The organism is Flavobacteriales bacterium, assembly GCA_021739695.1.
GTDB lineage: Bacteria > Bacteroidota > Bacteroidia > UBA10329 > UBA10329 > UBA10329.
Genome location: JAIPBM010000029.1, coordinates 1 through 57,671, shown reverse-complemented (window position 1 = coordinate 57,671; position 57,671 = coordinate 1). Strand labels below are relative to the sequence as shown.

The window sequence follows — 57,671 nt, the reverse complement described above, 5'->3', positions numbered from 1 at the left end:
TGCCAAACGGAAGGATGGCAGTGAATTCCCTGTTGATATCAACCTTGGGCCACTGAATTGGGATGGTAGCACGGGTACCATGGTGATGATGCGAGATATTACCAAACGGAAGGTACAGGAAGAAGAAATACGTAAGCTTTCCATGGTGGCAAGCAAGATCAACAATGGCGTTTTTATTGGAGACGGGTCTTTTTATCCCACATGGGTGAATGAAGGCTTTCTGAACCAAACGGGTTACACTTTAAAAGATATTGAAGGTCGTTTGCCTTATCAGATATTCAGCAGTCCGAATGAAGATGCATTTGCTCGGATAAAAGCTATCATGAAGGCGTTGAAAAACGGTAAGGCCGTGCACGAGGAGATGTTTCTTCGTAAGAAGAACGGAGATGGCTATTGGGCTAGCGTCCATGCTACTCCAGTAATGGGTGGAGATGGAAGAATGGAACAGCTTATTGCCATCATGACCGATATTACCCCACGTAAAATGGCCGAGATAGAACGGGATGAACTGTTTAGGACATTGGAGATGAAGGTTGATGAGCGAACAGAAGAACTATCAAGGGCCAACACATTACTGGTAGACCGGAACAAGGATATCACAGATAGTATCAGTTATGCCAAGCATATTCAGAATGCCTTCATTCAACACGTAAACCCAGCAGATATCGGTGTCAAAGATTTCTTTGTGATCGATATACCGCGCGATATACTAAGCGGAGATTTCCATTGGACCCATCAAGATAATGCATACGACTGTAGCTATATTGCCATTGGAGATTGCACAGGGCATGGTGTACCTGGTGCCTTGATGACCATTTTGGCGGTGCAGCTGTTGAAACAGTACACTTTGGGGCGCAAGAAGAAACGAAATCCTAAACAGGTGGTAATGGAAACGGATGCTGCCATTACTGATTTTCTTGGCCAGACCAAAGAAACATCAATGCTGAACGATGGGATGGAACTGTCACTGTTTCGGATAGACCAAACGGAAAAGTATGTTCATTTTGTGAATATTGGAAGAGACGTCTACTACTTTTCGTCTGGGGAATTGAAGGTGTATAAAGGGCTTAAGGCCATGGTTGGTGGAGCAATACGTATTCAAACGCAGGATGCCGAAGAGCACTGCGTTGAGTTCAGAGCGGGGGATAGGATCTACACTTTCTCAGACGGTTTTGTCGATCAGTTTGGTGGCGATGAGAAAAAGAAAATGCTTCGTAGAAGAAAAAAAGCCTTCCTCTTAAAGATACAGTCTAAGCCATTCATTGAGCACAAAGAATTGCTTGAAAGACATTTTCTAGAATGGAAGGGAGACAATTTTCAGGTAGATGACGTGATTGCCTTCGGTATGGAATTTTGAATATATACACAGCCATAAGTATATTGAAATACAATAACTTATAACTCGTATCTGTACTCATTATTCAGAATAATTCGTTTTACTTAGAATGTTGGAGAAACGAAGTTCAGCGTAGCTTCATCTATAGGCTATTGCAAGAAAAGAGATGCTTCCCTTCGACATGCTCAGGGCAGGCACTTCGTCAGCATGACAAACGAGATCAGTTAATTTAGCTTGCCTGATCTGGAAGATGAAACCTCTAGGACTGCATAACTACTTCGTTTACATCATAACGAATAAGACCAAGACGGTGCTTTACACTGGCGTGACCAATAATCTGGAAAGGCGGTTGTCTGAACACAAACAACCATCAACCATTCGGTTTACTGGCAAATACAAGTGTCATTATCTGTTGTATTGGGAACGGTTTCAATATGTTGCTGACGCTATTGCCAGAGAGAAAGAGATAAAAGGTTGGAGACGACAGAAAAAGAATGAACTGATCAATGGTTTCAATCCCAACTGGGAGTTTTTGAACGATAGTGTGAAGGAGGATTAGCTCTTGTCTTTCCGAGGCACTTCGTCAGCATGACATTGGTTTTGTCATTCCGAGTGCGCGAGGAATCTCCTTGTGAATAGAGATGCTTCCTAACGTCAGCATGACAGCGGTCTTGTCATTCCGAGTGCGCGAGGAATCTCCTTGTGAATAGGGATGCTTCCTTCGTCAGCATGACAAACGGGATAGGGGATGCTTCCTTCGTCAGCATGACAGTAGTCCTGTCATTCCGAGGCACGAGGAATCTCGTCTGATTGACTTGCCAAGATTGCAAAACAGATCCTTCCTTCGTCCGCATGACAGTAGTCTTGTCATTCCGAGTGCACGAGGAATCTCCTTGTGAATAGGGATGCTTCCTAACGTCAGCATGACAAACGGGATAGGGGATGCTTCCTTCGTCAGCATGACAGTAGTCCTGTCATTCCGAGGTGCAGCCTGCCCTGAGTTTTTATCGAAGGGAGGAATCTCGTTTGATTGACTTGCCAAGATGGTAAAAGAGATGCTTCCCTTCGACAAGCTCAGGGCAGGCACTTCGTCAGCATGACAAATGAACATTCAGAACCCCGAGGCGAAAAAACTTAACCCCAGGGTTCTATGTCCGCCAGCGGGTGACGAACATTTGCTTGTCCATCCTTGTCTATCTGGCGGCACAACTTGCCTCGCTGCTAGCAAGGCCGCGGCCTTTCGAGTTTTTGGCATACACCCTGAAACGATAGATCTTGCCACGCTCCAAGCCTTCGTGCTGATAGCGACCACTTGTTTGAACCTGAATGCCTTTCCAATTGCCACCACCTGCTGTGTCTTCTACCCACATTTCAAACACATACTCTCTCTTGTATCGGGTATTCTTGCAGAACATGTAGATAGACCCTTCCAAGGTGCCTGGCCTTACTTTAAAGCCCTCAGGCATATCTGGTACGGGCCATTCGCTCGGTACCGCCTGCGTTTCCATACCTGCTAAGGCTGTCATGTCTCTATCTCCCAACGTTACAGTTTGCACGTACAGTACCTGTAGATTCATGTCATCCGTTGCCTTGCTCAAAGCGGCATCGCGCAAGCGGGTTCTGTCTTTTCCTCCTTCCGAAGCAGCTGTTTCGGCAGCGTCTAAGGCATCGGCATGCAGTGCAAGGTCGGCCAAAGGTGGGTTAGGAGTAGGGAACGTGGCGTGTTTCTTACAAACGTGTCCAACGAGCAATTAAAGTCCAATTTGTACGCCATCAACGACTTCTATGTCGAGGTCGTGTTTACATCTGCCATTGTATTTGAATTTCGGACGTTCAAAAAAGGGGAGGGGCTGGGAAAGTTTTTGGGCAGTATAGACTTAGATGGTTTGATGTAATGCATCTAATAAGAATAATGCTGGACTCAAACTTTACAGTGTATCCTTGGTCTTTTGAAATAATGTCAAAGATGAAGTGTGCTATATCTTGAAAGTCAAATGTTTGATTATGTTTGGATTCCTCTTGTGGAGATTGAATCGATTTTTTTGACATTGGACTGAATTATGGATAATCACTTTAATACTGTCGTTCATCACGTTGTAGAAAATAGGGGAAATCCGAAGGAAGTTGTTGAGGGATGGGCCGTTTGAAACCCAAACAGGACCTACTGCGTACTTGGGAAAAGGAACTTATTTCTGGGACGATCATGAAGATTGGGCGATTTTTTGGGGGGATGAAGTATGGTATAATCGTCTAGGATGCATGGTTTGTGAAGCGGATTTTGAAGTTGACAGGGGTTTAATGTTTGATCTTCTTGGTAGTAGACAACATCAGAAGCTATTTCAGCGTTATGCCAAAGATTATGGTTTGGAGGATAAACCCATTGGCGCGGTTATTGAAATCATGAAGAATATTTCACAGGTGATGATGCGAAGAGATTTATTTCCGTTTGATGTGATTAGAGCTGTTGACGAGAGTCCGAGTCCGTTTCCTGAACAAATTGTGAAATTTGCTGAGAGGAAGAATGGAAAACCGTTAAAAGGGGAAATGAATCTAACCCCTAGAGTTATGATTTGCGTAGTGAGAATGTCTGAAGTACTTTTGTCGCCCTTAAAATTGATTCATCCAGCAAAAAATATTTGATTTATTTCTTATCTTTGAAATAACAGAGTCATGAAAAATCAGGTCAATAATATCATGGAAGTATCCAAAGAGGTACGTGAAATGATTTCCGATGAGTTACTCAAAAAGATTATAGACCGAGTAAATTCCTACGGAATCGTTGGGCCCACTGTGAATGAGTATCTCAATGGAATTGAAGCTGAATTCAATTTTCAGCGTAGTCGAATTGATGAAGCCGCTGTCGTTGTAAGTGATTGCGATGATTTTAATCTATTCTCTCAGGTTCCGATTAATTGGGATGAGCTACTACCGACTGAAATTTTATTTGGGACTTGGAGTCTAACTGAATTTGGTTTTGCCCCAAGTTGTTATCGCATTGACAATTCTGCGGTTAACTCGTATTGGCTATATGAATTTGCTCAACGGAGTGATGTAACAATTGGAGGCCCCAAAATTGTTTCGACCAATCCACCAGACCCTGTAAATAATTATAAGTCACACAATGAAAAAGCCTCGGAATCCTCCGGGGCTTTTTCTTTTTACTTAATATTGCCTTATGTCACAAGCGCAACCTGCACATTCTTTCCAGTTCACAAACTTCAAGGTTCCTGAGTTTTATTATAAGGAGTCTATTGATAAGTCTGTTGATTTAGTAATGGATATGAAACCTCGAGGAGAATTCATTGAGGCAACAGGGGAATTTGAGCTGTGGGTGGATTTCAAGGCCTATGACAAACATACTGGTCTTGAAATAATTAAGATGACCACTTGTTCATTGTACAGATTTAATGAACATCCTCTAACATTTGATTTAATCCCAGAGTATTTCTACAGTAGTGCATTGGCAATTACATTTCCATTCATTCGTGCTTTTGTTTCAACGTTTACGGCTCAAGCAGAAGTTAATCGGATTGTTCTTGGCTTGCTCAATCTGATGAGCTTTAAGGAGGAATTAAGGGCAAATACCACGATTCGGCAAATCGTTTGACCGTGAGAGTTTTGATTAATCCTGATGTTTATCTTGAATGATTTTTCTTTAAGAATTCATTCAAATTTTCCAGTAGGTCAATCTTTTGTTTCAGGGCATTCGTATCTGGAAGGAACATTTCTCCATGTCCAGTGATTATCCAAGTGATACTCAAATCCGGATGACATTCTAGAAGTTTCTCGTAAAACCCATGACCAGGGGTTCTATGGCCATTGACTATCGGACCAAGTGTTCCTTGTGCAATTCCAGTTTTCATGCAGAATTTTCTGCGATCATTCTGATACTTCAGGTCAAGGACCTGTTTAATTCTGCTGGAAATAGTGTCAGTTTGCACACCGCAAGATTATGCGCTACAATAGTAATTCGTGATAAATTGATTATCAGACATTTGTCTATATCATTAATGTTTTATAATTAATATTATGTTAAATAGTATTATCAAAAGAAAGGGAGCAAATCGCTCCCATTCTTAATTCTGTTTCGTTGTCACTTCATACGTGCAATGATCTCATCATACTTTGATTTGTATGATGCATCCTCCACCATTTTACGGTAGTACAATTGTTTCAAAGAAATCAACACGCCTTTATCGTCTGGTTGAATCGCATATGCCTTTTCCAAAATTGGTAAAGCTTTGTCGAATACTTTATCAGCTTCTGCTCGCGCTACTTCAAATTTCTTCGTGTCATCGATCATATTCGCGGCTTCGTTCATTTTAACCGCTTGGTTAAAATACAAGGCGCCTAGGTTGTAAACGGCATCAAAATTCGATGGATCCAATTCTACCGATCTGGCATAGCTTTTTTCAGCAGCAGCTAAATAACCGTTGTAGGCGTCATTTCCCTTCGGATTTGCCTCAATTTCTTTGGCTGCCAGTCTATCGTTCACAAATCCGTACGCAAAATGCAACGATGCATTGTCAGGCTCTCCCTTCAAGGCCAATTCCAATGCTTGCATGGCTTCTGCATGCTGGTTTTTACCTAAATACACGTTCACTTCGCTTGTGATAAGCGCTTGGTTGTTCGGGAATTTAGCACGGCCTTCCTTCAAAATCTCAAAGGCTTTTTCTTCTTGTTTGGCAGCTGCATACATGTTCTGCATTCTAACTAAAGCCGCTTCTGCCTTGAAATTGATATCCATCGCCATACGATAGTACATCTCTGCTTTTTGCAGATCTCCTACTTGTTCAGCGCAAGCACCAGAATAATAAATGGCCAACGAATCGGTCCGTTTAATCTGCTCAATGGCACTCGCAGTAAGCGTGTTTTCGAATGCAGCCAATGCTCCAGCGTAATCTTTGGCATTGTATCGGGTGATGCCTTCATTCACGAATTGCTTGCCTTCAACATCCAAATATTTAAGAACCATTTCGGTATGATAGTTCTTATCATCCAGTTCCCTGCATTTAAGAAAACTTTCAAATGCTATCTGTAAAGGATTGTCTGATAGCGATTTATACTTCTCTTCTTTGGTTTCGTAGATGGCTTGGTAGATCTGTCCTCTAAAGAACCACGTTTTGGCTTCGGCCATGGTTGCTTCGTTGGTGATACATGGGTCAATGGCCTCTTTGGCGTTGTCCAACTCACCGTATTGCAGGTAGTTGTTGGCGCTCGTCCTCTTGGATTTTTGTCCGAAGACGGCAACACTCACTAAAAGGGCTGCTGAGATCAGCGTTGTCTTCTTAATGGTCATGATTTTTGGTTTTTTGTTTCAGATACGGATAACGAATCGGGTTCGAATATGATAATTCTCGCCTGATCCGTCATCCGATTTTGCTTTTTATTCTTCGTTTTCGTCTGATTCTTGCTCTTCGTCAAGATTTTCATCTGTAGCATCAGCTCCAGTATCTTCTGCTGCGTTCTCATCAGCCTCAGCTACTATCGGATTTCCTTCTTCATCTAAAAGGATCTCATCTTCTTCCACAGATATCTCGACCTTGGCAATGGCAGCAATGCTGTCTTTACCTTTCAGGTTAATGAGTTTCACCCCTTGTGTGGCTCTTCCCATTACTCTGATCTCGGCCACATCCATTCGAATAGCGATTCCCGATTTATTGATGATCATGAGGTCGTTCGCATCCACAACAGACTTGATAGCGATGAGTGCACCGGTCTTTTCGGTCACATTCATGGTCTTAACCCCTTTTCCACCTCTATTCGTGATTCGGTAATCTTCTACCGATGATCGTTTGCCGTAGCCGTTCTCAGAAACCACCATTACTGTTTCGGTTTCCACGTCTTCTACACAGATCATGCCAACCACCTCTACTCCTTTCGGAAGGCTGATTCCTTTTACCCCAGCAGCGGTTCTTCCCATCGGACGAACTTTGGCTTCAGGGAAATGGATGCAACGGCCATGTGTTCCTGCAATAAGGATATGGCTTTCTCCTGTGGTCAATTTGGCTTCAAGCAATTGATCGCCATCTTTAATGGTAATGGCATTGATACCATTTACACGTGGGCGAGAGTACGCAGCAAGAGTTGTTTTCTTGATGATTCCGTGCTTAGAACACATGATAACGTAGGTGTTGTTGATGTACTCCTCGTCTTTCAGGTCTTTCACATTGATGAAGGCTTTCACCTTATCGTCCGATTCAATGTTGATCAGATTTTGAATGGCACGTCCTTTACTTGTCTTGGTTCCTTCCGGAATTTCGAAAGCGCGCATCCAGAAACACTTGCCTTTTTCGGTAAAGAAGAGCATGTAGTTGTGGTTGGTTGCCACAAAGAGGTATTCCAAGAAATCCTCATCACGCGTGGTGCTGCCTTTTGCTCCTACTCCTCCTCTACTTTGAACACGGTATTCGGTTAGTGGCGTACGCTTGATGTAGCCCATATGGGAAATGGTGATGACCACTTCCTCATCGGCAATCATGTCTTCCATACGAAGGTCGTTGGCGTTGTGCTCAATCACACTTCGTCTTTCATCACCGTACTTATCTCTGATAACCACCAATTCATCTTTGATGATGGTGTATCTCAGGTCTTCGTTGTCTAGAATGCTTTTCAAGTATTCGATGGTCTTCATCAACTCCTCGTACTCAGCACGCAATTTGTCTTGCTCCAGTCCTGTAAGCTGACGTAGACGCATTTCAACAATGGCACGCGATTGAATATCGCTGAGATTGAAGCGTTCCATCAACTTTTCTCTCGCCTCATCTGGGCTAGAAGAAGCACGGATGATCTTGATGACCTCATCAATGTTATCTGAGGCAATGATGAGACCTTCCAGGATGTGCGCACGCTTTTCAGCTTGGTCCAATTCAAACTTGGTACGTCTTACAATGACGTCATGACGGTGCTCCACGAAATGCACGATCATGTCTTTCAACGTGAGCATTTCCGGACGGCCTTTAACAAGCGCAATATTGTTTACGCTGAAAGAGGTCTGCAGCGCTGTATACTTATATAAGGTATTAAGCACCACATTAGGAATGGCATCGCGTTTCAATTCATAAACGATACGCATCCCTTTTCTATCCGATTCATCGCGGATATCGCTGATTCCTTCAATCTTCTTCTCAACTACCAGGTCGGCAGTTTTCTTGATCATTTCGGCCTTATTGACCTGATAAGGAATTTCGGTAACGATGATCTGCTCACGACCTGACTTCGTTTCTTCAAACTCAGCTTTGGCACGCATCATTACTCGGCCTCTACCTGTTTCGAAAGCATCGCGAACACCATCGTATCCGTAGATGGTTCCTCCTGTAGGGAAATCAGGAGCCTTGATGTGCTCCATCAACTCAGCAATGGTAATGTCGCGGTTATCGATGTAAGCGATGGTACCGTTGATAACCTCTGTAAGGTTATGTGGTGCCATATTCGTGGCCATACCAACAGCAATACCCGAAGAACCATTGATCAACAGGTTGGGGATTCTTGCAGGAAGAACGGTTGGTTCTTGCAAGGTATCATCAAAGTTCAGTCGGAAGTCAACTGTATCTTTTTCGATGTCTGCCAACAACTCCTCTGCAATTCTGCGAAGACGTGCCTCGGTATAACGCATGGCGGCAGGGCTGTCGCCATCTACCGAACCAAAGTTACCTTGTCCGTCAACCAAAGGATAGCGCAAAGACCATTCCTGCGCCATACGAACCATGGTGTCGTATACTGACGAATCGCCATGTGGATGGTACTTTCCAAGCACCTCTCCTACGATTCTTGCCGACTTCTTGTACGCGCTACCTGCTCTAACCCCAAGGTCGAGCATACCATATAATACTCTTCTGTGAACTGGTTTCAAGCCATCCCTTACATCGGGAAGTGCTCTTGAAACGATAACCGACATCGAATAATCGATGTAGGCGGTTTTCATCTCATCTTCAATGTTGATGGGTATGATCCTCTCTCCTTCTGCCATGACAAAATGTTAATGTTTAGTGATTTGCACGGTCTTTGATAACCGCGACTTCAAATAGTTTTCGAATTTAAGCTTTTAGCCCCTGTTGACGCTTGTTTCAGGAGATTGAAAACGCGGTTATTACTAACAGATTTCTGTTGATAAAAACGAGTTTTCCGGAAGGTTGTCAGTTAGCCCGAACCTATTTTTGAACATGAGGCAGTACTGCGCTGTTTGATGGATGGAGTTACAGCATTAATACGACATTTGAACCATATAAAATGGACGCTAAATTTTCACCACGGGTAAAGGATGTGATCAGTTTCAGTCGCGAAGAAGCACTAAGACTAGGGCACGATTACATTGGAACGGAGCACTTGCTGCTTGGCATTATTCGCGAAGGCGAAGGAACGGCCATTCGCATTCTGGGTTCGCTGGGAGTTGATATTCAAGACCTTCGTAAGGAGATTGAGTCTGCAACGCATACGGGCAAGGCTTCGAAGAAGACCAATTTGGGAAACATCCCACTGATCAAACAAGCAGAAAAAGCTTTAAAAATCACTTATTTGGAAGCAAAGGTGTTCAAGAGTCCGACCATCGGAACAGAACATTTGCTGCTTGCCATCCTAAAAGACGATGATAACGTTGTAACTAGAAGCATGAAGAAAATGGGAGTGGATTATGACCTTGTGAAAGAAGAGGTCGAAGTAATATTGGGCGAGACTGGTGTTAGTCCTGAGGCTCGACACAGCGATTCTGCTGACGATGATGACGAAGGTGACAACTTTGGTGCAGCTGGTACTGGAGGCGGACAGGTTAGAAAGCCGGTCGATCCAAAGTCGAAAACACCGGTATTGGACAACTTTGGCCGCGACCTGACAAAGGCTGCCGAAGATGGAAAGCTTGATCCTGTTGTAGGTCGTGAGAAGGAAATTGAGCGTGTTTCTCAGATCCTAAGCCGAAGAAAAAAGAACAATCCGATCCTTATCGGTGAACCTGGTGTTGGTAAGTCTGCCATTGCAGAAGGTTTGGCGCTCCGCATTATTCAGCGTAAAGTATCGCGTGTACTGTTCGGTAAGCGCGTAGTAACGCTTGATCTTGCGTCTTTGGTTGCCGGCACAAAATACCGTGGGCAATTTGAAGAGCGTATGAAAGCCGTAATGAACGAGTTGGAGAAATCTCCGGACGTCATTCTTTTCATCGATGAGATTCACACCATTGTTGGTGCTGGTGGCGCTTCAGGTTCTATGGATGCATCTAACATGTTCAAACCAGCTTTGGCACGTGGAGAAGTTCAATGTATCGGTGCTACAACACTAGATGAATACCGTCAATACATTGAGAAGGATGGTGCCTTGGAAAGACGTTTCCAAAAGGTGATCGTTGACCCAACAACAGTTGATGAAACCATTGAGATCTTGAATAACATCAAAGGCAAATACGAAGAGCATCATAATGTGAACTACACACCTGAGGCCATAGTTGCCTGTGTGACATTAACGAATCGGTACATGACCGACCGCTTCCTTCCAGACAAGGCCATTGATGCATTGGATGAAGTCGGTTCTCGTGTTCACATCACCAATATTCATGTTCCTGAAGTGATTGTGGAACTGGAAAAGAAGGTGGATGAAGTGAAGGAAGAGAAGAATCGTGTGGTTAGAAGCCAGAAGTATGAAGAGGCTGCCAACTTGCGCGATAAGGAACGTAAGCTTCAAGAGGAGTTGGAACGACAAAAGAACAAATGGGAAGAAGACACGAAAGAAAACCGTGAGACTGTAACCGAAGAAGATGTTGCTGAAGTGGTTTCGATGATGACGGGAATTCCTGTTCATCGTGTTGCTCAAAATGAAGGTAACCGACTGAAATCCATGTACGAGAACCTGAAAGGAAAGGTGATCGGGCAAGATGATGCCATTAAGAAAGTTGTTCGCGCCATTCAACGAAATCGTGCTGGATTGAAAGACCCGAACAAACCGATCGGTAGTTTCATTTTCCTTGGACCAACAGGAGTTGGTAAAACGGAGTTGGCTAAAGTATTGTCTCAGTATCTGTTCGATTCGGATGATTCGCTCATCAGAATAGACATGAGTGAGTATATGGAGAAATTTGCCATCTCAAGATTGGTTGGTGCCCCTCCGGGATACGTTGGTTATGAAGAAGGCGGTCAGTTGACCGAAAAAGTTCGAAGAAAGCCTTATTCAGTTGTGCTATTGGATGAGATTGAAAAAGCGCATCCAGATGTGTTCAACTTGCTTCTTCAGGCGTTGGATGATGGACAGATGACAGATTCTTTGGGTCGCAAGATTGATTTCAAGAACACGATTGTGATCATGACATCGAATATTGGATCAAGACAATTGCAGGATTTCGGTCAAGGCGTTGGATTTGCAACTAGTGCAAAAACATCTTCTAGTGATGACCACTCTCGCGGTGTGATTGAGAAGGCGTTGAAGAAAGCATTTGCTCCTGAGTTCTTGAATAGAATTGATGATGTGGTTCTCTTCAATCAGTTAAAGAAGGAAGATCTGTTCCAGATCATTGATCTGGAATTGAAAAGTGTATTCAAACGAATTGAGGAAGTTGGTTACACGATAGAACTTGCAAGTACAGCCAAAGAGTTCCTTTCTGAAAAAGGATATGATCCTGAATTTGGTGCACGACCATTGGCACGCGCTATTCAGAAGTATTTGGAAGATCCGTTGGCGGAAGCAATCATTGGTTCTACCATTGCGCAAGGAGATATATTGGAAGTGAAGCATGAGAAAGATGCCACTGAACTTACCATCAGCGTAAAAAAGCCAAAAGCTGACAAGAAGAAGAAAGATTCTTCGGAAGGTTAATTCCAGAATAAAGCAAATGAAAAGAGGGGCAAATTGCCCCTCTTTCTTTTTCCAGCTAGTTCAATCTGAAATTATTCTGCTGCTCCCATGCTGCTGTAACCGCCATCATGGAATAGGTTCTGCATCGTCACTTTTCGGGTAAGGTCTGAAAAGAGCGTAACGCAATAATCGGCACATTCTGATGCGCTTGCATTTCCGAGTGGAGAAAGTTTGTCTGCATTGGAGATGAAATCATCAAATCCTTCTACTCCCGAACCTGCTGTGGTCACGGTTGGACTTTGAGAAACGGTATTAACCCGAACGTTCTTTTTTACGCCATAATGATGACCGAAACTACGAGCAATACTTTCGAGCATCGCTTTCGCTTCAGCCATATCTCCATAACCGGTATAGGTCCGTTGCGCAGCAATGTAAGTCAACGCAATCACGGAAGCATATTCATTCAGCGCATCCATCTTGTAGCAGGTTTGCAACACGCGATGCAACGACATGGCCGAAATGTCCAAGGTCTTATGGTAGAATTCATAGTTCAGATCAGTATAAACTCTCCCCTTTCTCACGTTAGGCGACATTCCCACAGAATGCAGTACAAAATCAATTCCTCCGAATGTCTCTTTTGCAGTTGAAACCAGGTTTTCGATGTCTTCCATCACCGTCACATCCGCTGGAACAACTATCGTGTTTAGCTTTTCTGCCAGTTCATTGATCTTACCCATTCGCAAGGCAACTGGCGCATTGGTGAGCATGATCTCAGCGCCTTCTTCGCTACATTTCTCCGCCACTTTCCAAGCTATCGACCGTTCGTCAAGTGCTCCGAAAATGATTCCTTTCTTTCCTTTTAATAATCCGTATCCCATTTCGATAATGATGAATTAAAAATTATGAAGTAGAAATGGCTACACCGTTACATGGTTGTGAGCATGACCATTCAATTCATAATTCTTCATTTCTAATTTCTAATTATTCAAGTTGACTAAGTTTTTTGCATGAGCCAACGCAGCTTCCGTAGGATTGGCGTTGCTCAACATCTTTGCAATTTCCAAAATTCTTTCCGCTTCATCCAATTTACGGACTCCAGTAACGGCCCTTCCCTCCTGCTCTTCTTTGTAAACAAACAAATGCTGATCGGCTTTGGATGCGATCTGTGGCAAATGTGTAATGCACAGAATCTGCATTTGCTTGCTTAGGTCTTTGATCTTCCCTCCCATCTTATCGGCCACATCTCCAGAAACCCCTGTATCGATCTCATCAAATATGATGGCTGGAAGTTGGGTCTTACTCGCCATTTCAGCTTTTACTGAAAGCATCAGTCGCGAAAGTTCTCCGCCACTGGCAATCTTACTTATATCCTGAGGCTTTTGGCCCTTGTTGGCTGTAAACAGAATCTCAATCCGATCTTGACCATCGCTACTTCTTTCTGATGGTTCAATAAGAATATTCATCTGCGCATCTGGCATTCCCAACTGCTGCAATTCTTTGGCAAGTATGGGAGATATTCGCTTGGCTTCGGCTTTTCTTGTCTCGGTGAGTTTGTCTGCTTCTTTTTGAAGCAACGATTCGGCAATTTCAAGTCTACCGTTCAAGATTGTCAGCTTCTCATCAGAATTATTGATTGACAGTAGTTTTTCATCCAATTCAGCCTGAAATTGAATCAATTCTGATTCGGACTGAACGCGATGTTTGGTCATCAATCGTAGAATCTCATCAACCCGCTCTTCCAGCCGTTGTAACTCTGCTGGATCTTGATCAATGGCCAAAGACCGCTGATTCATTTCTTCAGCTACATCTTCCAGATCAATCAGACTTTGCTTGATGCGTTGTGCCCATTCAGTAGCAGACGGATACTTTTTTGCTAGACGTTGGAGTTCAGTTTCTGCTTTTCGCAAACTATCAACCAACGGATTTTCTCCATTCTGTAGCATATCAGAAATTCCACTCAAGGTGACCGTTATCTCTTCTGCATTTTCGAGCAACGACAATCGTTCTTGATTTTCAGCTAATTCTCCTTCTTTCAAATTCAGCGCTAGCAATTCCTCCAATTGAAATTTGAGGTAATCTTCATCAGCAGCTGATTTCGCTAAACTGTTCCTCAAGGTTTCCACTTCCTTGCGAAGCGTATTCCAGGCAGCATATTGCAACTGATAGCGATTTGATTGTTTACCACCATCAGCACAGAGGTCTAGAAAGCGAGCTCTGAATTCAGCAGACTTCAATGTCAGTACTTCATGCTGAGAATGAATATCTATAAGCTTTGAAGCGAGATCTTTGAGCTGAAGTAAGGTTACAGGTGTGTCATTGATGAACGCTCGCGATTTACCGTTCGCATTTATTTCTCTTCGGAGGATGGTTGGATTCTCAAAATCAAGGTCGTTTTCAGCAAAGAATGGCTCTAACTCGTAACCCGAAATATTGAAGAATGCTTCCACAACACATTTCTCAGATTCATTATAAAGCACCGTTGCATCGGCACGTTTGCCAAGAACCAACGAAAGCGCCCCGATCAATATTGATTTTCCAGCACCTGTTTCACCTGTAATGATGGTGAGCCCTTCATTCAGCTCAACGTCCAACTCGCTGATGATCGCGTAGTTTCGGATATGAAGACGGGTGAGCATAACTCTACCCTTTTACAATTGCCTGATACTTATTGGCATTGGCCGGATCCATCTGCATAAGTGCATTTGCAGCCTTCGTTTTCATATCAGGGAATGCTTCTTTATAAATGTTGATGAACTCATCAACCTTAGCTGTGAAGAAAACCGTGAGCAAATAAGAGTTCGGTTGATCCAATCGCATTTGCTGAAGCAATGGCAGACAGTCAGTGATCACTTGCCTTCCTCCATTCAGGTCTGATTGCATCACATCAAGTCCCAAACGATGGTATTTGTACATCACATCTCTGTACCGCTCATACCTTGCGTTCACCATATTTTCAACCAACCAATAACGGTTCTTCGACCCTTCGAAAGCTTTCCATCCTCGTTGAGATTCATTTTGTGCATTATTCACAATTTGAAGTGCTTTTTGAAAATGTGCTTCGCCTCCTTGCGGTGAGAAACTATCGTAATCTGCTCCAATGATCATGTAGGCATAAAAGGCAAGCACAGAAGTCAAGTTGCTAATGTGTTGATTCTGCTGCCATTGCAGTGGTTGACCTTCATTGTATTGAAAGGTAAAATCTTGATCATTCACGTTCAATAAGACCGTGTTGTAGGCGGTCATGTAAGCAGGTCGGCTCGATTGAACCTGCATCGTGGCCTTGTAAGTGTCTGTTGAGACACGTTCCGTAACGGTGATCAGTATACTACATTCGATGCGTTCGTCCTGTGCAAAAACATCCGTTGTCCAAGCAGTTGATGTCATGAACTGCCGAATGTCTTTTTGTAGTGTTTCAAAGATTCGCTTCTCCGTGTTCTGAACCTGCGGACTTATAACGGTAACAGTGCAATTGAGCTCCTGAGCAACAGAAGCAAGACTGATAAATAGGAGAAATAGTGTAAAAAAGTGTCTCATTTGAAGGCAACGATTGTGCGCAGAATATCTTTGGCAACTTCTGCTTTCGACTTCAATTCAAAAGTAGTGATATTATTGTGTCTGTCCAGAATTGAGACCTTGTTTGTATCATGCCCAAATCCAGCTCCAGAATCTTGAAGTGAGTTCAAGACAATCAGATCGCAGTTCTTTTTTTTAAGTTTTTCCTGCGCATTGCTCAGTTCATTATCTGTTTCTAACGCAAATCCGACCAAAAGTTGACCTGGTTGTTTTTGCTTTCCCAATGAAGCCAAGATATCTGGCGTAGGTTCCAGTTCAATCACCAGTTCGGCCACTTTCTTCTTGATCTTCTTATCAGCTACCGATTTTGGCCGATAATCGGCAACCGCTGCGGAAAGTATCAGGATATCATTTTTAGATCGGATTTGCATTACGGCCTCAAACATGTCTTGCGCAGAACGTACGTTTATCCTGTTTATTCCCTCTGCCGAAGTGACATTAGATGGGCCACAGATCAGGGTTACTTCCGCTCCTTGTTCAAGTGCAGCTTCTGCAATAGCAATCCCCATTTTTCCAGAAGAATGATTGCTGATGTAGCGAACAGGATCAATCGCCTCGTGCGTTGGCCCTGCTGTTACCAGTACTTTCTTCCCCTTCAGTTCAGTCATTGGATGAGCGTTGAAATAAACTGAAAGATCTCGTCAGGCTCTGCCATTCTACCTTTACCAACTAAACCACTTGCCAATTCTCCTTCCGTTGGATCAATGATATGGTTTCCGAACCCAAGAATGGTTTGCATGTTTTTTTGAACCGCAGGATGCTGAAGCATGTCAAGATCCATGGCTGGTGCTACAACTACAGGACATCGAGCGGATAAATAAGTAGCAAGTAGAAGGCTGTCGCAAATACCGTTGGCCATTTTTCCAATAGTGTTGGCAGTTGCTGGGGCAATTACGAAAACATCAGCCCAAAGGCCTAATTCAACATGGTTATTCCAATTTCCAGACTCGTCTGAAAATGTTGAAACAACCGGGTTTTTCGATAGCGTGGATAATGTAAGTGCTGTAACGAATTCGAAAGAAGCATCTGTAGCCACCACTTTTACTTCAGCACCGGCTTTCACCAATAATCTGATAAGCAACGGAGTTTTGTACGCTGCAATTCCTCCGCTAATTCCAACTAAGATCTTTTTCCCCTTCATGGTCTTGTCCTTGTAGAATGAAACCAAAACTAAGTTCTGAAAACATGAAAACCCGAACGATGTCGGGTTTTCATGCTCAATTTTATTCAAACTTATGCTTCAGTAGAAGTGGCTTCTGCTTCAGCAGCCTCTTCTTTTGCTGGGTTTCTGAAATATATCTTACCGTTCAAGTACTCCTCAACAGCAATTGATACTGGCTTAGGAAGCGCTTCGTAGAACTTAGAGATTTCAATTTGCTCTCTGTTCTCAAAGATCTCTTCCAGATTGTCAGAAGTAGTTGCAAATTCAGCCAATTTAGAATTCAATTCTTCCTTGATGTCTGCACCGATCTGATTTGCGCGTTTTGCAATTATAGCGATGGTTTCGAACGTATTGTCCGTTCCAGTCTCAAACTGACGCATGTCTCTGGTTACAGTATCTCTTTCAGCCTTTGTGTTTTTGTATTCCATCTTTACGGGTATTTAACTTTTCAAGTTCCTTCTTAGAATCTTCTTTAATATTCTCTGCGTTTCTCACATCAGACGACCTTGGATGTCGTTCGATGAAATCATCACATTCTTTCAATGTCTGTTCAAAACGCTCAATTTTCTTTTCCTCAATACTGTTATCTGCAAGCAGATAACTTGAACGAAGTATCATAAAACTAATCTCTTCTCTGAATTTAGTATCAGGATAGTCTTCAAGCGTATTTCGGAGCGCAAAGATAGCAGCTTTATATTCACCAAGACGGTAATAAAGTTTAGCAGTATTGTAGCTTTTCGTTTCCAATTTGAACCTCAGACGATCCATCAGATCGTTACATTCATCAACCTTCGGGCTTTCTGGGTATTTATTGATGAAAATCTGCATTTCATCAATTGCCTTTTTGGTACTTGCCTGATCTAAACTCGGTTCTGCCGAATCGAGAAAGTAACATTTGGCATTCATGAACTGCGCATCTTCTGCCCTACTGCTTCTTGGAAACGTTCTGACGAAATTGTCATAATGGTAACCGGCCAACATGTAGTCTCCGAGTTGATAATTGCAATAAGCGTAATAGTAATAAACGTCTTCGGCCTTACTCGTTCCCCTGAACACTGTGATCAATTCCTCGAACAACGGAAACGCTTTCTGGTACTTTCCATTATCGTAATAGGTCTTGGCCATATCGAACTTCTGTTCGAAATCGTTGCTTTTTAGAACCCGCTGATACTTACTGCATCCTGCAAACCCTAATAGAATAAACGATAAAAAGATGGCCGCGGACGCGTTTTTTAACATGGCCGCAAAGATAGTTTTTTCAATCACGTGGCGTGAACGAAGGTTTTATCGAAATATTGGATAAAAAAAGGTGGGAAATTATGTTCCCACCTTTCTTGTTCTATTGCTTGGTCAAACGCGTAGTGCTGAGGCGTTTTCCATCTTTAACCATGTCCAATAAATATTGACCGTTGGCAAGCGTACTGATGTCAAAAGACAGTCGAAGTCCATTTAATTCAGCACGTTTTGTAGTTACAACCGATCTTCCAGTCATGTCTCTAAGAATAAATTCTGCCACTCCAGTAAGGTTTCCGTTGTATTCCACAGTGAAAATTCCTGAACTTGGATTTGGGTGAACGTTGAGTTCTTCCGTTGCGATATCAGAAATCCCAGTACACAATTCAACAGTGATTGTGATATTATCTGTTCCAGGACATTCTTGCTGCTCAAAATATTCATAAGTGATAATATGCTCTCCAACTCCAGCAGATGCTGGGTTAAATGAATTTCCAGTTACTCCGTCTCCAGAAAACGTTCCTCCCGATGGATCACCGAACAATTGTACCGAACTTGATTCACTACATACAGTGGTGCTTTCTGTGATAAAATTCACTGCAGGAGTATCATACACCGTTACAGTAACTTGATCCGTACCTGGACATCCGCCAGCCCCAGTAACAGTAACCGTATATGTGGTGGTAGAACCTGGTCCAACAGTCACAGTTGCTCCCGTACCTGCTCCATGATCCCAAACGTATCCTATACCACCTGATGCAGAAAGAACGGTAGTCTGTCCTTTACAGATAACGACATCTTCTCCAGCATTAGCAATAATTCCCCCGCTTCCGATAACTACAGTAAGTGTGCTTTCACAGCCTTGCTGATCAGTGGCTGTGACTACGTATTCTCCTGTGGCTAAAGATGATGCCGTGACACCATTTTGTACAGGAACCGTGTTCCAAGAATAGCTTACTGTACTGATGTTTCCAATCGCATTTACCGTAGCCGTACCATTTTCCACGCCATCACATGCATCTTGTGAAGAAATGAGTTGAACTTCGAGGTCACATGCTCCACCAGAACACAAAGGAAGTCCGGCCAAACCAACAATTTCCAAAGAACCACCATCACTGTCAGTAACTTGGATTGGCCAAGTTCCCGGAGGTGTGATTGTAGTTCCATTAGCATATTGAGACCATTCTAATGTAGGCACCGAACAATCAGTTGGGAAGGTACAAGGAGGAAATGGAAACATGTCAAGACAAGCACTGCAATCCTCGCCTACTACTTGCTCATTCCATGTATATGGTCCAACACCTCCAGTTACCGTTAGATCACCATTCGCTTCTTGGCAAACAGTTAGTGCTGCACAGCCACTTACAATGACGGTCGATGTTGTGGTATATCCACAGCTCATTGTATATGTAAGTGTGTGTGTGCCAACTCCTGCCGTGGCCGGGTTGAAAGTTCCTGTATTGGCATTTGTGATGCCTGTTCCAGACCACGTTCCCGAAACCGTTCCTGAACAACTGCTTCCAACACCGCCAGTAGCTATTAAATTGAATGCCGCATCGCTGGCACAAACAACCTGAGTAGCTGGAACATCTGCATAGCAGCATTCTGATGAAGCAATAATGCTTACATCGTCAATGTAGTAGTAGGCATATGGATTGATGAAGTTGTTGCCTACCGTAACGATATTCGTATTTGCGTTATTAAAGAAATTCCCGATTGTAAAATACTGCTCACCACCCGTTGCCACATAATTCCACTGTAGCCGAAACCAATTGGAAGTCGTATCTGTGATAGGAGCGCAATCGTAGTTCAATTGAGGAGTAACGTTGATCAATGAACTTGTCTGACCAGGACAAGGGTCGCGCAGATAAGGTGTATTGGTAAAGTAAACGCCCATGTTGTCTGTGGCATAAACCACAGAATTCCCTAAACTGACATACATACTCACACAATAACTCACGCCTGCTTGCAATGGAGCAGATGTATGACCTTGAATGTATTCGCGGTATTCATCCAGCGATTCATGTGTGATGATTCCAGCATGACGTGTACCTGTATGCGAGTACTGATAACCCAACGTTGAGTTAGGCATGTGAGTTGGTCCAGGACTGCCGAAAATGGTATTACATGATGAGAAAAGATCAGGCGAAGAGCAACTATCACCAGGAGCATTGGAACTGGCATTGCTCCAACTACCAGAAAGATCAGTGAAGAATCCTTCTCCGCCAAAATTGCCACAGTTGCTGGAAGTTTGTTCAAAGCTTGGATTAACCACGAGATTTTGCGCGAACGCAGTAAAACCCAGGAATATAAAGGTGATTAGGGTAATGTTCTTTCTCATGTTATAGGGGTTGATTGATGCGATAAATGTAAAGATTTGATAACGTCAGAAACTATGTCCAATCTGACAATTTGAAATTGACTGGGATCCTAATGGAAAATGCATCAACTAGGTTTTGAACCTAGAATCATTTGCACAATTCATCAAGCGTAAAAACAGCCTGCTCGTATCCAAAAGCGGCCGCCTTCTTCACGTCTTCACAGCCCTTCTCCTTTTCGCCATTACGATAATTAGCCACTCCTCTATCAAAGTAAGCAGTTGCGAATTCTTGATTCAGCGAGATTGCTTTCGTGTAATCTTCGATGGCTCCTTTCCAATTACCAGCCTTTTCGCGGGCAATTCCTCGATTACGATAGGTTCTGGCATTCGCAGGGTCAATAGCAATTGCTTGGTCAAAATCAGCCAACGCTTCCTGATAGTTGCCTTTTCTCTCGAGGGCAACTGCTCTATCGCAGTAAGCAAGTGCGCTATTTGGCGCGAAACTTATGGCCGCATCAAGATCGCTTATTGCTCCATCAATATCTTCTTGTCCAGCCTTTAGCAGACCTCGTAGATAATACGCTCTTGCATAATCTGGGCTAAGCTTAAGTGCAGTATTATAATCTTCCATGGCGCCATCGATATTTTGTATTCTACTTTTTACCAGCCCCCGATTGAGCGCTGCGGTGGCATCTGATGGATCGAGTTTCAGTGCGCGGTCAAGGTCAGTCAATGCTGCTTGATGATGTCCTTGTTTTTCGTGAATAACGCCTCTGTTGCAAAAGGCAATTCCAAGTGTTGAATCCAACGAAATGGCCTTGTCCAGATCGGCCATGGCGCCTTCAGTATCGTTCATTTGTTGTTTTACAACAGCTCTATCAACATAAGCATCTTTGAACTTTGGATCCATTGAAATAGCTGTCTCGAAGTCGGCCAAAGCACCAACATTATCGCCCACACTCATTTTAGATGCACCTCTTTGATGATACGTGTTTGCATCTTGAGCTGAAACAGCTAAAAAAGAAAGAAATGCCACAGAAAGCGACACGAATTGCTTGGATAATCTCATGCAAGCAAAGTTGCATTTTTTCTGAACTGATGCAATATGAAGGCTTTGCATCAATAGTTTCTTTTTGAATAGAATTATTGGTCTTCGTAAAACCGTAATCGACTTTTTAGAATGGACAGTTCATCATTCATTTCATCCATTTTCCGTAGAAGATTGAAGACCACATCAATGCCTTCCATGTTTACTTCCAGTTCGTGGTGCAGTCGGATCATTTTCTCTAGATCCACAACAAGGTCGGTATGGATGTATTGGACATTTTCAATCACGTTGATCTGAATAAGTCCCATTTCATCCAAACGGGTGAAGAACGTGTGTTCAACTTCGTAATGCACACACAGATCATCAATTAGAATTAGGCTTTCCGTTTTCATGCGTTTCTGAGTTTGGCAAGTTCGGCAAATAGTTCTTTTTCCTTGTCGCTGAGGTTAGTAGGTGTTTTCAATTGGAACGTAATATAAAGGTCACCAAATTGATTATCTGCTTTGTAAATTGGAAATCCCTTTCCTTTCAATTTGACCTTTGTTCCATTCTGAGTTTCTGGTTTAACGGTCAATTTCACCTTTCCATCAAAGGTGTTCACCATTAATTCACCTCCCAACAGCGCCTTGTAAAGATCCAGACCCACGGTCGTATAGAGGTCGTCTCCATCGCGTTTAAATGGCGTATCGTTAATAATGCTGAACTCAATGATCAGGTCGCCTTTCGGGCCACCATTCATCCCTTCACCTCCATGGCCTGCAATCTTGATCTGTTGCCCGTCTTTAACACCCGCTGGAATAGTAAGGCGGATGTTTTTGCCGTTTATCGTAAGTGTGCGTTTATCAGTGGTGTAAACATCTTTTATTTGCAACTGAAGCGCTGCATGATAATCTTGTCCTCTGTATTTGACTGAACTTCTTCCTCGCGAAGATCCGCCACCGAACATCGATTCAAAGAAATCGGAGTAATCTGATTCTTGATAACCTCCCGCAGAAGACCGAGAACCTTGCTGAGATTGATATTGTTGCTGCTGTTGACGCTGCGTTTCAATCTCATCGGCATGCTTCCAATCCTTGCCGTATTTATCGTATTTCTTACGGTTTTCTGCGTTGCTCAGCACTTCATTGGCTTCGCTTATCTGTTTGAATTTCTCTTCGGCTTCCTTGTTGTTCGGATTTACATCCGGATGATGTTTTCGGGCCAATTTCCTGTACGCCTTCTTGATGTCAGCGGCAGTGGCATTATTCTCAATGCCTAAAACTTTGTAGTAATCTATGAACTCCATTATCGAATTTCAACTAGTTAATTAGGATTGCTTTCTATCGGAATATCCACAATGGAGTACAGTTCAGGAATCTCTGAATCCCAACCGTAAACTTCTTTGATCTTGTCTTTGAGCGTGGCTGCCGATTGGCTTTCACCATGTACAATGAACAAATGTTCTGGTGCCATTTCGAGATCGCTCACCCAATCCAATAATTCTGACTGATCGGCATGTGCCGAAAGCACTTCCAAATTGAGAATCTCCGCTTCTACTGGATAGTATTTGCCATAGATTTTCAGGTCTTCTGCACCTTCAAGCAGTTTTCTGCCTCGCGTACCAGCAGCTTGAAAACCCGCCAATAGCACGGTTGTTTCAATCATTCCGATGTAATGCTGAAGATACGTAAGTACACGACCGCCACTAATCATTCCGCTACCAGCAATCACGATCTTCGGTTCATTTTCATTGATGATTTCCCACGTTTCCTTATAGCTGTCCACAATTCTGAATGATTGGCACATGCTCGTGTATTCAGCGGGCGTGAGTTTGTGCCATTCTCTGTTGTCGTTAAAAACCTGCAGCACATTGGCTCCCATTGGGCTATCCATAATGAGTGGCATGACAGGAATCGCCTTTTCCTGTTTCAACTTCCAAATGATGTACATGAGGGTTTGTGTGCGCTCAACTGCAAAACTTGGAATGATCAATGTTCCTCCTCTATCGTAGGTTTTCTGAATTATCTCTTTCAGCTTCTCTTCCAAGTCTTCTTTAGTATGAAGCCGATCACCATAGGTACTCTCCATAAATAGCACATCTGCCCTTGTCGGCTTTTTAGGAGGTCGCATCAACAGGTCTTCTGTTCGCCCTATGTCGCCAGAGAAAACGAAACGTTTGTTGCTGATCTTCATTTCAATGAATGTGGCGCCAATGATGTGCCCGTTGTACTGAAATCGAATCTGAATGCCGGGTACCAGGTCAATCCACTCTCCTTCTGGCATGGAATTGAAATGAGCAATGGCCTGTTCAGCATCTTTCAGATCATATAGCGCCTCGGCAGGATGATGTTTTGAATACCCTTCCTTATTGGCTTTTTTAGCTTCCTCTTCTTGAATTTTGGCACTATCGCGCAGAATGATCTCTGCTACTTCCAAGGTTGGACGCGTACCGTGAATCGGGCCTTTGAATCCCATTTTCATCAATCGAGGCAAGTAGCCAGTATGATCCATGTGTCCGTGCGTGAGGACCACTGCATCAATTTGGGTTACATCAACCGGAAGATGATCCCAGTTGAGCAATCTCAATTCCTTCAATCCTTGGAAGAGCCCACAATCAACCAGGATTTTGTATTCGCCTGTGTCAATTAGGTATTTGGATCCAGTAACGGTGCCAGCTGCTCCTAAAAAATGAATTCTGACCTGATTTTCCATATTCGTATTTTTTCAATTAGAGACTGCACAGTTCGTGTGCCTCTTTTAAAATCCTTTTCTTTCTTGATTTACTTATTCCTTCAATATCAAGTAGTTGTGGTGATTTACATAATTCAGTACATAAGACAACTTCTTCCTTAAGTAAAGCTTTCTTCTCAGCCGTACTTATCGTTGTAAGGCTGGTTACGGGATGTAATCCAGCCCGATCAATACGCTGATTGAGACTTCCATCCTTGGGCGAATCCCATCCAATGAGTGTGAGGCCAATACAACTACCATACTGAACAGCATCAGTTGTAAATCGAGTATTTGTCACCACCCATCCTTCAAAGCTTTTTCCTTCATGCTCTGGCATCTTGCCCCAAGCTTGGGCCACATCCACAAAACGAGACCGTATGTATAATGGAATCTTCACATCAGAATATTTTCCCTTGTCGCTGTGGAACTTGCACTCAATCATACATCGTACGTTTCCTCGTTCAGCAATCACGTCCACTTCATGTTTTACGCATTCTCCTTGCACAATTTCTCCAGTGTGGGTGTGAAATCCTTCGGCACGAAGCAGCGCTGCGACAAATTTTTCGAAGGCGAATCCTGCAGGACCCAATTCCATAATGGCGTTCTTGAGTTTGTATCTGGCAGCAGTAGAGCTCGAACCTTTCCTAAGCAACGTAAATGCTTTGCGATAGATTTCTTTGGTGGTCATTCCTTCATGCAATGATGCAGAAATTGCATCCACAACTTCGTCAATGGCCTTTCGCTCAGCCTTTGAACGTTCGAGAGATCTTCTCAATCTAGCCACGTCAAAAGGTACACGTTCTCCCGAAGCTTTTGTGATCAGTGTGTTTTCCAATCGTAAGAATGTTTATTTGATGGCACAATTCATTTGTAAGTTGAATTGAATTGTTGCCAAATTAGTCACTTCACGGTGCAACTTACGGATTGATGTCAGTTTCAATACTGATCGTTGTGTGATAAATCATGGTGGTAAATAAAAAACCACCGACACATGAAGCATCGGTGGTCTTATTATTAGAATTACAATGCGTAATTATTGCACAGCTACTCTGTAATTCACAAATCCGTTTTCAACGTTCAATTGAAGTAGGTACATGCCTGCAGTTAGCTCATTCACGGGAATGTTCATTCTGCTGACAGCACTGTTTGGAGCAATGCTGTACACCAATTTTCCACTCATATCTATCAATCTCACTGAAGTAAGATCAACGGGACTATCCATTTCAATTGTAAGGATATCGGTGGCTGGGTTAGGATATACATTCACGCTTGCCATGATATCTTCTTCAATTCCAACCGCCATGGTAACAGAAACATCTGTAGTTGCTGTGCAAAATCCGTTATCTACAGAAACAGTATAAGTGACATCAGCATTAGGAGCTACTGAAATGGATGATGTTGTTTCCCCTCCAGGGGTCCAAGTATAATTGAGCCCAGCAGGATTTTCCATTTCGTAATTCACGATAACGTTGGCAATTCGACCACTCGACATGGTTCCAAATGGATATTGAACCCCAACCCCTTCTTTGACGCTTAAATTACCGTCCGTGGCAACCACTGTTCCAACTCCAATGCCGTTGCTGTAATTCAATAACAATCCATCGGTTCTTGTAATGTAGAACGCAAAAGTTTGCCCGGGAGCCATATTCAAAGGTGCTGTAAGAGGAATGGAAGAGTTATACCCAGCCTCGATGCCCGTTAATGTGTTCAGCAAGGTCCAGCTTCCAGCGGTCGCTTCAAAACCAACGTGTGTGCCTGTCTTGTAATATACCTCAAGATCAGCAGTAGGAACATTTGTGCGAAGTGACATTGTAAATCCACTGATGGTCAAGGCATTTGCAGCAGATACATCAAACATTACCCCATAATTGCTATTTCCTCCTCTGTAAGTTGTTGATAATCCTGTTGCAACAATGACGTCCGTACTAAGTGTGCTGGACTGATTCCATGCGAGAACTGAAGGGCTGGCGCTTGCGGTAACCTCATAATCATTAACTGTGACCAAAGCTGTACCGACATGCGTTGTACTACCATAATCCACAGAAACCACAATACCCATTGATTCATCTGGTGTGAATTCGACCGTTTCGAGCGTGCTTGTATTTCCCAACCAACTGATGTTTGTCAAAATGGGTTCGAACATGACCGTTCCGATAAAATCCCTTGGAGTATTTGTAGTGCCGAACGGATACCCTTTTCCAATTCCAGTGTGTATGGTCAGATAAGTGTTTCCAGTAAGCACCGCGCCCTCAGACACTCCATCTGCATATTCAATGTATTGCCCAGAACCCGTTGATGTTATGTAAAAGGCCACGGTCTGTCCGGGAAGTACTATCTGAGAAATGTCAACTCCGATGTTGACGCCATCGCCCATCACTATGCCAGAAGATGTTCCTAAAAGCGTCCATCCTGTGCTACTATTTTCGAACCCAACGTAAGAGCCTGGTCGGTAATAAACTTCAAATGATGAGTTGGCAGAAAGCACATTCGCAACAAATCCCTTGATGATGGCTCCTTCCTCGCCAAGCACATCGAACATGACGCCCGAATTGTTATTTACACCTGAGGCTGGGCTCGGTAGTTCCAGCAATGGGCCTGATACTGTAGCTGATATTGTTTCTCCTGCACAAATATTATCTGAGCTTAGGTTTACAATAGGTTGCGCTTGCACGAACATGGTTGTAATTCCCATTAGCGCAATTAGGTAGATTTTTTTCATTGTGTTTGAATTAGGTTGTTTTTGTAATAAAGGTTGGGTAAAGCTACGGTTAACTGAATTATCGAAGTCAGTACCACCAATGACATTCGTCAGGTTGTTGAAATGTACAGGAGGGTGGATTATCCGATGATTACACGCTGAATATTCTATTCAGAATGCATGAAGCATTAATAGACGGATCTGTTATTTACCTCGCGCATCTGTCAGGAACTGGCGCATGGGCTCGCTGGCTTTGAAATAGTCAGCAATCACAGAGGCAAAGTCTTCTCTAAGAATGGTTTCTGGTGGCAACTCACCAAAGAAATAGAATTGTTTATTGAACAAGTAAGGCTGATTTTCGGCAGCTTCTTTGAACTCCTTCGGCAGGAGCTTATTCTTCTCACCACGCACTTCTCCGAATTTGGCCACGAACTCCTTATCGGTTATCAATTTGTTGAATTCGGAAGAATGGGCCATGATGTATTCGCGCACAGACTGCAGGTCATCTTTTTCCAGTTGATACAAGCCACTGTAGAAACGGAAATGCTCTGCGCCCAACTCCAAATACATACCAGGAATAGCCATTCCTTCCTTTTTACCTCCTGGAGCTATTACAGCGCCCATGTGCATCTTATAAGGCGTCTTGTCCTTACTGAAACGTACATCTTTATGAATACGGAAGACTGCATTCTTGGCTAAGCCTGCAAAGCGTTCATCTACCTTGGCCGTACGGTCTATGGTGTCTTGAACAAAGGAGTTGAATGCGTCTTTTGCTGAAATTTCGTAGCGCTTCTTGTTTGCATTGAACCAATCTTTATTGTTGTTGGCCGCAAGGTCTTTGAAGAAATCGATGAAATCTTGAGTAAAATAGGCCATTGGAACAGGTGTTAAGTACGGAGCCCAAAACTACTTAAATTCCTTTTTGATGTCTTTCATAACGCGGCCACGAGTGTAGGTGGTCCAATCGTAGATGGCTGCAGCCCAATAGTTTCTAAATCCAAATCCACCTGCCTTGCCAACGAGTTTGTGCTTATAAATGACGGAACGGCTAGCAATATCGAAGAAAGTGAGATACCCAAAGCCTTGCTCTTTTATTTTGTCAAAAGATTCGACAACCACCACTACTCCTATCCCCTCTTTGTAATCGGCAATGGTGTAGGCACGCACAGCAGCGGCAATATCTTCATCTGCCACGCTGTAAGATTTGTTGATGACCAATGTTTTCACCTTCACCTGATCGTTAACCGCGGCCACTACACCATAATCATATTTGAGGTCAGATACCAGCAGTGCTTTTCCCCAATCGTACTTGTCGCCTTCAGATATCATCAGGTGGTTCCATTTTTCGAAATAGCTTTCTTTAATGGCCACAGGATCATTGAATCCGTCCTCCCCGATCATCCGTGATTTTGAAAAATCGAGACCAAACCAAACAATGCTACACTTCTCATCCATGAAATCCCTCATGGTCTTTTGACCAAAGGAGAGCATTGGTGCCATAATTAGCAACAGTATCCATGTTCGTTTCATCTGAGTTTATTCAAGGTGAAGTCTCAAAAGTATAAAACGTGAACATGTCGGTTTATTGAGTGATGGATGAAATTTCGCTCGGTTAAACTATTGAACTAATACTCTTAGGCGTAATAAGGTATGACTAAATCGGGTCTCCACGTGGTTATGATTCACCATTTTTGCAATCCATTAAACTTTCCACTCTTTTCAGCGTCTGAACGCCTAATGTTCAACATCCATTTAAGGTCATTTACCATCTTCTTTCTAGCAGTGCTTTTGCATGTTTCTGTGGCCATGGCGCAACGCCCTGGCCCCGGACAAGGCGAGCGACCAGCAGGCAGAACTGTGAGCGGTAGCGTGGTGGATGAAAAAGGCAACTCGGTGCCTTATGCGTCTGTTGCCCTGCGCTCAAAACGCGATTCAACCTTCTTACGAGGAACAGCCACCGTCCTTGACGGTGCCTTTGAATTGCAGCTGAGACCTGGTATGTATGAATTGACAGTCTCTTTCATTTCGTATCAGGATAAGGTGATGGACCTTGACCTTCGGGAAGCAGACGTGAATATCGGCAAGCTGAGCATTGAACCAAAAGCAGAACTGGTGGATGAGGTGGTGATATCGGCAGATAAGAGCTACATGGAACTGAAGCTTGATAAGCGGGTGTATAACGTGGATAAGGACCCGAATAATGTGGGAAAGAATGCACAGGATATTCTAGAAACGGTGCCTTCTGTGCAGGTGGATGTGGATGGCACGGTGAGCCTCAGGGGTAGTTCGAATGTGCGTATTCTGATTGACGGGAAACCTTCTGGACTGACAGGAATCAGCACGCAGGATGCCTTGCGCCAGCTGCCCGGAAATCTAATAGAGAAAATTGAGGTGGTAACCAATGCCTCGGCCAAATATGATGCAGAAGGCGATGCGGGTATTTTGAATATTGTGCTTAAAAAAGACAAACGTGCCGGTCTGAATGGCAGTTTCGAAGTCAATGCAGGTTATCCGCACAACTATGGCGCTTCGGCCAATCTGAATTACCGAACAGGCAAGTTCAATTTCTTTACCAGCATTGGAGGGCAGTACCGACAGCGACCGGGTAATGGACGCTCATTCCAACAGTTCTTTCTGGAAGACACGAGCTTTGCCTACGAACGCACTCGCCAACAGATTCGCGCAGGGGTTTCGGCCAACGGGCGTTTTGGCATCGACTATTTCATTGACAAGAAAACGAACCTCACTGCATCGGGCATGTACAGCCGCTCGTGGAACAACAACACTTCCGAACTCAACTACACGGATATTGACGAGAACGGAACCGTGACCCAGCAGGTAGTTCGAACAGAAAAAGAGACGGAACCACAACAGAACATAGAGGCCAACCTGAATTTCAGACACACGTTTAAAACGGAAGAACAGCTTCTTACTGCTGACGTGCGCTGGTTTGTGAGTGATGATCACGACAAGAGCGACCTGTTGGAACGAGGTACGGACTATGTGCTCAATCAGCGCACAGATAATGTGGAAAATGAGCGGACGTGGTTGTTCCAGACAGATTATGTGCATCCATTCAATGAAAAGGTGCGGCTGGAAACGGGTCTAAAGGCCACCATTCGAAAGATTGACAACAACTATCAGGTAGACCAACAGAACGATTCCACTGCGGCTTGGGAGGTACTGAGTCAGTTCGACAATAATTTCATTTACACGGAAAACGTGTATGCCGCCTATCTGATGGCCAGTGGCAAGGTCAAACGGTTCTCAATGCAAGGTGGCTTGCGTGCGGAATATTCCGACATCCGAACTGATCTGGTAAAGACCAACGTCAAAAATTACCGCAGCTACATCAGCTTCTTTCCTTCAGCTCATCTTAACTACGAGTTTGCATCCAACAATTCGCTGCAACTGAGCTATAGCCGAAGGATAAGCCGACCTCGTTTCCGCGACCTGATTCCTTTTTCTAGCCTTTCCGACAATCGGAATTTCCGTGCGGGTAACCCGAATCTGAATCCGGTATTCACACACTCTATCGAATTGGGACATCTGAAAACATGGGACAATGGAACCCTGCTTTCGAGCGTGTATTATCGCCACAGCGATGGGGTCGTTCAGCGGGTATCGCGTTCAGACAGCACCGGACTCATCACTACTTCTCCCATCAACCTAAGTAAAGAGGATGCGGCTGGAGTTGAGCTCAGTTTCTCTTACAGCCTATTTAAATGGTGGCGCACCACCTTCAATGCCAACATCTACTATTCCATTACAAATGGCCAGTACGAAAATCAGTCGTTCTATGCCGAGACCTTTACCGCCAACGGACGGTTTACCAGCAAATGGACCATTGTGAAGAAGGTCAACATTCAGACCTCATTCATGTACAATGCGCCTCGAAATACGCCACAGGGCAAGAATCTGAGCATGTATTCGTGGGATATTGGCCTGACGATGGATGTGCTGAAAGGAAATGGAACGCTGACGCTGAGTGCCCGAGATATTCTTAACTCACGCAGAAGACGGTGGGAAATTGACACACCTACACTGGTTTCAACCAACGATTTTCAATGGATGACGCGACAATTCGTGGTCAGTTTTGCCTATCGACTCAATCAGAAAAAGAAACGCGAACGTGGTGGCCGTGGAGAAGCTGGCGAAATGGATGGCGGTGGCGATGATTATTGATCCCGGCTCGTAGGCAGGCTCAAAGGTTGTAGGATTTCCATACAACCGGTTTCTGCAAACCCATCTGGCAGTGTTTCGTCCAGGCCAAAATCGCTAAGCGTGATATCGTAGTGCAGATACATCATGCAATCGAGGTTTGGCCCCACCTGAAAATCGCTGAGTGCTCCTTTCAGTACCACGCTTTCTGTCCGTCCGTTTAAAGTCAGCTCCCCTTCTGCATCAAAATGTTGGGTCGATTTGTTCTTGGTCCAAAGTTGGTCTAGTCCGAGTACGCCTCTAAAAACCACATCATTCTGCGATCCCTCTCGTAGCTTCAAGTCCAAGGAATCTATGCCGGTAGAGAACGTATTCGGACTAACAGCAATCACGACTTCCATATTGACATTATTGATCATCATTCGAAGTTTGTGACTGCCGATATTCAATAAGGTATCTTGGTAGTAAATGCTAATGCCCACCTTGCCATCACGAATCTGAAAAGTGGTTTTGTCTTGAGCTTGGGCGTTTAAGCCACCCAATATAAGAACAAGGGTCAGCAGGAATTTCATACTTCAAAGATACCCAAACCTTAAGCACCATTGCTAGGATATGTACATAGCAAAAGTCATTTTTGAATAATTAACGATTACGATGAAATCGAACTTGAAAGCGCACAAATAATTGTCACTTGCAGCATTTTCCTAAATTAGAACACACCAAACATCAAACTATGCGCACACTTTTTAGCCTTGCCCTTTGCTCCCTGTATTTGAATTCACAGGCACAGCAGATCAATTGGAATGCAACCGCTCCACTTACCGCATTAGAAGACACTTTCAACCTTCCGTGGCCCTCATGGGCATTTTCGCACTGGGTTTGGGAGGATGAAAGCACACAGGCAAGCGCCCTGCAAGTTGTGGACGATTACATCGCAAGAGACATTCCCGTTAGCGCCATCATCATTGATAGTCCATGGGAAACGGGTTACAACACCTTTGAATGGGACACCACCCTGTTTGAGGACGCGCAGGCCATGATTGATTCCTTGCATGCACGTGATGTGAAAGTGGTGATGTGGATAACGGGAATCATCAACATTGATGAAGGCGCGATTTACGATTATGCAAAAGACCAAGGCTATTTTATGAAGCAGTTGCCGTTCGACAACAACCCTGCGGTGGTGAATTGGTGGAAAGGTGATGGAAGTCTGATTGATTGGTTCAATCCAGATGCAGTTGCATGGTGGAAAGGCCTAATGGACAACATGCTGGATATGGGCATTGACGGTTGGAAATGTGATGGCACCGACTTTTCTGCTATTCAAACGCCTTGGTCTGATGGCGCCAATGGCTTCGTTTCCCGATTGGATTATTCGCACGCTTACTATCAGCTTCATTTCGACTACACGTGGGAGGTTCTGGGCGATGACCGCATCATTATGGCCAGACCGATTGATAATTATGGCTTAGCTGATGTAGGTGGTGATCAAGTATCGTTCTCCCCTGTCCAGACAGGTTTTGCAGCTTGGGTCGGTGATCAGGATGCCACCTTTGAAGGACTTACTTGGGCCTTGAATAGCATGTACCATTCTTACGAAATGGGCTACCTATCTTTTGGTTCAGACATTGGCGGTTATCGTGAGGATGATAATTATCCTGGAGGTCGTTCGAAAGAGCTTTTTATCCGTTGGGCGCAGTTGGGCACCTTTAGCGGACTGATGGAAAACGGTGGTGGCGGAGAACATCGTCCTTGGATGTTTGATCAGGAAACCGAAGATATTTATCGAGACTTGGTTGAGAAACGTTACAACATGCTCCATTACCTGATGGTAAACAGCGAATCGTACTTCGCCAACGGGCAATCGCTGATGCAGTTCTTCAATAAGACAGACTACAGTTACATGCTTGGTCCTGACATTTTTGTAACACCATTTTTGGCCGAAGGCACTTCCATCACCGTCAATTTCCCAGAAGGGTATGAATGGATCTATCTCTACGACAACAATCAGGTCTATACAGGTGGAACCACGGAAACATTTACGGTTCCATACACAGAGTTTCCCATTTTCACCAAGGGAAATCCATTGGGAATTGCTGAGCAAAATGAAACCTTGGTATCCATGTATCCGAATCCGAGTGAGGGTCTATTGACCATTCAACTGAACAACACCGATTTCAATGGCGCACGTTTGGAACTGATGGATGTATCGGGTAAAATGGTCCATTCAAGTGGTTTGACTACGGCCAAAACACAGTTAGACATCAGCCAGCTCAACCAAGGAGTGTATATCTGCAAAGTGATTCAGAATGGTAATTATGCCATTCGCAAAGTGATATTGAACTGAACGTGACAACAACATTCCGATCAAGAATAAGTGTGGCTCTACTCCTATTCATCTTGGTCATGTTTACGCCTATTCTGTTTTTAACAAAGGGAAATGTGGGTTCGGGTGAACTTGTAGCGGCTATAGCCACCATTGCTGGTTCGCTAGCAATTGTGCTACTGCTACTGTTGGGAATGCGGTATGAAGTATCGGATTCCACGCTGAGTATCAAACTCGGCCCCGTAAACTATGGAAAGATTCCACTGAGCGAGATCACATCAGTGAAGCGTAGTTACAATCCGCTTTCGTCTCCAGCATCATCGCTCAAACGCTTGCTTGTTAAATCAAAATCTAAAAGCGTGCTCATTTCTCCTGCACAGGAAAAGGAATTCATTCAATTGTTAAAGACACGAAACCCACAGATAAAAGTTGTGGTGAACGACAAGAATGACTGGTGGCGCTTTTGGGATTGGGATATTTGATACGGCCTATCGCGCCATCATCAATATCTTCGAAAATCGATACTTGTTAGTTGTAATGGTTACGATGTACTGACCATTGGAAACGGCCTGCCCCTGATCGTTCGTTCCATTCCAAGAAACACGATTCAATCCAACTGTGCTAGAACCGATCGGTATGTTTCTGACAAGTCTTCCGGTGATGTCGCGTATTTCAATGGAACGCGCTACATCATTTTTCAAAGCATATTCAATGTACGTGGTTCCAGTCGTAGGATTCGGGTAGATGCGCGTTTGCAACGGATCATTCTCCGCAATTCCATCCGGTTGATCTTCCTCAACAAAATCGAGATTTGGAACAGGCAAAGGCTGATCGGTGTAGATGTAATATTGACCTGGTTCGTAATAAAGCGTCATGTTGGTCGCATTCACTTCAAGCGGTTCGCCTGTCATGTAATTGTACCACGTTCCAGTGTGCTGGAAATCGGGCGTCATATCAAAACCATTCACATCAAAATTAGCAGTAACACTGGTGTTCATGTCTGGATGAGAGAGCCACATTCTTTTGCCTGTCCCGCCAAGGTCTAAGCCATAAGTTGTGACCGAATAGACGGGTTGCATATGCTTCAAGGTATTGATGGCACCCCAAGCACGATAGAGCTTCTGTCTGGCTTCTTCCCAGAAATAGTTCCAACGGATAGGCTTCGCTGCCGTTCGGGAAAGATCAAGACCTGAAGGCCAAAAAATAGATATATCGTAACCCAGCTCGCCAAATTGCCAGATCATTTTTGGTCCTGGCACCAAAGTGAACATGGCGGCCGCAGCTTGCATACGGTATAAAGCAGTTGTTGTGTCTGCGCAGTTGTAATCAGGATTGGAGCCGTTTCCGTAGGTCACGTTCTCAAACATCAAGCGATCTTCATCGTGGCTTTCCATGTAACCAACTGCCCTAGGTAGATTCCAACCTTTAGTCTGATAGCTCATTTGCCATCCCCAATCCGAATTGGATTGATAGCCCATAGTAGCTTGTTTGAACTGTTCCTGCGCTTTGCTCCACAACATGATATTGTTGTTGGCTAGAACGGTTTCCTCGCCATTATCGCCCAAATGCTCCAAGATCATGTGGAAATCTGGAGAATAGGACCAAATAGTATTCGCGTAATCGAGAATGATGTTCACACGGCTTTGATCGTAGTTGGTCCAAGCACCGATGTCGTTCCCGCTATTTGTTTGCGTCAGTCCTTTAGAAAGGTCAACACGGTAACCGTCTATCTTAAATTCCTCTATCCAATACCTGAAAATGCGATGGAACATCTGACGCACGTACTGGCTTTCGTGATTGAAATCGTATCCTACACTGAATGGATGTGTAGCAACCGCATTGAAATATGGACTGTTCCAAGCCGGTCGTTGAAGTCCTGCGTCCCAATACATTTCAACGTATGGATTTCTTCCAAATGCGTGGTTAGGCACAATATCAAGTATTACGGCAATGCCATGATCATGACAGGCGTCAATCAATTCCTTCAGTTTATCCGCAGGACCATATTTCTTATCCACAGCAGTGAAGAAAATCGGATTGTATCCCCACGAATCGTTTCCTTCGAACTCAATCACAGGCATTAATTGAATAGCGTTGATACCAAGACCCTTCAGATAGTTAAGCGAATCAATTACTGATGTGAAGCTTTTCCTGAATGAGAAATCGCGGATTAGCAACTCGTAAATAACGAGGTCTTCCTTCGCTGGTCGCTGATAACCTGTGGTTTGCCAATCATAAGTTGGCATGTCGGTTTGGTAGACTGACACATCTCCACTTGTAAGATCATTTGGATAAGGAATCAGATTGGGATAGATGTTCGGGTTAATGCCCGCGTCACTGTATTCCTCCAAAACTTTGTAAGAATACGGATCAGCCACTTTGAACATCCCATCCACAAAATACTGAAAGCGATATTCCGTCTGTGGCGTTACGTTATTCAAGGTGATCCAATAGCGTTCGCCATCAACAGATCGTTTCAATTGATATGCTGGGTCAATTTCCCAATTTGTTTCATCGCCAATGAAATACACGAATTGCTTAAAAGGGGCCCAAAGACAGAACGTTACGGTTGTGCTATTTATGATGGTAATTCCCGGTTCTATTCCTTGTGGCGGATCTTGCACCGTTGGTGGTTCAGCAACAATGAAATATGTGCTATCTGTAATGGTTTCTCCACCGGCTTCTACCGAATAGCTGAGGTAATACTTACCAGGCGCTGAAGTGTTTACACTCGCAGTAGCCATGTCACCCAAATTCTGCCCGATCAATGCACCATTCTGATATAGATTGATGAGGCTGAGTGGATTATTGCTGCGCACATCCATCGTCAGAGGCGCATTCTGCTCTACCACTTTTCCTGGAACAATCGGATTCATGATCATCGCATCCAATTCAGTAGCCGATTCGAACACAGGAATGTAGATATCGGATCCATTGGCATTTTGCCCAACTACAGAACCATCCGCGTTTCTGAATACCATGGCCAAGGCCCGAACTCCTGCCCAAGTACCCGTATTGTAAAAATCCTCAATATTGATGCCCTTGGTATGTACACCACCTCCAGCATTGGTCATTACCAGTTCTGGATTTGCTTCGCCCCAAAGTCCTACTTGACTTCGCCAATTTCCTTCATATTCACTCGAAGCAGTAATAAGCCCAGTGTGCATGTAAACAGGGCTAACTCCAGAAAGAGAACCATTTCCTTGATTGCTATTGAAGGTGATGGTGATGGAGTCCGAAACCGTGATATACGGGATATCGGTCGTCACCACTTGAGCAACGGATGCAGTTGCTACAAAAACAGCACATAAACAGAACGAAATGATTCTCATGAAAAGGAAATTTGAATTCTATTAATGACTTACTACAACTTTATGTTGCATTAAAAGACCAGAATTGCTTCTGATCGTGGCAAAATAAATACCGTTGCTAAGTTCAGATACGCCAAAAGGAAGGATGTTCTTTCCAGCGGTGAGATTGGTGCTTTCTGAATGAACCAATTGTCCAACGCTGTTTACCAATTCAAATCGGGCATTGGCCACGTTTTCTTTCAAACTGATACGGACGAAACCTTCAGTTGCCATAGGATTCGGGCCAACAAAAAGATCATATGCAAGATCGTTGTCTTTGATTCCAACAGATGATTTTGAGAAGGTTACCGATTCGCAAATTGAGTTGTCCGTAGAATTAATGACGGTTGGATTTGCCTTATCAACATTTATCACAAATATGTCTTGGCATCCTTGCTGATCGCGACCAGAAGCAGTTCCATCTTCATTTCTGAAAACCAGACCCAACAGATATATTGTATTGATCGGGTCAAATGGAGCTGAAACAGTAGTTCCTGTGGCATTTTGCTCTGTACTCACCAAGGTAGGATCGCTGTAAAAGTCTTCCATGATGAAGGTCTTGCTGTAAACACCATTTCCTTCATCCACCATTTGCCCAACGCCATCGTCTTGCGGATTTGCACCCCAATTTCCAACCACGTGTTGCCATACATCTGATGCGTATGGAACAATTTGATCCGCACAGTATTCTTGAGCTGTTTGGCTCTGATTGGAGCCTCTATTTTCTGAACATGCACCAGAGTGCATGTAAACCTTATTCACGGGAGCCGGACCACCAATTCCATCGCCAAGCAGGTTGCAATCCACGTTAAACATGCTTTTGGTGTCAAGCGTAATGGTAATTTGTGTTTGCGCATAAATACTTGACGCTCCAATCATTAGAGCGGATGATAGTAATATTTTCTTCATGTTTATTGTTTTAAAATGCGTTCGTAAATGATTCCTTCTGATGTTTCAACTTTCAATAGATAGGTTCCTGGAATAAAGCTTGACAGATCAACGATTGCTTTAGTTCCAACAATATTGGATTTTGAGAAGATCACTCTTCCCTGCACATCCATCATTGCAAAGGTTTGAATTAAAGCGCTTTGGTTTGAAAACCCGAAGCTTACCTGTTCATTTACTGGGTTCGGATAAGCTGAAAAACCAAGTTTCGATTTCAATTCTTCAATTCCCACGTCTTGAACGAGCACATTCTGAGATGATGTATCCGCTCCGCAGCCATTCTCTGCAATCATTACAACTCCAAACACGCTTTCTGAACCAAAATCGTATTCAACAGAAGCTCCCTCAGCCGATGTGGCATCCGTATTTCCATCTCCGTTGAAATCCCAATAAATGGTAGTGGCACCCGAACCAATGTCCGTAAAACTCACGGTTGTTCCTACCACAGCATTGTATTCGAAATCAGCAACCGGAGAAGTTCCAGTTTGAATATTGATCAGGTCAATTCCTGTACAACCTGCTTGATCTGTTACGGTAACGGCATAATCGCCTGGCTCGGTCACAACTAATGTTTGAGTACTTGCGCCAGAAGACCAATCATAAGAACTGAATCCAGAACCCGCATCAAGCGTAATGCTTTCTCCATCGCATAAAGACATATCAGGTCCGAGGTTAACCTGAACATTACCCGAACCGAAAGTCACTTGTATCTCGTCTGTGCTCACACATCCAAGTCCATCTGTATACGTAACAGTATAACTACCGCTCTGCGTTACGTTGATAGTAGTTGTTTGCGCACCAGTGCTCCAACTGAACGAACCTGTACCTCCAGCAATATCAGTAGCAGAAACACCTCCAAAAGTGCTGGCGTTATTGTTTGACGTCTCCAGAAAAATGTCATTGCCGTTATTATCTCGACCAGACGCAGATCCATCTCCATTACGGAATATCATCCATAATCCGATCACATTCGTTCCTCCTGGATAACCGTAATAATCTTCTACATTAAGAGTGATAGACCAAAGGTTATTACCTAGAGATGTCATTTGCCCTACACCATCATTCAACCCCCAGTTACCGATTACATACTCCCAAGGACCAAAAGGAACTGTTTGAATTCCCGAATGAATATAAACCTGCGAAGCACCAACCAGACCGCTCTGACCTTGTGTCGCATCGTAAACAATTCGCAAAGAATCTTGCCCAATTCCACCGGAATAGACCGGCTCCAAGGTGAATGGATTGCCGTTGCATTGAACAATATCGTCACCTAAACTGACGGAACACTGAGAAAATCCGAAGAACGGTGTCAGTAGGAAAGCAATGGAAAGAAATCGATTCATGGTGATTTTACTTAGTGTCATTTTAACACTTACATAGACAATATTAGCAATTTTCTGATAATGGTCATGTCTTTCGATAACGTTTTAGAAACGAAAGAGAAGCACTTACCTTTGGTAACCCGTGGACTTTAAACATAAAAGCAAACTACCGTGGCTCAGCCATTTTATCTATTCTCTGAAGCACAGAGGATTGATGAATACCTGTTCATTAGGTTTAAAAGAATGGAAGAAAGAACGCGAATTGGGGATCAGCACCTTCGGTAACCGTTCTTCTGACGAATTGACCATAAGCTGCAATTCCAAAGAAGGCGGCCATTTATATCAACCATCCAGTTCAGTCATATTCGAAAAAGCGATGAACACACTTCCTTTCAACTTTAAGGAAAAGGTTTTTCTCGATATCGGTTCCGGCAAAGGACGCGCGTTGATATTGGCAGCCGAAAGTGGTTTCCGAAAAGTGATAGGCATTGAGTATGCCAACGAATTGAATGACATCGCTTATACGAATGTCGAATTGGTCAAAGACCGTTTCCCAAATACAGAATTCCATCTGGAAGAAGGCGATGCGCTCACCTACTCCATTCCTTCAGAAGTAGATGTAATCTATCTGTTTAACCCATTTGATGAACAGGCCATTTCTGAGTTGATGAAACGTGTGAAACCTCATTTCAAATTGGATAAGGAGATCTATTTGGTTTACGTGCACCCCGTTCACAGCCCATGCGTAGAGGAATTCTTAGGAAAACCGATTTCAGTGATTACCAACAGAAAAGGGATGCCAGATGTGGCGATTTTCTGTAATCGCTCTGCTTAGGACCCAATAAAATGAAACACATCGGTGGATTAAGTATTCATCAGTGAAGTTGGGTCGAATCACTACATTTCCATTTCGCTAAACACCTAACCGATCAGCATAATGTCTACGAACGAAAATAAGCACAAACAGGATGACTATATGGATAATCACTTCATCCATAGAAGTAACTGGCTGAGGGCTGCGGTACTTGGCGCGAACGATGGAATTTTATCTACTGCAAGTCTCGCCATCGGTATTTCAGCGGCAAGCGATACAAGAGAGCCGATCATTCTAGTAACGTTGGCCGGATTGGTTGCTGGTGCGCTATCAATGGCTGCGGGAGAATATGTTTCGGTAAGCTCTCAGACAGACGTAGAAAAAGCAGATATCGAGCGTGAACGAATTGAATTGGAACAAATGCCAGAAATTGAACTTCTCCGATTAGCAGACATCTACGAAAAACGTGGATTAAAAAAGGAAACAGCACTGATGGTTGCAAAAGAATTCACAGCGATTGATGCCTTGGGAGCACATGTAAGAGATGAACTTGGATTGAATGAAATCAGTCAGGCTAAACCAATTCAAGCTGCTATTGCTTCTGGTGCTGCTTTTACCGTGGGTGGTTTGCTTCCTCTCATCGTAGCCATCTTCTTGCCAATAAAAAGTATGGAGATCTACCTCTATGGTTTTTCAATCATCTTCCTGAGTGTTTTAGGCGCATTGGCCGCTAAAACAGGTGGTTCCAGTGTTTTTAAAGCGATTGGAAGGATAACATTTTGGGGCACGGTCGCAATGGGACTTACAGCCTTAGTAGGGTATTTGTTTAACGCGAATGTTGGATGACCCGAGACCCTTTTATGTGAACGGATGTAAGATTCAATTCCTATTTTTCAGCCATGAAAAAGGAATACACCAACGGAGAAACCACTATTGTGTGGCAGCCGGAAAAATGCATCCATTGCGCTGAATGCGCTAAAGGTTTACCGGAAGTTTTCAAACCAAGAGAAAAACCTTGGATACAAATGTGTGTTGTAGAGTCTAAAACGATTCAAGCACAAGTGAAAATGTGTCCTTCTGGAGCACTTTCGCTGAAAGACCAATAGTTTGAAGATCGGAATTATAGGTTCTGGCGGTGCAGGAATGTGTACTGCGTGGCTTTTAGATCAAGGCCACGAAATAACCTTGTTCGAAAAGAAGGATTATTTGGGTGGAAATACCCATACCGTGGAGGTTGAACTGAACGGCATTATGCACTACGTTGATGATGGCGCCAATTGGTTCTCACCTACCATTTATCCACTTTTCAATCGATTGCTGGAATTACAACAGATTCCTTACGAATGGGTTCCAATGTCGATGACCTATTACAACACACTTACTGGTCAGGTAAACTGCATGCCTCCTTCCACGCCAAGAAGGTTCGTGCAGATGTTCACCAAAGCACACAGATTACCCGAACTGCTGTTGATGAATAAGGTTATAAATGCATCTGAAAAAATTGTTCACGAGCGTCAAACGGAGCTAACACTTGGGCAGTTTATGGACAAACTGAACTTGAGCGACAAGCAACGAAACGGTTTCCTCAAGCCGCTTCTATCAGGTGTTTGGGGCAGTCCGTTCGACCAAACGGAAGATTTTGCCATTTATCCGCTGATGAAATATTTGGTCTATCACAAACCGAGCGGATTAAGCGACTTCAGTTGGAAAGTGATGAAAGGCGGAGTCAGGCAATACATCCAATTGATGGCCGATAGTCTTCTTAACACTGAAATACTGGTAAAAGATGGGGTAAAACACGTGCAACCCAACCCTCAAACTGGAAAGGTAAGCGTGACATCTGATAGTGGAAAAAGCTTCGAATTTGACAAGTTGATCATTACTGCTGGGGCAAAAGATGCGCAGTACATTCTCAAAGACACGCTCCACATGGAAAGCGTGAAAAATGTATTGAGCCAATTCGAGTATTACCTGGCTACGGTCTGCACGCACAGCGATACACGGTATATGCCACCCAATCGAAAGGATTGGAGCGTGGTGAACGTGTTGCACAAGGGCAAGCATGCCGATGCAACCATTTGGGATGGTTGGCACACCGATCAGAATGTGTTCGATTCTTACATCAACGAAGGTGACGACCCAAAGCATGTTCATCACGTATCTGAATGGTGGCTTCCTTGCGAAACGCCTCAATTCTTTGAGGCACAGAAAGCCTTGGAAAAAGTGCAAGGAACGCACAACATTTACTTTGGCGGAGATTATACCCGCGACATTGGTTCGCACGAAAATGCCATTGAATCTGCTGTGGAAAACTGCAAACGGATTTGGCCGCAAAGTGAACGTTTAAGTCTTTTGACAAGTTGATTCTTGGATCATCTTCGCCTTTTACTCTGATCGTTGTATTTCTAACAATCCTCTATTAGCTGAAATAATATTGAACGTGGTTCGTATTTTCGTCAGAAACCAAAACTAACCCTAATGAACTGGGAATTCTTTGAGGCCACCATTTTCAATCTCACGATAAACATCCTTTACGCCATCATTTCACTCATTGTGGCCATCCTCGCCTTGGGCTTTGTGGACAGAGTTCTCTTGACTAAAATTGACATTCAGCAAGAACTAAAAGACAATAACGTTTCTGTTGCTATTGCTGCATCTGCCATTCTGCTGTTTGTGGCGCTTATCATCTCTTTCGGACTTAAAGCTTGATCGGTTTTGGATGTTAGAAAAACCATCATGCAGATCTTTGCTGGTGTGATCCTCTTCTTGTTTTGTATTGCTGGCTGCTTACGAAACCAGAATAAGCAATCGCTTTCCAACAAATTAAGTCTGATTCCTGACCCAGTTGTAATAACAGTTGCAGATTCTGTCTATTGGAAAGCCAACAGCGGAAACATCAGTAGCATGGATGGAAAAGCTGTTTTTACATCAGAAGAATTTGAGTTTGCCGTAAAACCCAAAGATCGATCTAAAGAAGGTTTCATTCTCTATTGGCAAACCTCTAGCGATGGTGCCGCGATTAGCGCACTTGGAACCGATAGGAAGCATCATTTTGTTCAAGGTTTCCTAAGCAACTATGAGCCCTATTTCACCGAGCAGTTATGGATTCCGTTGCAGACCTTGGCCATGCGTAAGCAATACATGTACGATGAGCAACAATACAACGGTTATTTGGATGTGTGGCAGTACTCCATTGAAGCCTATGCCAACACGCGTGGCGATTGTGAAGACCATAGCATTATTCTATGCGATTGGCTGAATACAATGGGTTACGAAGCACGGGTAGTTTGTGGTACTTATGAGACTTCTGGGCACGCTTGGGTGGTATTGTACAAGGATGGAAAGGAGTTTATTCTTGAAGCTACACAGAAAAGCAACGTTTCGAAGAATGGACATTACCCGTTGGCTGTGTTAATGCCTAAATACCGACCTGCATTTATGTTTGATCATGATTACTATTACGAGCCAATAAGAGAAGGTGAACAAAGTCATCGGAAGCCGCAGTGGAAGAAGGTTTCGCGTTATTTGCGTAATGCAGAAGGATAAGGGCAGAAAATGAGCAAAAAAGCACCAGCGGACAACGAGATTCTTGATGGCGTCATCATCGGATTCAGAAACCTTATAAACAATCGTTATCAGTACGATAACATCAATGGTAAGTACGAAATCCCTGATTCGTTTGATGAAGAACGTGTGGCCAGATACCGAAGCTTCTTTTTGGAGCAGGTTTATCCGCATCCGGAAAAAAGAGAATTGCTGAATGAAGCTTTCCGAAGCTTAGATAATTACCTCACACATCCTGATAGATTGGCGCGAATCCTTTTCGATTCTACAGCCATACTGCTCCGCCACGGAAGAAGCCTTCCTCGCCTGTTGGGTGCAGGCATCAAGGCCTTCAAGTCATTCAGAATTGCAACAGAATTTGAAGCAAAGTTGGTACGCAAGGCCAAAACAAGTGGCAAGCTTCCACCCTATTCCAGCGATGATATCAATTCTTTCATTACCGCTCTAAGACGCGCAGATATTGACGATTTCATCCGAAATACAACGGCATTGCTGGAACTTTTGTACGACCGAAAGCTAGTACGTGAGATCATTCAGATCTTGACAGAATTGATTGCACGGATGAAGAAATCGCGGGCGGGATATTCAGAGGCCGAAGTTGGAGGCTTGGAAATAGGTCTGGAAATGCTGAAGGAAGGAAATATGCTTTTTGATCAATTGAGCACTGCCGATCAGAAATCTATCTTCAACATCATTATCGGTATCGAAGTGGACGTGTTGGAAGAACTGTTCGCCAAGGAAGCTGAATCTGGCAAGAATTCACCAAAGGCCTAAGATGCTCAGAAGTAAGGAGCGGTGGTATCTTCCAGCTCCTCAATCAGCTCCGGATCCATGTATCTGTATTCATCCTCAATGTGAAGCACGATTATCCGTAGGTCGCGCGTAGCAATTGCAAATCGTTCTTTAAGAATCTCCTTATGCTTGTCTTCCATGCAAAACACCATATCTGCCCACAGCAGCATGGCTTCACTTACTTTCACTCTGGCCGAAGATGCAGTTCCCGCAGAACGCACCACGTGTTCTTCGCTTTCGCTAAAGATGGTTTCGGCTGTTCGGCTTCGCCATTCGTTTCTGCTGCAGATAAAAAGGATATTCATGCTGGTAATATTACAAACTTAGCGTAGTGATTTTCGAAATTGACCCAGTTGACGAACAGCTATGAAGCGGCCTGAGTCTCTCTGATCAATTCTCGAATACCAATAGGCAGATGAATGCAATTGATGGCTTTATCCACGAGTTGCTCGTTGGCCTGTTTGAAATACATGAGCAGATAAACCTCAGCAATGGTTGGCGAATCGATTTGTTCAGATAGTAATTGAAATTCATCTCCCACAGCCACCGAACCCGGTTTGACCACCCTAAAATAGACGCCCGAATAAGATGAATTGATAAACTTTTTGAGAACCGATTGCGTGTTGAATCGAATACCCAATTTGAAACAAGGTTGTCGTGGTTGGCACACTTCAACTTGCGCTTCGCCTACTTGATAAACACTGCCGATGCGAAGTTCTTTCTCATTCAGTCCTTCTACCGTAAGGTTTTCGCCAAACATTCCAAGGTCCCAATCCGAATTCGGAAACAATGGTTTCCAAAACGCATAATGATCAGAGCTATAAGCATATACCGCCATATCTACTCCACCATGGTGTTTTCGATCAACAACTGCATCATTCACCACGTCTTCCGTTCCCAAATAGATCGGTTCAGAAACCGGATACTTAAAAATGCCAGTCTGGACCTTTTTCCCTCGCCAGGTTATGGTGCGCACGTCTCCTCTATTTGCCGATATTACCTTCATTGCTTGCAGCCAAAAGTACAGACTGAAATGTTTCCTTCAGGATGAACCAATAACTTGTAATTTGGTTGAATAACAATAAAGAACAATAATCATGTGGCTACGTCTGATCATCTTTCTCGTTATCAACTTTGCAGCACTGGGTATTGGTGGAATCTTAATGGGTGGTCAAGTAACTGGAGAATGGTACGCAAGCCTTAATAAAGCACCTTGGACACCACCAGGTTGGGTTTTCGGTGCTGCATGGACCACCATCATGCTCTGTTTTTCAGTTTATATGGCTCAAGCTTGGGGAACGATTGAGAACAAGAACTTCCTACTTGCTTTGTTTTCCGTGCAATGGATTTTGAACGTGGTCTGGAACCCCGTATTCTTCAAATTCCACATGGTAGGTTTGGGGCTGGTGCTCATTCTTGCGCTTACAGTATTGATAGGATATTTCCTTATCGGACTATGGCCACAACTCAAAGCAAAGTCGTTGTTCGTTTTACCCTACTTTCTCTGGCTATTGATTGCCACTTCGCTTAATGCGTTTGTGCTGCTGAAAAACTGAGCTACTTCACTTCGCTCATTCCCAAATGCTCAAAAACGAAGGCCCAGATGTCGGCACTTTCGTCAATGGTTTTGGATAGTGGTTTTCCAGCACCGTGGCCTGCATCAACATCAATTCGGATAAGAACTGGCAAATTGCCTGTTTGCTTGGCCTGAAGTTCCGAAATGAATTTGAATGAGTGTGCTGGTACCACGCGGTCATCGTGATCGGCAGTAGTTACCAGTGTGGCTGGATAAGCCTGTGCTTTTACATTATGCAATGGCGAATACGCGTACAAAGCCTTGAATTCCTCTTCGTTGTCACTTGAACCGTAATCTCCCGTCCACGCCCAACCAATGGTGAACTTGTGGAAACGCAACATATCCTGAACACCAACTGCTGGCAATGCTACTTTGAATAAGTCTGGTCGTTGCGTCATGCACGCGCCAACGAGCAAACCGCCATTACTTCTTCCAGAAATAGCCAGTTTTTCTGAACTCGTGTAATTCTCAGATATCAAGTATTCAGCACCTGCAATGAAATCATCAAACACATTCTGCTTGCTCAGTTTGGTTCCGGCCTGATGCCATTCCTCGCCATATTCTCCTCCTCCACGCATGTTTGCCTGTGCGTAAATACCGCCATTTTCTAAAAACACCAATCTGCTGGCCGAAAAACTTGGCGTTACACTGATGTTGAATCCTCCGTATCCGTACAAGAAGCATGGATTGTTTCCATCCAATTTCAAGCCTTTTTTGTGCACAATGAACATCGGAATCTTGGCTCCATCCTTGCTTGGATAAAACACCTGCTTTACCTCGTACTTCTCAGCATCGAAATCGAGCGATGGTGCTTTGAAGAGTTCTGATTTTCCAGACGACATGTCATACTTGAAAATGGTAGTTGGATATGTAAATGAAGTGAAGGCATAGAACGCTCCGTCATCTTCCCGATTTCCACTGAATTCTACATTTCCTTTCGTTGGAAATTCGATTGACCGAATGAATGCACCATCCAAACCATGTACGTTGATTTCCGAAGCCACATCTTTCAAATACGAACAGACCAACTTGCCTCCTGCCAGTTGCACGCCTTCTAGAACTTGCTGTTTTTCAGGAATCAGTTCTTTCCAATTTTCAGAACTCGAATTGCGTGCATCAATACTTACCACTCGATAGTTTGGCGCGCCATTGTTCGTGTAGGCAAGCAATTTTCCGTCTGCGTGATCAAGAATTCCATATTCAAAATCGAAACCTTGGGCAATCTGCATAAAGTCCTTATCGCCATCGGCCTTGTAATACAATTGCACACCGCTGGTTGATTGAGATTCGAAGATAACTACCGCATCTTCCGTGTAAGGAGTCCAAGCGTAATAATTGCGCAACGGCTCATTCTCGTTCCAATAAATGAGTTCATCTGCTTCTTGAGACGTACCCAAAGTGTGGAAATAGATCTTATGGAATTCATTCTTGCCTGAATACGCTTTTCCATCTTCGGGTGCATCGTATCTACTGTAGAAAAAGCCATTTCCTTTCCACGAAACGCCAGAGAATTTCACCCATTTAATCACTTCCTCCAGATCATTTCCTGATGAAAGATCTTTAACGTGAATCTCGTTCCAATCTGATCCGGCAGCAGACAATTGATAAGCCATGAACTTGCCATCTTTTGAAACAGATGTACCGCCCAAAGCAACCGTTCCGTTAGCTGAGAGAGTATTCGGGTCAATCAGAACCTTTGGTTCGGTATTGAGCGAATCCTGTACATACAGCACGCTTTGATCCTGCATGCCATCGTTCTTGAAAAAGAAGAACTTCCCTCCTTTCTTGAAAGGTGTTCCATAACGCTCGTAATCGAATAGTTTCTCCAAACGCTCGCGGATCTTTTTACGTTGCGGAAGTGTTTCCAAATAAGCGAATGTCACCTCATTCTGTCGCTTGACCCAATCAGCTGTTTCCTCCGAATTATCATCTTCCAACCAACGATACGGATCAGCCACTTTTGTACCGAAGTAATCGTCAACTACGAAGGTGTCCTTTCTGGTATCGGGATAATTGATGGCTACTTTGTCGTTATTCTGGCAAGCGGTTAATCCAAGCATTAAAATGGCTAAGAGTTGTTTCATTGGTTTAATTTGACGTGCGCGAAGTTCGTTTTTCCTGCTTCTTAGAATAGAACTCTTTCGAAGAAATGTAGATCACCTTTTCAACTTCTGCATAGATCTTTCCTTCACTGTCAACCAAGTTTACAGGCAAGATGTAATCCTTTTCTCCAAGTTCAGCGATTTCCATCTTGATCTGCTGAATGAAATCTTTGGAAATGGGAAATTCTGCATAGAGCGTTTGATTTCCTGGTCTACGGAATCTGATGCTTGCTGATTTGTCCCAAACCACAAAGTTCTTCCCAAGAATATTGATGAGTTGAACCATGTAAATGCCATCCACACAGCTGTACATGTGTCCACCATAAAGCGTTCCCACATAATTGCGCGTTCTGCGGGTGAGCGGTAATTTGAGCTTGACGTAGTGGAAATCGTCAGACATTTCCACGATTCTACCGCCAGTGGAGCGATACATCGGAGAAAGATTGAAAAACAGCTTAAGCAGCTTCCCTTTTCCTATCGTGCTGGTCAACCGCTTGAAAATTCCCTTCATCCGATTAGTTCAGAAGAGAAACCCGATGACTTGAACGTTTGCCATCCGAATTAACTTCAACCAGATACAATCCTGATTGCAATTGATGAAGGTCGAGTGAAATCACTTCCGATTTTCCATTGGTTAAAACAGAGCTTTTAAAACAACATTTTCCGCTCACATCAAACACGGAAACATCCATTCTTTCGGTTTGTTCTTCACAATGGATGGAGACGATTCCATTATGCGATGGATTCGGAAAAATGAGCGCATCTTCCTTTTCAACGTCAGAAATATTGGTGACCACAGCGTTTCCCTCAAAATACTGATGTGCAAAATCGAAAGCATCGTGACCGATTTCCATCCCCATAAATCTCCCAGGAATATCATCTAAGGTTGGATGAATTCCTCCCCAAATACGCGAAAGACTACACTGATCGGATGCATCGCGGTATGTAGCCCACTGAAGCGTAACATCTGTGCTTGGTCCATCTTCAAACACAAGAAACTCATTCATTGGCGCATGAAACTCACCCATACCTCCTGGAAAATAAGCATTGCCAGTTAGTGAGGTCATTACTTCTGCGGCAGCACGCGAGAACGTAGAGTGACCGGAAACAAAACCGGCAAAAGGTGGAGTAACGAACGATGGTCGTTGATATGGCCACCAATCTTCAGCGAGAATCCAGCCCACTCCTGCCGTATCCGTTGCGGTGTTGGTAATGTAATCGTGGCCGCGCCAAACATTCATTTTGATCTTTCCTACGTGCTGATAGGTTGCTCCAGCCAATGCATCGGAAGAATCTACCAGTTCCACAATATTTTCGTGCAATTTCAATCCGGCAGGATGATAATGAACCGAATCTGGAAAGGATGATTGACCAAGATCGGCCATGAATCGAATGGCGGAAATCGGACGAATAAAGTCGTACCAACCTTTTACACCCCAAGCACTAACTGCAGCATCGTGCACAGTTCCTGCCATGGTGAAATACGCTTTCACGTCCCATTCCAGATCTGGAAGAATCGGCCCAGCGCCCATATAGCGCTTTTCAAACAATGGATGATCATTGACGTAATTTAGAATCGTAAACCAATGTCCAGGCGGTGTTTCCGAGGCTGGTCCATCAGCCCAAAACTCTGCCAAAACACGCGCGTAATCACCGCGTTTCACTACCTGTGGTGTGTATGGTTGACCAGTGTATGGATTCACTGAATACCCGATGCTGATATCGCCTCCATTCAGCAAATCGTAAAACTGTGTGTGATCGTAGAAATTGGTCGGGTATTGTTGAACGTTCCCGATTGAAGCTGGTGAGATATCCCACGTAGTTGTATCACCACTGCTCAAATGCGAAGACCAAACAGCTACCAACTCAAAACTCCATTGATACATCTCGGCAAGTCCAGTCACGTTGGCGGTATCCATCATCGGTGGAGAACCAGGATCGTGATACACCTGATAATCATAGCCATCGCGCGTATGAACGGAAAGGTCAGCCTGATCAAGTGCAAACGCATCAACTTCGCCCCATTCTGGACCTAAGAACGTTGGCGTACTCAAGGGATAAACATTTCCAGCTTGGTCAATGTAAACTTGAAGCGTGAGCGGTTGCCATCTATTGGCATCAATTATATCTGGATTTCCTGGTACAATAGGAACCAAGGTTGGATTGAGAGGCACATAATGCTGATTGGCATAACCTCCAGTTTCGTTGGAGCCATCTTGGAACCCGTAAGCAATCAGATTTGCTGCCAAATGGTTTCCCAATGCAGCATACGAACCGTTAGAATAATCGGTTGATGTAAAGTTGATATCGTAGCCCAAATTCGCCATCAGCGTATCGAAACGCATCTGATTTTCTGTTGGATTGGGCGAATTGATAAAACGATGCGACAGTAACCTGTAGGCAGCGTAACTCATAGTTTCTTCTTGTGCGGATTGAATATCTGTTGGACCTGTGATTCCATTGAATGGACAGTTGAAATCGTGTACCACTTTACCAAGCATGTAAGGTTCTGCCACGGGATCGAAGATGGCCCAACTGTCGTACAACGCGATGGATGTATGGAACAGATTGCGTGCGTGAATGGTTGGACGTGCATAATCATTTCGGATGGCTTCCAGCAGCACTTCATTCCATCGCCTAGCCACGGAATGCTGCTGAGAAAATGCCTGTGAAAACGAACTTAAAAGGAGAATTGTAAGAGTAAAAATCCGCATGATGCTGAGGTTCAATTTGTAGCATTGAAGGTATAGAAAAGTAGATGTAGTTCTGATCTCTAAAACAGAAACGCCACCACAACTTGCGTCATGGTGGCGTTCAATCTGTTCAGTACGTGTACTTAGGCGTGCTGCAAACGATAGTTCACATCCATCCAGCCTCCACCGTTCTCACACTCTACTCCTTGCTGGTGTAGGAATGCTACCGCTTGTCCACTTCGGTTTCCGCTAGCGCAGCACAACAATAACGGCTGCTTCATATTTGCAAACTCTTCTACCCTATCTGGAACTTCCTGTAGCGGAATATTGACGCTTCCTGCCACATGACCTCCTTGAAATTCCATCGGACTGCGAACATCCACAATGGTATAGCCTGTATTATTCATGTCTATTCTGTTTGTTTGATTAATGATTAAAGCAATGTTGTTGGACATACATAAGCTGTCACTTCAAATTTTCCGCTGTCTTTGATAGCGTTGAAACCACCATCGACATCAATTAGATTATTGTATCCTTTTGATCGAAGAATGGATGTGAAGATCATTGAACGGTAACCACCAGCGCAATGCACATAGTAGGTTTCGTTCTTGTTCAATTTGGTCATGCTATCGTTGATGTAATCCAAAGGAGCATTCAAGGCATTTACAATATGCTCTGAATCGTATTCGCTCTTCTTACGCACATCAACGATCTTGATGCTTTTATCAGCTTCTTCTCTAGCAGCAAACTCAGCAGCAGAAACAGATTCAATCGTATCGACCGCTTTTCCATCCGCTGTCCAAGCTTCCACGCCTCCATTCAGGTATCCGATGGCATGATCGTATCCTACTCTGGCCAAGCGCGTCACTACTTCAGGAATTCGCTCTGCATCGCCAACCAAAAGAATCTTCTGAGTGATATCGGTGATCAATGTACCAACCCAAACGGCAAAGCTTCCATCAATTCCAATGCTGTATGAATTTGGAATGAATCCTTTGGCGAAATCCTGTGCTTTACGTGTGTCAATGACAACGGCACCTGTTTCTTCCATGGCTGCTTCAAACTCACGTGGTGACAGCGGCTTAATTCCGCGGCTCATTACGTTATCGAATGAATCATAACCTTGAATGTTCATAACCACATTCTTTGGAAAGTATGACGGAGGAGCAGTCAAACCTGTGAGCAGTTCTTTCACGAATTCTTCGCGCGTCATATCGGCACGCAAAGCGTAATTGGTCTTTTTCTGATTGCCAAGCGTATCAGAAGTCTCTTTGCTCATATTCTTTCCGCAAGCACTTCCAGCGCCATGACCTGGATAAACAATGATGTCATCATTTAGCGGCATCAACTTGTTTCGAAGCGAATCGAACAGGTGATTGGCCAATTTTTCCTGTGTGAGATCAGCAATTACGTGCTGTGCAAGATCCGGACGACCTACGTCTCCAATGAAAAGCGTATCGCCCGTAAAAATGGCCTCTTCCTTACCTTCTTCGTTCGTTAGAAGAAAGCAGCTGCTTTCCATGGTATGACCAGGTGTATGAATCAACTTGATATTGGCATTTCCCAATGGGAAATTCTCACCATCCTTTGCCACGTAAACTGTAAATCCAGTTTCCATTTGCGTTGGACCATAAACAATCGGTGCGCCTGTTTTCTTGGCCAGATCCACGTGTCCTGAAACGAAATCTGCATGAAAATGCGTTTCAAAAATGTACTTGATCTTCGCGCCTCGCGCTTCAGCCATGTCAATGTACTGTTGCACTTCGCGTAATGGATCAATGATGGCTGCTTCGCCATTGCTTTCGATGTAGTAAGCTCCGTGAGCCAAACATCCGGTATACAATTGTTCTACTTTCATGGTATATGTTTTAATATGTTGAAACTCTCAAGATTCTTAGACAAAACTACAGACACTAAAAGCTTCGTTTAGAAACTTAGGTCACATAAAGATGAAGCAATAGTCACAATTAAGTTCAAAAACCATCGGAAACTTGCCCGAAAGCATCGATTTTACTCTACAATCGAATCGTAGATTACTTGCTGGATTTTGGTCCGAACATCCATTTTCAAGAGTTTACTGTTGTCCGCATCTGGATAAACACGGTTAGATAAAAAGATGTAAACGATATTCTTGTCTGGATCGGCCCAAGCCATTGTTCCTGTAAAACCAGTATGTCCGAAACTGAGCATAGAAACACACTCACATGTTGGACCGCCACCACTAGGTTCGGGTTTATCAAACCCAATTCCTCTTCGATTTCCACTTTTACAGAACTGACATTTGGTGAATTCGTTCACCGTTTTCTCAGAAATGTATCGCTTGCCTCCGTATGTTCCTTTGTTCAAGAAGAGTTGCATCATAACCGCAAGGTCGTTTGCATCGGAGAACAAACCTGCGTGGCCGCCAACTCCGCCCAACATGGCTGCACCCGGATCATGCACATCGCCTTGCACCAATTGCTTTCGGAAAGTCATATCGTATTCCGTAGGCACAATCCTGTTCAATTCAAAGCGTTCGCGTGGTTGGAATCCCATTGTAGTCAGTCCAAGCGGCCGATAGAAGTTGGTGGTGGCATATTCATCCAACGGTTTTCCTGATTCCAGCCTAACCACTTTTTTCATGTAGTAATATCCAAGGTCGCTGTATTTGTATTGCTTTTTATCCAGCAGTTTCGATTCGTTGATGATTCGATAGATTGAATCAGGATAATCCTTTCTCATGTAGAGGTTTTGTGCTACATGATGCGGAAATTCGGGTGATTTGACCTTGCGATAGTAAAGGCTATCAGGTGCTCCGTTTTTAAGCGTTTTGGTGTAAAACGGAATCCAAGCCTGCAATTGAGCATAATGCGCCAGCATATTGCGAAAGGTGATGTCCTTTTTGTTGGTTCGTTTAAGTTCTAAAAGGTGTTCCGAAACCTTATCATCAACCGACACTTCACCTTTATCTACCAATTGCATGAACGAAACAAGCGAAGCTCCGATCTTGGTTATTGAAGCAAGATCATACACGTCATCCCAACGAACGGCTTGCTCGTTGGCATAGGTCTGATATCCAAAATTCTTCTGGTAAACCACCACGCCATCTTTGGCAACCAACAGTTGTGCGCCCGGAGTTGCTTTGGCTGCAATAGCATCCAAGGTGATAGAATCGATCTTGGCCAATTCCAATTCGTTGAGCCCAACTTGCGCAGGTTCTCCGTAAGCCAAACGTGTTTTTTCGGTTTTCAGTCCGCTACCGTATGGATATTGCGCATTGGCGGTTACCGGCATTTTGCCCGAAATGCCAATGCCCCCAAAAATGGCCTGAGCTGCCATCTGTTCAGCTACATCCGATTGCTCGTACGAAAATAAAAGTGCGTTTGCATGTTCTATTCCAGGCAATCTTCCCAAAGCATACGGATTTCCAAAAACATTGACAATCAATTGCGTACTAAAGGTCAATTCACTAATGGCATCAATCAATTTCTGAGTAATTCCGTAATTTTTAGGTCGACTATTATTCAATCCATGAACACTCACAATAACCTTATCATAGTCTTTCAATTGATTCAGAATGGACCAATATTCATCGTCCGATGCACTGGTGGAAATTGAAAAATGATTGATCGGGGCATACTTGGAAAGCATCTGCTGAAATGCATTTTCCGGATCATCTCCAATCACCAATGAAGCGATGCTTTCTGAGTCTAAATTCTGAACAGGAATTGCGTTCTTGTTGATAAGCAGCGTGATTGAATTGGCCACTAACTTGTTATCGACTGCGCGAGCTTGGCTATTGTTCAAATCGGCTGTAAGGTTCTTGAGCGGAATAGGTTTATACCGATCCAACCCGAACCAAGCCTTTGCATTCAGCACTTTCAGACAGCGTTTGTCAATTTCCTCTTGCGTAATTACCCCATCGTTTACGGCCTGCCTGATAAGCTCCATGGCTTTAGGAACATCTTCAGCAAATTCCATCACGTCATTGCCAGCAAGTAAGGCCTTCAATTCCACCTCACCGGGTTGGTAAAACTTGCTGACACCTTTCATATTCAAGGCATCGGTAAAGATCAATCCTTCGAAACCAAGCGTGTCTTTCAAGAGGCCATTCACAATTTTGGGACTAAGCGTAGAAGCTTGATTTGTAGTTGTATCCAACTGTGGAATGTAGAGGTGCGCCACCATCATACTTCCAATCCCTTCCTTGATCATTTGCTTGAAAGGATAAAGCTCCAATGAATCAATTCGTTCGTATGGATGATTGATCACAGGAAGCGTGAGATGCGAATCAGAATCAGTATCGCCATGACCAGGAAAGTGTTTGGCGCAAGCAAGAATGCCGTTTTCCTGCATGCCTTTCATCACGGCAATTCCCTTTTGGGCCACTTTGATCTTATTCTCGCCAAAGCTTCGTGTTCCGATAACAGGATTTTCCGCGTTGCTATTCACATCAACCACAGGTGCAAAGTTGACGTGCATGCCCATGCGTTTCATTTGGCGGGCTGTTTCTGCTCCAAAATCATAGAGCAACTTGTCATCTTGTATGGCTCCCAAGGTCATGGATCGCGGATAGTCAATCGTGCTGTCCAAACGCATGCCTATTCCCCACTCGGCATCCATCGCAATCATCATCGGCACATCGGAAATCGACTGCAGATAATTGCACATTTTAGCTTGCCTAACCGGTCCTCCCTGAAAGTAAATAAGGCCACCTATCTTATTCTCTCGTATTAGTTTTTCCAGCTCGGCCACATGGCTCGAATCGCGGTTTGAATACGCAGCCACCATAAAAAGTTGGCCAAGCCGCTCATCTGGAGTTAGACTTTTGAAAACGGAATCAACCCAAGCTTGTTTGTTATGATTGTAAAAAACAGGTTTCACCTGTGCTGAGACCATCGCTGATCTGAACACGATTAACATAAATACCCAACAGCCGACCGTTCTCATTCCCTTCATATTCTTCGAAGGTGAACAAATAAAATGCCTTGCTATTGCGTTTAAAGTCTTAATTATTCACACATTCTTGTCAGATCCGATAAATTTGGGCCATGAGTTTTGGAATTCCATCGATGTTTAAGACGCCAAGGCACCGCAGCTTTGACTATAAACCGGTCATTTACGACCAACAGAAAGAGCGCAAAGAAGAACTGAAGCGTTTGGTTGAAGAACAACAGAACGGAGAACTTTCTGATGAACGAAGAAGAGAATTGCTTCGTGGCAAACTTAGCAAAAGTTGGTCTTCAGGAGGTGGTTCGGTGCGCAAAACCCAATCTTCTGCACAGTCTATGCGATTGGTGCTCATCGTAAGCTTCCTTTTCGGACTGGTCTGGTTCTTCTTCAATTGGGGCTGAGCGCAGTTTCTGCATGAGTGATATTATCCGTTTACTTCCTGATAGCGTTGCCAACCAGATAGCAGCTGGCGAGGTGATTCAGCGCCCTGCATCGGCAGTCAAAGAGCTGTTGGAGAATTCGGTGGATGCTGGCGCAAGCAAGATTCAACTTGTGGTTGAAGATGCCGGAAAAACGCTGATGCAAGTGATTGACAACGGAAAAGGAATGAGCGAAAATGACGCACGCATGTGTTTCGAGCGTCATGCAACATCCAAGATCCAATCGGCCGACCAGCTTTTTGCCATTAAAACCAAAGGTTTCCGAGGAGAAGCGATGGCTTCCATTGCTGCCATTGCACACGTGGAAATGAAAACCCGAACAGAGGAAAGTCCGATCGGTGTTCAGATAAACATTGCAGGATCGAAGATCCAACGACAGGAAGCTTGTCAAACGCCTGTAGGAACGAGCATTTCTATCAAAAATCTGTTCTTCAACGTTCCTGCGAGAAGGAATTTCTTGAAGTCGAATCAGGTGGAAACGCGTCACATCATGGATGAATTTATCCGCGTGGCGTTGGCGCATACTGAGATTGAAATGAGCCTTTATCATGATGGCGATGAGCTTTTTAATCTGAAGCCAGGCAAGTTGCGTCAGCGTATCGTGGAGCTTTTCGGTAAAAGCTTCAATGAAAAACTCGTTCCGATAGAGGAAGAAACGAGCATTGCCAAGATTGATGGTTTTATTGGCAAACCTGAATTTGCGCGCAAGAAACGTGGTGAGCAATTCTTCTTTGTAAACGATCGTTTTATTCGGAGTTCGTACCTCAATCATGCCATTTCATCGGCATACGATGAACTGATCGATCAAAAGACCCATCCAGCCTATTTTGTCTTCTTCACAGTTGACCCATCTTTTATCGACATCAATATTCATCCGACCAAAACGGAGATAAAATTCGAGGACGAGAAATCGATCTATGCCATTCTGCGTTCGGCAACTCGCCAGTCATTGGGCAAATACAATATTGCACCTACGCTCGATTTCAATCAGGAAATGAGCATCAACTTTCCTCCTCCACCAAAGGATGTTCGGATATTTCAACCTGAGCTTCCTGTCACTGCAGGTTCTTTTAGTGCTAGAGGTGCGCATTCTGCAGCCATAACCCGAACACGGTCAGAAGGTTGGGAAAAGCCGTCAGACAATAATTGGCAGAAGCTGTACGAAGGTTTGCCAGAGCAATTGCCCGAACAACGGGAAACGGCAACAGTTCAAAGCCGAATGTCAGTTGGAGACGAAGTGGAAAAGCGGCCAGTTCAGATCCATGGCAAGTACATTCTTACAAGCATCCGTTCAGGAACGATCATTATTGACCAAAAACGGGCGCACGAACGGGTGGTTTACGAAAAGATCGTGCAGAGTCTGGCATTGCAGCAAGCACCGAAACAGACACATCTTTTTCCTATAAATATTGAACTCAACAGTTCGGATAGCAAAACACTTTCGAGCATTTTGGATGATGTGAAATTGCTAGGAATGGACATAGAACCATTTGGCAAGAACACCTTCATTGTGCAAGGTCTGGCCACTTACATCAATGAGAATAACGTGAAAGACGTGATTGATGAGATTCTGGAGGAATACAACGAATCGGGAAATTTGACGGCCAGCAAGAAGATGGATAAACTAGCGCAAGCAATGGCACGCAGAGCGTCCATCGATTATGGAAAAGTGCTGCAACCTGCCGAAATGACCCAATTGATTGACGAGCTTTTTGCCTGCGACCTTCCTTATTCTGCCCCAAGCGGTAAACCAACCATGATCACCATGACCTTGGATGAGTTGGAGAAACGATTCGGTTGAAACG

Annotated in this window: 49 protein-coding genes and 1 pseudogene (1 of these 50 running past the window's edge); 19 read left to right on the top strand and 31 right to left on the bottom strand. The window is 43.9% G+C overall.

Annotated features, from left to right (window positions below; genetic code table 11):
- A protein-coding gene (locus K9J17_15470; protein ID MCF8278132.1) for a PAS domain S-box protein crosses the window boundary here: on the top strand, nt 1-1,357 show its 3' portion. Its footprint begins 1,052 nt before the window's first position; 1,357 of the gene's 2,409 nt are visible here — the last part of the coding sequence; the start codon falls outside the window, past its left edge; it ends in the stop codon at nt 1,355-1,357.
- Nucleotides 1,358-1,586: 229 nt separating this feature from the next.
- Entirely contained in the window at nt 1,587-1,895 is a 309-nt protein-coding gene (locus K9J17_15465; protein ID MCF8278131.1) for a GIY-YIG nuclease family protein, read from the top strand.
- A gap of 634 nt (nt 1,896-2,529) precedes the next feature.
- Here K9J17_15465 and K9J17_15460 read toward each other — a convergent pair.
- Nucleotides 2,530-3,087: a fibronectin type III domain-containing protein gene (locus K9J17_15460; GenBank protein ID MCF8278130.1), complete on the bottom strand. Its 558-nt coding sequence runs from the start codon at nt 3,085-3,087 to the stop codon at nt 2,530-2,532.
- 421 nt (nt 3,088-3,508) lie between these two features.
- On the opposite strand from K9J17_15460, the gene K9J17_15455 reads away from it, so the two are divergent.
- From K9J17_15455 to K9J17_15445, 3 genes are read left to right on the top strand one after another with little or no spacing between them, the layout of a single operon-like run.
- Nucleotides 3,509-3,976 carry a hypothetical protein gene (locus K9J17_15455; protein MCF8278129.1) on the top strand — a complete coding sequence of 156 codons (468 nt, stop codon included), beginning with the start codon at nt 3,509-3,511 and terminating at the stop codon, nt 3,974-3,976.
- A 30-nt stretch (nt 3,977-4,006) separates the two neighbouring features.
- Entirely contained in the window at nt 4,007-4,567 is a 561-nt protein-coding gene (locus tag K9J17_15450) for a hypothetical protein (protein ID MCF8278128.1), read from the top strand.
- The gene (locus K9J17_15445; protein ID MCF8278127.1) at nt 4,512-4,943 is read left to right on the top strand and encodes a hypothetical protein; all 432 of its coding nucleotides are present in this window, start codon (nt 4,512-4,514) and stop codon (nt 4,941-4,943) included. The genes K9J17_15450 and K9J17_15445 overlap by 56 nt, the downstream gene beginning before the upstream one ends.
- A gap of 28 nt (nt 4,944-4,971) precedes the next feature.
- Here K9J17_15445 and K9J17_15440 read toward each other — a convergent pair whose 3' ends face one another.
- The 3 genes from K9J17_15440 to gyrA all read right to left on the bottom strand — a co-directional run bounded on the left by K9J17_15440 (nt 4,972) and on the right by gyrA (nt 9,305).
- Nucleotides 4,972-5,199 (bottom strand): hypothetical protein, encoded by a 228-nt coding sequence (locus K9J17_15440; GenBank protein MCF8278126.1) that lies wholly within the window; start codon nt 5,197-5,199, stop codon nt 4,972-4,974.
- Between the two features lie 230 nt (nt 5,200-5,429).
- Entirely contained in the window at nt 5,430-6,635 is a 1,206-nt protein-coding gene (locus K9J17_15435; protein ID MCF8278125.1) for a hypothetical protein, read from the bottom strand.
- Nucleotides 6,636-6,722: 87 nt separating this feature from the next.
- Nucleotides 6,723-9,305, bottom strand: a complete 2,583-nt coding sequence (gene gyrA / locus K9J17_15430) for a DNA gyrase subunit A (protein ID MCF8278124.1) — start codon at nt 9,303-9,305, stop codon at nt 6,723-6,725.
- Between the two features lie 260 nt (nt 9,306-9,565).
- Here gyrA and K9J17_15425 point away from each other — a divergent pair, with 260 nt between their 5' ends.
- Nucleotides 9,566-12,127: an ATP-dependent Clp protease ATP-binding subunit gene (locus K9J17_15425; GenBank protein MCF8278123.1), complete on the top strand. Its 2,562-nt coding sequence runs from the start codon at nt 9,566-9,568 to the stop codon at nt 12,125-12,127.
- 71 nt (nt 12,128-12,198) lie between these two features.
- Here K9J17_15425 and K9J17_15420 read toward each other — a convergent pair whose 3' ends face one another.
- The 15 genes and pseudogenes from K9J17_15420 to K9J17_15350 form a co-directional block, all read right to left on the bottom strand.
- Nucleotides 12,199-12,984: an SDR family oxidoreductase gene (locus tag K9J17_15420; GenBank protein ID MCF8278122.1), complete on the bottom strand. Its 786-nt coding sequence runs from the start codon at nt 12,982-12,984 to the stop codon at nt 12,199-12,201.
- A gap of 99 nt (nt 12,985-13,083) precedes the next feature.
- Nucleotides 13,084-14,742: a DNA repair protein RecN gene (gene recN / locus K9J17_15415; protein ID MCF8278121.1), complete on the bottom strand. Its 1,659-nt coding sequence runs from the start codon at nt 14,740-14,742 to the stop codon at nt 13,084-13,086.
- 4 nt (nt 14,743-14,746) lie between these two features.
- Nucleotides 14,747-15,640: a DUF4835 family protein gene (locus tag K9J17_15410; protein MCF8278120.1), complete on the bottom strand. Its 894-nt coding sequence runs from the start codon at nt 15,638-15,640 to the stop codon at nt 14,747-14,749.
- A pseudogene (gene coaBC / locus K9J17_15405) lies at nt 15,637-16,820 on the bottom strand (bifunctional phosphopantothenoylcysteine decarboxylase/phosphopantothenate--cysteine ligase CoaBC). The gene K9J17_15410 and the pseudogene coaBC overlap by 4 nt, the downstream one beginning before the upstream one ends.
- A gap of 92 nt (nt 16,821-16,912) precedes the next feature.
- Nucleotides 16,913-17,269, bottom strand: coding sequence for a DNA-directed RNA polymerase subunit omega (locus K9J17_15400; protein MCF8278119.1), 357 nt, complete (start codon nt 17,267-17,269; stop codon nt 16,913-16,915).
- Nucleotides 17,244-18,080, bottom strand: a complete 837-nt coding sequence (gene bamD, locus K9J17_15395; GenBank protein ID MCF8278118.1) for an outer membrane protein assembly factor BamD — start codon at nt 18,078-18,080, stop codon at nt 17,244-17,246. Before bamD ends, K9J17_15400 begins: the two co-directional genes overlap by 26 nt.
- Nucleotides 18,081-18,180: 100 nt before the next feature.
- Nucleotides 18,181-20,415 (bottom strand): T9SS type A sorting domain-containing protein, encoded by a 2,235-nt coding sequence (locus K9J17_15390; GenBank protein MCF8278117.1) that lies wholly within the window; start codon nt 20,413-20,415, stop codon nt 18,181-18,183.
- A 127-nt stretch (nt 20,416-20,542) separates the two neighbouring features.
- Entirely contained in the window at nt 20,543-21,463 is a 921-nt protein-coding gene (locus K9J17_15385; GenBank protein MCF8278116.1) for a tetratricopeptide repeat protein, read from the bottom strand.
- Between the two features lie 74 nt (nt 21,464-21,537).
- A complete protein-coding gene (locus tag K9J17_15380; GenBank protein MCF8278115.1) occupies nt 21,538-21,834 on the bottom strand; it encodes a chaperone modulator CbpM in 297 nt (98 codons plus the stop codon).
- Nucleotides 21,831-22,727 carry a J domain-containing protein gene (locus K9J17_15375; protein ID MCF8278114.1) on the bottom strand — a complete coding sequence of 299 codons (897 nt, stop codon included), beginning with the start codon at nt 22,725-22,727 and terminating at the stop codon, nt 21,831-21,833. The genes K9J17_15380 and K9J17_15375 overlap by 4 nt, the downstream gene beginning before the upstream one ends.
- 17 nt (nt 22,728-22,744) lie before the next feature.
- Nucleotides 22,745-24,133 carry an MBL fold metallo-hydrolase gene (locus K9J17_15370; protein MCF8278113.1) on the bottom strand — a complete coding sequence of 463 codons (1,389 nt, stop codon included), beginning with the start codon at nt 24,131-24,133 and terminating at the stop codon, nt 22,745-22,747.
- A gap of 16 nt (nt 24,134-24,149) precedes the next feature.
- The gene (locus K9J17_15365; GenBank protein MCF8278112.1) at nt 24,150-24,986 is read right to left on the bottom strand and encodes a restriction endonuclease; all 837 of its coding nucleotides are present in this window, start codon (nt 24,984-24,986) and stop codon (nt 24,150-24,152) included.
- 198 nt (nt 24,987-25,184) lie between these two features.
- Entirely contained in the window at nt 25,185-26,870 is a 1,686-nt protein-coding gene (locus K9J17_15360; protein MCF8278111.1) for a T9SS type A sorting domain-containing protein, read from the bottom strand.
- Between the two features lie 183 nt (nt 26,871-27,053).
- On the bottom strand, nt 27,054-27,725 hold the full coding sequence (locus K9J17_15355; protein MCF8278110.1) for a DUF2461 domain-containing protein: 672 nt from the start codon (nt 27,723-27,725) through the stop codon (nt 27,054-27,056).
- A 30-nt stretch (nt 27,726-27,755) separates the two neighbouring features.
- Complete coding sequence (locus K9J17_15350) at nt 27,756-28,379, bottom strand: hypothetical protein (protein MCF8278109.1); 624 nt, start codon at nt 28,377-28,379, stop codon at nt 27,756-27,758.
- 207 nt (nt 28,380-28,586) lie between these two features.
- Here K9J17_15350 and K9J17_15345 point away from each other — a divergent pair, with 207 nt between their 5' ends.
- A complete protein-coding gene (locus tag K9J17_15345) occupies nt 28,587-31,034 on the top strand; it encodes a TonB-dependent receptor family protein (GenBank protein MCF8278108.1) in 2,448 nt (815 codons plus the stop codon).
- On the opposite strand, the gene K9J17_15340 is transcribed toward K9J17_15345, so the two are convergent.
- Nucleotides 31,028-31,582 (bottom strand): hypothetical protein, encoded by a 555-nt coding sequence (locus K9J17_15340; GenBank protein ID MCF8278107.1) that lies wholly within the window; start codon nt 31,580-31,582, stop codon nt 31,028-31,030. The genes K9J17_15345 and K9J17_15340 overlap by 7 nt on opposite strands.
- Nucleotides 31,583-31,743: 161 nt before the next feature.
- Between K9J17_15340 and K9J17_15335 the strand changes: the two genes are divergently transcribed.
- Nucleotides 31,744-33,357 carry a T9SS type A sorting domain-containing protein gene (locus K9J17_15335; GenBank protein MCF8278106.1) on the top strand — a complete coding sequence of 538 codons (1,614 nt, stop codon included), beginning with the start codon at nt 31,744-31,746 and terminating at the stop codon, nt 33,355-33,357.
- Between the two features lie 2 nt (nt 33,358-33,359).
- The gene (locus K9J17_15330) at nt 33,360-33,818 is read left to right on the top strand and encodes a PH domain-containing protein (protein ID MCF8278105.1); all 459 of its coding nucleotides are present in this window, start codon (nt 33,360-33,362) and stop codon (nt 33,816-33,818) included.
- A 6-nt stretch (nt 33,819-33,824) separates the two neighbouring features.
- On the opposite strand, the gene K9J17_15325 is transcribed toward K9J17_15330, so the two are convergent.
- From K9J17_15325 to K9J17_15315, 3 genes are read right to left on the bottom strand one after another with little or no spacing between them, the layout of a single operon-like run.
- A complete protein-coding gene (locus K9J17_15325; protein MCF8278104.1) occupies nt 33,825-36,668 on the bottom strand; it encodes a T9SS type A sorting domain-containing protein in 2,844 nt (947 codons plus the stop codon).
- Nucleotides 36,669-36,689: 21 nt separating this feature from the next.
- Nucleotides 36,690-37,595 (bottom strand): T9SS type A sorting domain-containing protein, encoded by a 906-nt coding sequence (locus K9J17_15320; GenBank protein MCF8278103.1) that lies wholly within the window; start codon nt 37,593-37,595, stop codon nt 36,690-36,692.
- A 2-nt stretch (nt 37,596-37,597) separates the two neighbouring features.
- On the bottom strand, nt 37,598-38,974 hold the full coding sequence (locus K9J17_15315) for a T9SS type A sorting domain-containing protein (protein MCF8278102.1): 1,377 nt from the start codon (nt 38,972-38,974) through the stop codon (nt 37,598-37,600).
- A gap of 121 nt (nt 38,975-39,095) precedes the next feature.
- Between K9J17_15315 and K9J17_15310 the strand changes: the two genes are divergently transcribed.
- The 7 genes from K9J17_15310 (at nt 39,096) to K9J17_15280 (ending at nt 44,105) form a co-directional block, all read left to right on the top strand.
- Nucleotides 39,096-39,788 carry a class I SAM-dependent methyltransferase gene (locus K9J17_15310; GenBank protein ID MCF8278101.1) on the top strand — a complete coding sequence of 231 codons (693 nt, stop codon included), beginning with the start codon at nt 39,096-39,098 and terminating at the stop codon, nt 39,786-39,788.
- A gap of 102 nt (nt 39,789-39,890) precedes the next feature.
- Nucleotides 39,891-40,613, top strand: coding sequence for a VIT family protein (locus K9J17_15305; GenBank protein MCF8278100.1), 723 nt, complete (start codon nt 39,891-39,893; stop codon nt 40,611-40,613).
- 53 nt (nt 40,614-40,666) lie between these two features.
- Entirely contained in the window at nt 40,667-40,873 is a 207-nt protein-coding gene (locus K9J17_15300) for a (4Fe-4S)-binding protein (GenBank protein ID MCF8278099.1), read from the top strand.
- Nucleotide 40,874: 1 nt separating this feature from the next.
- On the top strand, nt 40,875-42,131 hold the full coding sequence (locus K9J17_15295) for an FAD-dependent oxidoreductase (GenBank protein MCF8278098.1): 1,257 nt from the start codon (nt 40,875-40,877) through the stop codon (nt 42,129-42,131).
- Nucleotides 42,132-42,245: 114 nt separating this feature from the next.
- The gene (locus K9J17_15290) at nt 42,246-42,476 is read left to right on the top strand and encodes a DUF350 domain-containing protein (GenBank protein MCF8278097.1); all 231 of its coding nucleotides are present in this window, start codon (nt 42,246-42,248) and stop codon (nt 42,474-42,476) included.
- A gap of 27 nt (nt 42,477-42,503) precedes the next feature.
- Nucleotides 42,504-43,313 carry a hypothetical protein gene (locus tag K9J17_15285; GenBank protein ID MCF8278096.1) on the top strand — a complete coding sequence of 270 codons (810 nt, stop codon included), beginning with the start codon at nt 42,504-42,506 and terminating at the stop codon, nt 43,311-43,313.
- A 9-nt stretch (nt 43,314-43,322) separates the two neighbouring features.
- Nucleotides 43,323-44,105 carry a hypothetical protein gene (locus tag K9J17_15280; protein ID MCF8278095.1) on the top strand — a complete coding sequence of 261 codons (783 nt, stop codon included), beginning with the start codon at nt 43,323-43,325 and terminating at the stop codon, nt 44,103-44,105.
- Between the two features lie 5 nt (nt 44,106-44,110).
- Here K9J17_15280 and K9J17_15275 read toward each other — a convergent pair whose 3' ends face one another.
- Together K9J17_15275 and K9J17_15270 are read right to left on the bottom strand one after the other, a co-directional pair.
- Nucleotides 44,111-44,428: a protein tyrosine phosphatase gene (locus tag K9J17_15275; GenBank protein MCF8278094.1), complete on the bottom strand. Its 318-nt coding sequence runs from the start codon at nt 44,426-44,428 to the stop codon at nt 44,111-44,113.
- A 59-nt stretch (nt 44,429-44,487) separates the two neighbouring features.
- Entirely contained in the window at nt 44,488-45,129 is a 642-nt protein-coding gene (locus K9J17_15270; protein MCF8278093.1) for an MOSC domain-containing protein, read from the bottom strand.
- 91 nt (nt 45,130-45,220) lie between these two features.
- On the opposite strand from K9J17_15270, the gene K9J17_15265 reads away from it, so the two are divergent.
- Entirely contained in the window at nt 45,221-45,679 is a 459-nt protein-coding gene (locus K9J17_15265; GenBank protein MCF8278092.1) for a tryptophan-rich sensory protein, read from the top strand.
- Nucleotide 45,680: 1 nt separating this feature from the next.
- Here K9J17_15265 and K9J17_15260 read toward each other — a convergent pair whose 3' ends face one another.
- The 6 genes from K9J17_15260 to K9J17_15235 form a co-directional block, all read right to left on the bottom strand.
- Nucleotides 45,681-47,783, bottom strand: a complete 2,103-nt coding sequence (locus K9J17_15260) for a prolyl oligopeptidase family serine peptidase (protein ID MCF8278091.1) — start codon at nt 47,781-47,783, stop codon at nt 45,681-45,683.
- 4 nt (nt 47,784-47,787) lie between these two features.
- Nucleotides 47,788-48,312, bottom strand: a complete 525-nt coding sequence (locus tag K9J17_15255) for a DUF4442 domain-containing protein (GenBank protein MCF8278090.1) — start codon at nt 48,310-48,312, stop codon at nt 47,788-47,790.
- Nucleotides 48,313-48,316: 4 nt separating this feature from the next.
- A complete protein-coding gene (locus tag K9J17_15250; GenBank protein MCF8278089.1) occupies nt 48,317-50,515 on the bottom strand; it encodes a T9SS type A sorting domain-containing protein in 2,199 nt (732 codons plus the stop codon).
- Between the two features lie 122 nt (nt 50,516-50,637).
- A complete protein-coding gene (locus K9J17_15245) occupies nt 50,638-50,901 on the bottom strand; it encodes a rhodanese-like domain-containing protein (protein ID MCF8278088.1) in 264 nt (87 codons plus the stop codon).
- A 26-nt stretch (nt 50,902-50,927) separates the two neighbouring features.
- Nucleotides 50,928-52,352: an MBL fold metallo-hydrolase gene (locus K9J17_15240; GenBank protein ID MCF8278087.1), complete on the bottom strand. Its 1,425-nt coding sequence runs from the start codon at nt 52,350-52,352 to the stop codon at nt 50,928-50,930.
- A gap of 152 nt (nt 52,353-52,504) precedes the next feature.
- Complete coding sequence (locus K9J17_15235) at nt 52,505-55,387, bottom strand: serine hydrolase (GenBank protein ID MCF8278086.1); 2,883 nt, start codon at nt 55,385-55,387, stop codon at nt 52,505-52,507.
- 137 nt (nt 55,388-55,524) lie between these two features.
- On the opposite strand from K9J17_15235, the gene K9J17_15230 reads away from it, so the two are divergent.
- Together K9J17_15230 and mutL are read left to right on the top strand one after the other, a co-directional pair.
- Entirely contained in the window at nt 55,525-55,827 is a 303-nt protein-coding gene (locus K9J17_15230; GenBank protein MCF8278085.1) for a hypothetical protein, read from the top strand.
- Nucleotides 55,828-55,840: 13 nt separating this feature from the next.
- Nucleotides 55,841-57,667 (top strand): DNA mismatch repair endonuclease MutL, encoded by a 1,827-nt coding sequence (gene mutL, locus K9J17_15225; GenBank protein MCF8278084.1) that lies wholly within the window; start codon nt 55,841-55,843, stop codon nt 57,665-57,667.
- Nucleotides 57,668-57,671 lie beyond the last annotated feature (4 nt).

What these genes read in the sequence shown, in the direction of transcription:
- K9J17_15280 (MCF8278095.1), top strand. Translation starts at nt 43,323, where the DNA reads ATGAGCAAAAAAGCACCAGCGGACAACGAGATTCTTGATGGCGTCATC.
- K9J17_15290 (MCF8278097.1), top strand. Translation starts at nt 42,246, where the DNA reads ATGAACTGGGAATTCTTTGAGGCCACCATTTTCAATCTCACGATAAAC.
- K9J17_15275 (MCF8278094.1), bottom strand. Translation starts at nt 44,428, where the DNA reads ATGAATATCCTTTTTATCTGCAGCAGAAACGAATGGCGAAGCCGAACA.
- K9J17_15335 (MCF8278106.1), top strand. Translation starts at nt 31,744, where the DNA reads ATGCGCACACTTTTTAGCCTTGCCCTTTGCTCCCTGTATTTGAATTCA.
- K9J17_15315 (MCF8278102.1), bottom strand. Translation starts at nt 38,974, where the DNA reads ATGAATCGATTTCTTTCCATTGCTTTCCTACTGACACCGTTCTTCGGA.
- K9J17_15255 (MCF8278090.1), bottom strand. Translation starts at nt 48,312, where the DNA reads ATGAAGGGAATTTTCAAGCGGTTGACCAGCACGATAGGAAAAGGGAAG.
- K9J17_15245 (MCF8278088.1), bottom strand. Translation starts at nt 50,901, where the DNA reads ATGAATAATACAGGCTATACCATTGTGGATGTTCGCAGTCCGATGGAA.
- K9J17_15380 (MCF8278115.1), bottom strand. Translation starts at nt 21,834, where the DNA reads ATGAAAACGGAAAGCCTAATTCTAATTGATGATCTGTGTGTGCATTAC.
- K9J17_15425 (MCF8278123.1), top strand. Translation starts at nt 9,566, where the DNA reads ATGGACGCTAAATTTTCACCACGGGTAAAGGATGTGATCAGTTTCAGT.
- K9J17_15305 (MCF8278100.1), top strand. Translation starts at nt 39,891, where the DNA reads ATGTCTACGAACGAAAATAAGCACAAACAGGATGACTATATGGATAAT.
- K9J17_15320 (MCF8278103.1), bottom strand. Translation starts at nt 37,595, where the DNA reads ATGAAGAAAATATTACTATCATCCGCTCTAATGATTGGAGCGTCAAGT.
- K9J17_15435 (MCF8278125.1), bottom strand. Translation starts at nt 6,635, where the DNA reads ATGACCATTAAGAAGACAACGCTGATCTCAGCAGCCCTTTTAGTGAGT.
- K9J17_15360 (MCF8278111.1), bottom strand. Translation starts at nt 26,870, where the DNA reads ATGAAAAAAATCTACCTAATTGCGCTAATGGGAATTACAACCATGTTC.
- K9J17_15375 (MCF8278114.1), bottom strand. Translation starts at nt 22,727, where the DNA reads ATGGAGTTCATAGATTACTACAAAGTTTTAGGCATTGAGAATAATGCC.
- K9J17_15345 (MCF8278108.1), top strand. Translation starts at nt 28,587, where the DNA reads ATGTTCAACATCCATTTAAGGTCATTTACCATCTTCTTTCTAGCAGTG.
- K9J17_15230 (MCF8278085.1), top strand. Translation starts at nt 55,525, where the DNA reads ATGAGTTTTGGAATTCCATCGATGTTTAAGACGCCAAGGCACCGCAGC.
- K9J17_15260 (MCF8278091.1), bottom strand. Translation starts at nt 47,783, where the DNA reads ATGAAACAACTCTTAGCCATTTTAATGCTTGGATTAACCGCTTGCCAG.
- K9J17_15370 (MCF8278113.1), bottom strand. Translation starts at nt 24,133, where the DNA reads ATGGAAAATCAGGTCAGAATTCATTTTTTAGGAGCAGCTGGCACCGTT.
- bamD (MCF8278118.1), bottom strand. Translation starts at nt 18,080, where the DNA reads ATGTTAAAAAACGCGTCCGCGGCCATCTTTTTATCGTTTATTCTATTA.
- K9J17_15285 (MCF8278096.1), top strand. Translation starts at nt 42,504, where the DNA reads ATGCAGATCTTTGCTGGTGTGATCCTCTTCTTGTTTTGTATTGCTGGC.
- K9J17_15465 (MCF8278131.1), top strand. Translation starts at nt 1,587, where the DNA reads ATGAAACCTCTAGGACTGCATAACTACTTCGTTTACATCATAACGAAT.
- K9J17_15410 (MCF8278120.1), bottom strand. Translation starts at nt 15,640, where the DNA reads ATGAGACACTTTTTTACACTATTTCTCCTATTTATCAGTCTTGCTTCT.
- K9J17_15270 (MCF8278093.1), bottom strand. Translation starts at nt 45,129, where the DNA reads ATGAAGGTAATATCGGCAAATAGAGGAGACGTGCGCACCATAACCTGG.
- K9J17_15350 (MCF8278109.1), bottom strand. Translation starts at nt 28,379, where the DNA reads ATGAAACGAACATGGATACTGTTGCTAATTATGGCACCAATGCTCTCC.
- gyrA (MCF8278124.1), bottom strand. Translation starts at nt 9,305, where the DNA reads ATGGCAGAAGGAGAGAGGATCATACCCATCAACATTGAAGATGAGATG.
- K9J17_15420 (MCF8278122.1), bottom strand. Translation starts at nt 12,984, where the DNA reads ATGGGATACGGATTATTAAAAGGAAAGAAAGGAATCATTTTCGGAGCA.
- K9J17_15390 (MCF8278117.1), bottom strand. Translation starts at nt 20,415, where the DNA reads ATGAGAAAGAACATTACCCTAATCACCTTTATATTCCTGGGTTTTACT.
- K9J17_15250 (MCF8278089.1), bottom strand. Translation starts at nt 50,515, where the DNA reads ATGCGGATTTTTACTCTTACAATTCTCCTTTTAAGTTCGTTTTCACAG.
- K9J17_15400 (MCF8278119.1), bottom strand. Translation starts at nt 17,269, where the DNA reads ATGGAATACAAAAACACAAAGGCTGAAAGAGATACTGTAACCAGAGAC.
- K9J17_15240 (MCF8278087.1), bottom strand. Translation starts at nt 52,352, where the DNA reads ATGAAAGTAGAACAATTGTATACCGGATGTTTGGCTCACGGAGCTTAC.
- K9J17_15340 (MCF8278107.1), bottom strand. Translation starts at nt 31,582, where the DNA reads ATGAAATTCCTGCTGACCCTTGTTCTTATATTGGGTGGCTTAAACGCC.
- K9J17_15325 (MCF8278104.1), bottom strand. Translation starts at nt 36,668, where the DNA reads ATGAGAATCATTTCGTTCTGTTTATGTGCTGTTTTTGTAGCAACTGCA.
- K9J17_15440 (MCF8278126.1), bottom strand. Translation starts at nt 5,199, where the DNA reads ATGAAAACTGGAATTGCACAAGGAACACTTGGTCCGATAGTCAATGGC.
- K9J17_15450 (MCF8278128.1), top strand. Translation starts at nt 4,007, where the DNA reads ATGAAAAATCAGGTCAATAATATCATGGAAGTATCCAAAGAGGTACGT.
- recN (MCF8278121.1), bottom strand. Translation starts at nt 14,742, where the DNA reads ATGCTCACCCGTCTTCATATCCGAAACTACGCGATCATCAGCGAGTTG.
- K9J17_15445 (MCF8278127.1), top strand. Translation starts at nt 4,512, where the DNA reads ATGTCACAAGCGCAACCTGCACATTCTTTCCAGTTCACAAACTTCAAG.
- K9J17_15300 (MCF8278099.1), top strand. Translation starts at nt 40,667, where the DNA reads ATGAAAAAGGAATACACCAACGGAGAAACCACTATTGTGTGGCAGCCG.
- K9J17_15265 (MCF8278092.1), top strand. Translation starts at nt 45,221, where the DNA reads ATGTGGCTACGTCTGATCATCTTTCTCGTTATCAACTTTGCAGCACTG.
- K9J17_15355 (MCF8278110.1), bottom strand. Translation starts at nt 27,725, where the DNA reads ATGGCCTATTTTACTCAAGATTTCATCGATTTCTTCAAAGACCTTGCG.
- K9J17_15385 (MCF8278116.1), bottom strand. Translation starts at nt 21,463, where the DNA reads ATGAGATTATCCAAGCAATTCGTGTCGCTTTCTGTGGCATTTCTTTCT.
- mutL (MCF8278084.1), top strand. Translation starts at nt 55,841, where the DNA reads ATGAGTGATATTATCCGTTTACTTCCTGATAGCGTTGCCAACCAGATA.